Origin of the sequence: Cellulomonas humilata, from assembly GCF_030814415.1 — a bacterium.
In the GTDB taxonomy this organism is placed as follows: Bacteria; Actinomycetota; Actinomycetes; order Actinomycetales; family Cellulomonadaceae; genus Cellulomonas; species Cellulomonas humilata_A.
This window is the reverse complement of record NZ_JAUSVB010000002.1, coordinates 628,039-684,935: the sequence shown is the minus strand read 5'-3', so window position 1 is coordinate 684,935 and position 56,897 is coordinate 628,039. Positions and strand designations below refer to the sequence as shown.

Genomic DNA, 56,897 nt, shown 5'->3' with positions numbered 1-56,897 from the left:
GGCTCGCCCAGCTGCGCGAGGACATCTTGCCCCTGGAGCTCGCCATCCTGACCGATCCCGAACTTGCCACCGGACGCACGGCCGCACGCCTGGACGCGGTCAGCCTGGCGACCGGCGGCCCACCCGAACGGCTCGCTGAGTACCTCCGAAGCGAGCAACGGCTGGGACGGCTCAGGGCGGACGCCGACCCCCAGCTCGTCGCGCGAACGCTGCTCAGCCTGCTCTTCGCTCTGTCTCTCGAGCCGTCGGCCGCGGATGCAGACGGCGGGAGGCCCGACCCGGCGCTGATCGGCAGCGCCGTCGATCTCGTCGTGCGCGGACTGGCGCCGTGAGCTGACATCGAGCTGTCGCTCGGCAAGGCTTGCGCCTGATCAGGACACGGCGCTCGCACCCGAGCGCGCCGGATGCTCGCCCGCGCGCGGTCCCTCGACGGCATCCTCGACCATCCGCACTGAGCTGCGTTCACCCCCTCGTGCACGCACCTCGATCGTGACACGCCCCGCCGGCCGGCCGACGCCCCGAGGGGCCCGGAACCTGATGTTCCGGACCCCTCGGGCAGTGCATGCCGCCTCGGCTGTCGTGCCGCCGCCGTCGGACACGACGTCGGTCGACCTCGTCGAGGGGGGTCGTCACTCCACGCCGGGGTGCTCGTGGCCTCCACCACTGCCGACGGTCCCCTGCGGACCGGCCGGTGCCGGGAGCTGGAAGTTCCCCGGTACCCGCTTGCCGACGACGCCGTTCACCGTCTCGGTGGAGTACGCGTAGGTGAGAACGGCTGCAGCGATCGCATCGGCGTTGACGTCGAGCGCGTCGAGCGCGAGGTTGTCGATCGTGTCGCACGCGAGGTGATAGCACTGGTCGTACTGCTCGCCGGCCGTCCCACCCCAGATCGCCTGCTGCTCCGGCGTCTTCGGGACCTCGGCGCCGGTGAACAGGCCTCCGGCAGGGATCCCGTTCTGGATGAACGCCTGATAGTCGCTGCGTCCGCTGAACTGAGCGTCGTCGTAGGGGATCCCCATCTTCGTGTAGTACGACTCGAAGAAGTCCTCGATCTGGATGGAGCCCTCAGGAACGACGACAGGCGCCGGGAAGCCCGACTCGTCGCCGTCGTACACCATGAAGATGTAGTTCGGCGACGCGACCATGTCGAAGTTCAGGTAGAGCGCGATCTCGTCGAGGCCCGCCTGGTCCAGTCCTGCGACGTAGGCGCGCGACCCCAGCAGACCGCTCTCCTCGGCCCCCCACCACGCGAAGCGCAGCGTGTTCTCGGGCTTGAGCTTGGCGATCTGCTCGGCGATCTCCAGCAGAGCGGACGAGCCGCTGCCGTTGTCGTTGATGCCGGGGCCGGCCTGGACCGAGTCGAGGTGAGCGCCCGCCATGACGACGTTGGCGGCGTTCCGGCCGGGCAGCTCGGCGATGACGTTCACCTGCGGCCGTGACTCCGGCGGGTCGACCTGGATCCGCGCGGTCGAACCGGCAGCGGCCAGTGCGGCGCCGTCCGCGAAGCTCGCGCCCACGACGGGGATGCTCAGCGGCTGCTGGTTGATGCCGAAGAGCGTCCCGGTGATCAGGCCCTCGCGCAGCGGGGTGTTGCCCTGGTTGAAGATGATGACGGCCTCGGCGCCCGCCGTCTGGGCGTTGATCGCCTTGACACCGAACTCGCAGGTCCCGCGCTGGATCAGCGCGATGTCTGCCGTGCCGCTGAAGTCCAGGCCGGCGAAGTCGGCCGCCTCGCACCCGCTGGTGACCGGTTCGCGCGGCGGGGTGAGAAGGATGTCGACCGGGATGACGTTGCCGCTCACCTCGCCGTAGCCGGTGCCGGTGAAGACGCCTGTGCTGTAGGTCGCCGCGGTGGGGGTCAGCTGCTCGAGCTGCGGCGGGGGCACGAACGTGAAGTCGAACGGGTCGAGCTCGACGGTCCAGCCTGCGGCCTGGAGCCGCTGGACCACGTAGTCCACGCTCCCGGTGTAGCCGGTCGTGCCTGCGGCGCGGTTGCCTCCGTTGGCGTCCGCGATGTCCTGGAGGGCCTGCTCGTGCTCGAGGACGCCGTCGACGGTGATGCAGCCGAGGAGCTTGTCGTAGGTGTTGTTGGTCCGGTTGTTGCACGCGGTGGCCGCGGGCGCCGCGGTGGCGGCTCCGGCGGGCACGAGCAGGGCCGCGGTGGCGAGGCTCGCGGTGGCTACGACTGTCCACCCACGTCGTGACTGCTGTGCTGGGAACATCGTTGGTCCCTTCGATCGGGGCGTCAGGGTGGCGCCCGATTTGTCGGAGCCTACGGACGAAGTACGCGCCCGGCACCCCCCAGACATCGCGGAGTGCACGCTTGCCCAGCGCACTCGACCGGCCCCAGGGCCCTCGGTTCGCCGGCGCCGAGGACCGATAGCACTCGTCGGAAGATCGATCGGCCTCCACGGTCATATTCACCCGTTCGCGTGCCGATAGAGAGGGTGAGGCCGACGTCAGGCTCCCCCGTCGGACGAGACGGCCTCCTGAGCGGACCAATGTCGCACCGCAGGAGGAACACCGTGACCAGCCAGCACACCATCCCGACGCCCACCGTCGGCGTGAGCGCCCTGACCCAGCGGGAACGCGTCGTCATGGGCGAGCTCGGGGAGGACATCACTCTCGAGGACATCGCCGCCCGTCTGTGGGTCACCCGCAACACGGTGAAGTCCCAGCTGCGCAGTGCCTACCGCAAGATCGGCGTGTCCACGCGTGCCGAGGCTGTCGCCTGGGCGCGGGCGCACGGGATCTGACCCCTACGCGGACTCCGCGCGACGATCGAGCGGATCGAGGATGTCCCGCTCGTCGCCCGGTCGGGCCGGAGGGTGAGGTCCGGGGTGCGTACCGCCCCGACCCTGCAGCAGGACCTCCGCCGCGTGGTCCGCGAGCGCGAAACCCGCCGAACCGTAGAGGTGGAACACGGCGTCCGCGCCGTGGCGCTCCAGCTCGGCGACGTCGTCGTCGTACCGGGCGACGGCGGCGACCTTGCCCGTGAAGCCAGCGGCCTGGAGCCTGGCCAGGGCGATGAGGTTGGCGTTGTGGAACGGCATCGCGAGGACCGCCATCCTGACCCGGCCGGCGCGCTGCACGCGGTTCCAGAACTCCAGGTCGGTCGCGTCGGCGCGCACGACGTCGTAGCCCTCGTCCTCGAGCGCGAGGACGCGGGTCTGGTCGTGCTCGACGCCGACGACGGACAGCCCGTACTCGTCACGCAGCCGCACGTACGTGGCGGAGCCGACGCGGCCGAGACCGAGGACGAGTGCGTCGGCGTCGCCGACGTCCACGAGCCGGTCGTCGGGGTGCAGGCGCTCGCTGTCGCGCGCCGGGAGCAGGCGCGACAGCCGCGAGGCGAGCTCGACCCCTCGGCGGTTGACGATCGCGGACAAGCCGAAGCTGAACGCGACGGCCAGCGAGACCACGACGACCCACTCGTCGTCGAGCAGGCCGGTGCTCGCGCCGACGGCGACGACGATGATCCCGAACTCGGAGTAGTTCGACAGGACCAGGCCGGCGAGGAACGCCGTGCGCCGGCGCAGGCGCATCGTCCAGAGCACGACCGAGTAGGCCGCGACCTGGAGCGGCAGCAGCAGGAGCAGGAGGAGGGCGAGGCCGATCTCGAGCATGTGGGGCGTGCCGTGCAGGCCGATCTGCACGAAGAACGCGACCAGCATGAGGTCCTTGAACGTCATCAGCGACCGGGACAGCTCGCCCGCCTGCGGGTGCGACGCCAGCAGCACCCCGACGACGAGGGCGCCGACGTCACCCGCGATGCCCACCAGCTCGAACAGCCCGTACCCGAGCACCACGGCGACGCTCACCCCGAACAGCGCCTGCAGCTCGCCGTGCCCGACGCGGTCCCAGATCCGGTGCAGGATCTTCCGGCCGGGGACCAGCAGGACGAGCAGCAGCGCCCAGGGGCTCGGCGGCTCCCCGCTGGACAGCGACAGGAAGATGACGGCGGCGACGTCCTGCATGACGAGCACGCCGACGGCGATGCGCCCGTACAGCGAGGTGGTGTCGGAGCGGTCGTCGAGCACCTTGACGACGAACACGGTCGAGGAGAACGACAGGGCGAACCCGACGAGCGCGAGCGCGCCGAACGACTCGCCGGCGACGAAGCCGAACCCGATCACGGCGAGCAGGCCGAGGAACCCGAGCCCGATCGCGACGCTGATCCCCAGGTGCACCACCGTGGTGAGCCAGATCTCGCGACGCAGCAGGGTCCGGACGTCGAGCTTCAACCCGATCGCGAAGAGCAGCAGGACGACCCCGAAGTTCGCGATCGGCTCGAGGTAGGGCAGCTCCGGAGCCCCGACGGCGCCGAGAGCGAAGCCGGCGGCGAGGAAGCCGACGAGGGGCGGGAGGCGCAGGAGCACCGCGAGGAGACCGCCGAGCAGTGCGGCGCCGAGGTAGAGGGCCGCTGCCGCCATGGGGTTCCTCTCGCCGCGGAGGTGAGGTGCCCTATCTTGCCTGGTCCACCGACCTGCCTAGCGAGACTGAGCGGACCTGACCACGTTCTGCGCGACCTGCGGTCACGCCACTTCCCCCGATCCGGAGCACGCCCTCATCCTCCTCCACCGTTCCGTGAACGCCGGGCGGCCGAAGGCATAGCCTAGAAGGCGACCGTCGACGGCGACGCGACGGGCGTCCTGGAGGTTCAGGAACGAGCCTCGTGCGCAGGGCTCCTCGCGGCGCCACCTCTGGGGGTTGCGATGACGGCGACCAGCACGCACGTGGGGCGCTTCCGGTTCGGGGCAGCCACCGATCGGTGGTGGTGGTCCGACCACATGTTCCTCATCCACGGCATGCAGCCGGGCGACGTCGTGCCCACCCGCGAGCTCCTGCTCACCCATGTCCAGCGCGACGACCGGGCGGTCGTCGGCGAGGCTCTCGACGGGTGCATCGAGGAGCTCGACCCCCGCGCGGCGATCTACTGCCTCGTGGACATGTCGGGGACCGCCCACCGCGTCGTGATGGCGGTCGCCGGCGACGGGGACGGTGACCTGACCGGGTTCCTCGTCGACGTCACCGCTGCCCACGACGCGTTCCTGGCTGAGCGCGTGAACGCGGAGCTGACGCTCGCCCTGGAGTCGCACGCGGCGATCGACCAGGCCAAGGGCATCCTCATGCTCACCTACGGTGTCGACGAGGACGCGGCCTTCGGCATCCTCAAGCAGAGCTCGCAGCGGCACAACACCCGGCTGCGTGAGCTCGCCGGCCGGGTGGTGCGGACCGCGGCCGTCGGTCTGGAGTCGATCTCGCGAGAGCTGCTCGACGAGGCCCTGTGCGCGGCACCCGAGCCGGACGCGCAGGCGCCGTGCGGGCGGCGCCGGCACCTCGACCTGCACGCCGAGCGCACCGCCGACGAGTCGATCCTGCGCGTCGCGGGTGCGGTCGACCTGTCGAACCGGGACGAGCTGGCTGACGCGATCTCCATGGCGATGCTCGGCGCAGCGGACGTCCGGCGGGTCACCGTGGACGTTCGGGGGCTGGGGCGGATCGGACCGGCCGCCGTCGACGTGCTCACGGCGGCCCTGCGCCGCAGCACCGCGCACGGCATCACGCTGACGATCGTCGGCGGCGGACTGGGCGACTCCGCGGCATCCACGGCCGCACACGGGTCGTCGATCGCCTCCCGGAGCTGACCACCGGGCAGGGGTCGCGCCCGACCGGCGTCGTCGCCAGACTGGCCCGATGCGATCACGGGTGCAGGGCATGTGGTGGGGACCGGCCATCGAGGCGCCGGACCCGTCGGCGCTGGCGGCGTTCTACTCGCAGCTGCTCGGCTGGCCGGTCGTCCACGAGGAGCCGGGCACGGCGGTCATGGCGGCGCCGGGCGGGTCGACGTTCTTCGTCTTCCAGCAGGCTGACGGCTACCGACCTCCGGTGTGGCCGCCGGTCGACGGCGAGCAGCGGCCGATGATGCACCTCGACTTCCAGGTGGGTGACCTCGACTCCGCCGTCGAGGACGCGGTCGCGCTGGGTGCGACCCTGTCGACGTCCCAGTTCCGGGAGAACGTGCGCGTGATGCTCGACCCGGTCGGGCACCCGTTCTGCCTCTGCCTCGACCAGGACTAGCTGCTCACCCGGTCCAGCTGCTGCAGGAGGTCGTGCGCCGCGAGCTCGACGTCCTTGTGCCGCCACTCGGACGCACGGTAGACGCACGCGATCAGGGCCGTGCGGTGCACCCGGCGGAAGTCGCCGGCGACGAACGCGTACCGCGCCTTCGTCCCGTCGGTCGCTCCCACGGTGAGCCCGAGGTGCCAGGCGGCGTACTGCTCCCACGTGTGCTTCTCGAGGTAGTCGTTCTGGGCCGTGGCGTCGGGCTGCGTCTCGCCCCAGTCGCTGTCCAGGACGTACTGACGCGCGTCGATGAGCTCACGCAGGTGCCGCACGGCCTCCGCGTTCAGCTCGTACTCCGCCATGGGTCGATCCTGCCCCCGCCGTCACCGGGTGCGCAGCACGAGCAGGAACTGCCCACCGCCCGGCTCGACCTCGGCCGCCACGCGCAGGTCGGGCGCGAACCGGGAGAGGCGGTCGACCAACCAGACCGCGGCCGCCTCGCCGTCCGCGCGCGTCGGGCAGCGACCGACCACCTCGCGGCCGCCCTTGCGGGTCAGCCGCTCGACGCTCGCGACGATCGGGGCAGGGTCGACGACGAAGAGGTCCGGCGACCAGGCGACGACAGGCTTCACCGCTCCCTTCTTGGTGTTGCAGGCGCGGTGCGCGAGGCGCTCGGAACCCGGAGCCGGCTTCTTGCCCTTGGGCGTGGCGCCGCCGTCGATGCTCGGGCCGCGGTCGGCGTTGACGGACGCGTCCGGGTCGACCGGCTCGTCGCACAGCCAGCATCGCCAACCGTCGCGTTCGCCGACCTCGTGAAGGGTGCTCATGGCCCGGAGACTACGGCGCTACCGTCGGTGGATGGGTTTCGACGTCTCCCCGGACGTGTACTTCCGGTTCATGGGCCGGTTCTCCGAGCCGCTCGCCGCACGGTTCGCCGCGGCGCTGGAGATCCCTGCCGGCGCACGCGCGCTCGACGTCGGCTGCGGACCCGGAGCCCTGACCGCCCAGCTCGTCGCACGCCTGGGCGTCGATGCCGTCACCGCCGTCGACCCCTCCGAGCCGTTCGTCGCGGCCGCACGAGCCCGGTTCCCCGGCCTGCGGGTGCTGGCAGGCGTCGCCGAGTCGCTGCCGCTGCCCGACGACTCCGTCGACCTGACGGTGGCCCAGCTCGTCGTCCACTTCCTGACCGACCCGGTCGCCGGGCTGACGGAGATGGCCCGCGTGACCCGGCCGGGCGGCGTGGTCGCGGCGAACGTGTGGGACCACGCCGGCAACGGCGGACCTCTTGACGCGTTCTGGCGTGCGGCGCACGACCTCGACCCGAGCGCTCCCGGCGAGGCCGCCCTGCCGGGGACGCGGGAGGGGCACCTCGCCGAGCTGTTCAGGGAGGCGGGGCTGCAGGACGTCGTGTCCTGGAGCGAGGCGGTCGGTGCGCGGTACGAGACCGTCGACGAGTGGTGGGCCACCTTCACCCTCGGCGTCGGGCCCGCCGGCGCCTACGTCGCGTCGCTCGGGGACGCCGAGCGGGACGCCCTGCGGGCGCGCTGCGCGGAACGGCTGCCGGCCGCGCCGTTCGAGATCCCCGCCGTGGCGTGGTGTTCGCGGGGGTCGGTCGTATGACCTCGCTCGAGCGTCGGGCGGAGACGTCGCTGTGGCCGCTGGTCGACCAGGTGGTGCGGACGCACGGGCTCGCAGGGCTGGCGGTCGCCGTGGTGCAGGACGGCGAGGTTGCGCTGGCTCGAGGGTTCGGGACGCGCGACGTCCGCACCGGCGCCCCGGTCACGCCCGAGACCCTGTTCCACCTGGCGTCGGTGTCGAAGACGTTCGTCGCGGCTGCGGTCGTCGGGCTGACGCCGGCGCTGGACCTGGACGCCCCGGTGGTCCGGTGGTTGCCCGACCTGACCCTGGCCGACGGTCGTCAGGCCGAGGTCACGCTCCGCCACCTGCTCACCCACACGAGCGGCATCCCGGACGTCACGGACTACGGGTGGCACGACCCACTGCTGGGCGACGACGCGCTCGCGGAGCTGGTCAGGGGCCTGTCGAGCGCGCGCCTGTCCACGACGCCGGGCACCCGGTTCGCCTACTGCAACCTCGGGTACGAGGTGCTCGGGCACGTGCTCGCGACCGTCCGTGGGACGACGTTCGAGGAAGCGATGACGACCCTCGTCCTCCACCCGGCGGGCATGGACCGCAGCACGTTCCTGCGTGGCGACGTCGCACCCGATCTCGCCGCATCACCGCACGTCGGCGCGCCGCTCATCGTGCCGGGCGACTCCTATCCCTACACGCGTCGGCACGCCCCGAGCTCGACCCTGCACTCCAGCGTCGCCGAGCTGTCCCGCTGGATGATCGCCACCCTGGACGACGCCGGCACGGCCGCGCGGAGGTGGCAGCCGGAGGCTGAGGTCGGCGACCCGCCCTGGGACGAGTCCGTGGGGCTCGGCTGGTTCCTGGGCAGCCACCGCGGCGAGCGGACGGTCGGCCACGCCGGTGCCGATCCCGGGTTCACCTCACGTCTCGTGCTCGTCCCCGAGCGCCGGACGGGCGTCGTGGCGCTGGCCAACTCCAACACCGCCCCGACCGGCGCCGTCGTGCGGGCTGCGCTCGATCTGGCCCTCGACCTGCCGCTGCACACGGCCGACGACCTTCGTCTCGACGCGCTCCTGCCCCCGATCACCGTGCCGCTGGGCAGGGCGCTCGTCGAGTCCGGGGCCGACGCTGCCGTCGACGCGTACCACCGGCTGACGACCACCGTCCCGGCGCTGGTCGACGTCGACGACGACCGCTTCGTCGACGGCGTCTGGGGCGCGATCGAGCTGCACCGTCCGGACCTGGTCCGACCGCTCCTGGGCCTGTGGACGACGGTCCGTCCGGGCTCGTCGCGGGCGTGGGCGATGACTGGCTGGGCGCACCTGGTGGACGGCGACACCGGCCCGGCAGCCGAGCTCCTGCAGCGGGCCGTCGACCTCGACCCCGGGAACGAGGACGCGGCGGCCCTGCTCCGGGGCCTCGGCGCCTGACCGCTCAGACCGCAGCCGCCTGCCTCGCCAGGTCGCCGACCTCGCGGGCGACAGTCGGCCACAGCGCGGCGGGCAGGTCGTGCCCGACCCCGGGAAGCGTGACCAGCCGTGCTCCGTCGACGGCGTCGGCCGTGGCCCGGCCGGCGGCGACCCGCAGGATCGGGTCCGCCTCACCGTGCAGCACGAGCGTCGGCCGGTGCAGGTCCCGCAGCTTCGGACCGTGCCACTGTGCACCGATCTGGCGGCTCTGCGCCTTGGTGTCCCGCGGGCCCGTGTCGACCGCGCGCTCGATCCACTCCCGGGCCGCCGTCTCGTCGAACGGGTACGCGGGCGACGCCACCCCGCGCGCGACCGCGAGGCTGGCCTCGATGTCGCCGTCGCGGCCGTCGGGGAACGTGGTGCGGGCGAGCCTGGCGAGCAGGCCGACGCGCAGGTAGCGGGCGACCCGGAGGCCCGAGACGTCGCTGGGCAGGGCCGCCGACGACACCACGCTGAGCACGCGGTCGGGGTGGCGCAGCGCGAGGCGCTGGGCGACGACACCGCCCATGGAGTGGCCGAAGACGTGCGCCCGCGCCCAGCCCAGCTCGTCGAGCACCGCAACGGCGTCGTCGACCATGTCCTCGGCGGTGTACGCGTCGCCCTTCTTCGCGAACAGCGCCCGGAACGGGTTCGACCCCGCGACGTCGGGCAGCCGGGTGGACTCACCCGCGTCGCGCTGGTCGTAGCGCGCCACGGCGAAGCCCTCGCGGGTGAACTCTTCGCACAGACCCGTCGGCCACCAGAACCGCGAGGTCGCCAGCCCCATGACCAACAGCAGGGGCATCCCGTCGGAGCCGGCGAGGCGGTCGTAGGCGATCTCGACGTCGCCGTTGCGGGCGCGCTGCGTGGGGGTCCAGGTGGTCATCGGTGGCTCCTCATTAATTGCGATCAACGTTCGCTATTCTAGCCCACGGATGAGAGGGTGGCGGCATGGAGACGCACACGAGCATCTGGCTGCGTCCCGCGCGCGGCAGCCGGGGCCGGGCTCCGGAGCACACCCGCGACGGCATCGCGGCGGCCGCGGTGCGGCTCGCCGACACCGACGGTCTCGGCGCCGTGACCATGCGCTCGGTGGCCGAGGCCCTCGGGGGCGGATCCGCGTCGCTCTACCGCTACGTCGAGTCCCGCGACGAGCTCGTCGCGCTCATGATCGACCAGGTCAACGGGGAGATCGACTACACCGTCCTCCACCACGCCGACTGGATCGCGGACCTCCTCGCGCTCGGCCGGCAGAGCCGCGACGTGTACCTGCGCCACCCCTGGCTCACCGACACCACCGCCGCCACGGGCGACCTCGGGCCGAACGCCGTCGAGTACCTCGAGCACGCGCTCGGAGCCCTGCAGGACCTCGCTGTCGACGGGCACCGCAAGCTCGAGGCCATCGGCGTGTTCAGCGCCGTCGTCCGGCTCCTGGCCCGCACCGAGATCGAGCAGCGCGGCACCGCTCCGGTCGACCGGCGCCGTCAGCTCGCGGCCGCCGCGCACCTCTCGCAGCTCCTCCGCGACGGCGCGCACCCGCACCTCGCCGGCGCCCTGTCGGCACCCCCGGTGGACGCCGACGAGGACCAGACCGAGCGGCTGCTGACGCGCGTCCTGGAGGGTCTTCTGGGCGCCGAGGGCGGCTCCCGGAGCGGGCGAAATCGCTAGTAAACCGTGGTGAACCCCCACAGCCGCTGCGACCCTGGAGAGCGACGGAGGGGTCGAGCACGCGTGATCAGACGCTCGGCACCCGCCCGGAGGCAAGAGCGGTGATCGTGTGTGGGGGCAGCAGGGGGGACGCCGGATTCCGGTGTCAGCGCGTGGGCGCCTGAGAGGCGTCGCGGCGGGCGCGGGCGCCATCGCGATGGGAGTCCTCGCCGTGAGCGGCGCGGGATTCCCGCTGCACGAGCTCGACTCCGTCGCCGGCAGCGTCTGGGTTGCCTCCTCCGGACCCGGACAGCTGGCGCTGGTCGACGGGCCCACCGGCGAGGTCGCGGTCCAGCTCGCGGTCGCAGTCCCCGGCGACGACCTCGTCGCCGCGCAGAGCGGTGCGACCGGCTACGTCGTGAACCGGACCAGGGGCTCCGTCCTGCGGGTCGAGTCGGGCACGTGGGAGCCGGGGCGTCCGAGGACCGCGGTCGCGGGAGCCACGGCCGGCCTCGACGTCGTGGTCTCGTCGACGGCGGTCTACGCCGTGGACAGCGAGCAGGGGCTCGTCGTCGAGCTGGACCTGGAGACCCTCGCGCCGCGTGGCCCCGCGCGATCACTGTCCGGAGGCCTCGGCCCGAGCGCACCGGTGGTCGACGACCGCGGAGACCTGTGGCTGCTCGAGGCCCGCCGCGGCGACCTCCTCCACGTCGGCGGCGCCGTGCAGCTGGCGGCCCGCTCCGCGGCAGACCCGCGCACCGGCCGGCTGGTCAGCGCCGACGGTCGACCCGTCGTCATCGACCCCGGGGCGGGGACCGCCGTCCAGTACGACGACGAGGGCCGGCCGGGACCCGAGGCGTGCGTGGACGTCAGTCCCACGGACGACGCCGTGCGCTTCGCGGGCGGGACGGACCGCGACGAGGTCTACACGGTCTCCGGCACCGACGCCGTGCTGCGCGTGACCGACCTCAGCACCGGGACGTGCGACACGGTCGTGTCCAGCATCGCGACGCCAGGCTCGGACCTCGGCACCCCGGTCGAGCTCGACGGGCGGCTGTTCGTCCCCGACTTCTCGACCGGCCAGGTCGTCGTCGTCGACCTGGACACCCGCCGCGTCCTCGTCACGACCGACCCGCTCATCGGCGTCGGCACCGCGTTCGACCTCACCGCCAAGGACGGGTTCGTCTTCTACAACGACACCGCGAGCGAGAAGGCCGGCGTGCTCGACCTCGACGGCACGGTCCGCAGCGTCTCGAAGTACGACCCCGAGCAACCTGCCCTCGGGCTCGAGGCACCCGAACAGCCCGAGCCGCCCGTCACCGAGCCGACCGGCCCGGCCGACGAGCCGACGCCGCCCACGCAGCCGTCGGACCCCGTCACCACCGCTCCGGCCACGCCGGACGCACGCCCGTCGACGGCCCCGAGCGCACCACCCGCGCCGGCCCAGCCGGACCCCGAGCCGACGCGCCCGGCGGCGAGCGAGCTGCGGGTCGTGCTCGCCGGGGACGGCACCGGGACCGTGCAGGTGAGCGCGGGGGGCGCCTGCCCGCCCGCGTGCACGTTCTCGCTCTCGGCGGGCACCGCGAGCAGCCTGGAAGCCGTCGCCGGGCCCGGCAGCACGTTCGCGGGCTGGAGCAACGTCGCCTGCTCGGCGCCGGTGTGCGCCCTGACACTGGGGCCGGGCGGCACGACGATCGACCCGCCCGGGGTGAACACCGTGACGGCGACCTTCGTCGCGAACCCGCCGCCCGAACCCGGCCTCCAGCTGGCTCCCGCCACCGTGGATCTCAGTGCCTCCAACGACGTGCTGCTGACCGTCGTCAACGGCACGGGCGCCGAGACGTGGAGCGCGACGACCGGCGTCGACTGGCTCACCGTCACCTCGGGCGGCGCCTTCGCCGGTGACGGGACGGCGCACGTCTCCGTCGCGTACGCGGGCGGGGCCCAGGCGCGCTCGCCGAACGGGACGACGGGCTCGGCGGCGACAGTCTCGCTCTTCGCCGCGGACGGCCACCTCGTGCAGACGCTCCCCGTGGCGGTGACGTCCGACGGTGCACCCGTGCTCTCGGGCGCGCACTGCGAGGCGTCGCCCGGGTCGTCGAACTGGAACATCGCGATCCAGGCCGACGACCCCCCGAACCAGTCGATCTCCGTGACCATCCACCTCACGCCGGTCGGGCCCGGGACCGCCCGTGACGTGCCTTTCCCACAGAACGCCTTGTCGGCGCTCGTGTTCCTCGACGGGGTCTACGACGTCGCGTTCACGGTGACGGACACCGCCAGCGGCATGGTCAGCCCCAACCCACCGGGGCTGAACTGCGGCGCAGCACCGTAGTCCTGGCGGTCAGTCGACCGGCTTCCTGCCTCCGCCCACGCGATCGCTCAGGAGCAGGTACGCGGCGCCGCCGACGACCGTGCGGCGGTCGCCGAGGGTCTGCGTCACGTGCAGGAGCGCGGCGTCACCCTCGAGCTCGGCGGCGATGCGCACGACGGAGGCGTGGCGGGGACGGACGTACACCTCCGCGTCGCGCGAGACCGTCGTGAGCTCGCCGCCCCTGCGGGCCTTGCCGAACCGGTCGATGAACCCGTAGTTGACGACCCGTCCAGGCTCCTTGATGCCCTCCAGCGACACCCCGAAATTCGTGAGCACCTGCGGGTCGAGCTCGTCGAGGGTGCCTTCCTGGATCGCGACCCAGAACGCCATCTCCTCCTCGCCGGGGTTGTGGACCTCGACCAGCCCGTCGAACATGCGGCGCTTGAGCCGACGCACGATGTTGAGGTTCAGCTGGGCGACGTGGCGGTCCGTGACCACGTTGAACGCCGCCCCCGGGGGCAGCGGGTCCTGGGCGTGGTAGCTCTCCACGAGGAGGCAGACGTGCCCGCCGTTGACGAACGACGGCAGCCACGTGTTCGGACACTGGACCTCGCTCGACTGGCCGGCGGTCAGCGTGACCGTGGTGTTGCCGATCGGGTTCGCCGTCGTGCGGTCGAAGCCGACGTTGGGGTTGGCCCACATGAAGTTGACGACCGCGTCCGTGGCGGTCGTGCTCCCGTTGTTGGTCACCCGCGCCCAGACGTACGCCGGCTCACCCTCGGTGGCCATCCCGGGCGGACCGTTCGGGTCGGGACCAGGGACGACCCAGATGTCCATCGACAGGTACCAGACCGGGACACCGTCGCGCACCTCGAGCTGAATCGCCATGCCCATCGCCCCCAGAGACTGCTCCCGATCGCGTCCACGACGTTCCTCCGTCGCACGCGAGGGTGTCAAGGCACACCGGGGCCGCCGCCCGTGCGGACGACGGCCCCGGTACGTGCTGGTCAGCGACGCGCCTCGATCACCAGGTTGAACTGGGTCGTCGCCGCGACCCGAGCGGTGCCGAAGCCCGCCTCCGCGAACAGCTCGAGCAGACGCGCACCGCCCGCCTGGGCGCCCAGGGCGGCTCCCCCGGACTGCGAGAGGCTGCCCGGCACGCACATCGTGGCGCTCGCCGCGTACCAGCTCAGACCGAGCGGGTGGAGGTTGTCCTCCAGCCGGTCGCCTGCGGCCGGCTCGACGACGAGCAGCACGCCCTCGTCCGACAGCGCGGCGCGGGCGTGCCGCAGCGCGCCGAGCGGGTCACCCATGTCGTGGAGGGCGTCGAACATGCAGATCACGTCGTACGTGCCCGCGTACCCGTCCGCGGCGGCCTCCGCGAACGCGACACGGGAGGTCGCCCCCGCCCGCTGTGCCGCGGCCGTCGCCCGACGGATCGACTCCCCGTGGTTGTCCACCCCGAGGAACGTCGACGCCGGGAACGCCTCGGCCATCAGCAGGGTCGCGGAGCCGAGGCCGCAGCCGACGTCGAGCACCCGCGCACCGGCGGTCAGCCGGTCGGTCAGGCCGTCGACGGCCGGGATCCACGTGTTCACGAGAGACCCGGCGTAGAGCGGCCGGAAGAACCGCTCGACCCCGCTGAACAGGCGGTCGTCGTGCTCGTGCCAGCCGACGCCCTCGCCGGTCGTGTAGGCGTGGGCGAGCCGGTCCACGCTCGCCCACACCGCCGCGGTGATCTCGAAGGCCCCGACGAGGGCCGCCGGGCTGTCGTCGTCCGCGAGGACAGCGGCGTGCTCGGCGGGCAGCGTGAACCTCTGCGTGGCCGCGTCGTACGTCACGTAACCGGCGGCGGCCTGGGCCGAGATCCACTCCCGCACGTACCGCTCCGCGAGCCCGGAGCGTTCGGCGAGCTCGGCGCTGGTCACGGGTCCGACGGACGCCAGGGTCCGCCAGAGGCCGAGCCGGTCGCCCAGGTAGGTCAGGACGCCGTTGCTCGCGATCGCGTGGTTGTCGGCGACCTGCCCGGCGAACGCCAGGACTCGGTCCAGGTCGAGCTCCGCGCCCGCGAGCACCTGGTCGTTCTCGGTCTGCTGGTCGATGGTCATGGGGTGTCCTCTCGTCGTCCGACGGCTCCGTGCCGCCTCGTAGACGACGATGGCCGGGGCCGCTGGCACAGCGCTGGCACGGTGCTGGCTCAGATCGAGACCGTCCGGCACAGTGGCCACCGGGACCGGGACGGGAGGAGACCAGGTGGCGAGCGGACTGCGTGTCGAGCTCCTCGGCCCCCTGCGCCTCCTCGTCGACGGTGTCCCGGTCGACGTCCCCGGCAGCCGGCGCCGGACCGTCCTCGCGGTGCTGGCGATGGCCCAGGGCCGGGAGGTCAGCCGCACCGCGATCGTCGACGAGCTGTGGCCCGACGACCCGCCGCGGGACGCGACGCAGGCAGTGCAGAGCCACGTGTCCCGGCTGCGACGCCACCTCGGTCCGTACGCGGACCGGCTGCGCCACGTCGATGGCGGCTACGTGCTCGAGCTCCCCGACGGTGGGCTCGACGTGGCCGACGCCCGGCGGCTCGCCGACGGTGCCGCCTCCGACGCCCTGCAGCTCTGGCGCGGCGACGCGCTCGACGAGTTCGTCGACTGCCCGGGCCTGGCGGTCGAGAAGGTCGCGCTCGACGAGCTCCGCCTGCGCCTGGGCGACGACGCGCTCGAGGCCGCGATCGCCGCTGGGGCGAGCCGGTCCGCCGATGCCGCCTCCGCCGCCGCGGCCAGCCCGATGCGGGAGCGCACGGTCATCCTGCTCATGCGGTCGTACGCCGTGGAGGGCCGGACCGCGGAGGCGATGCACACGGCCGCGGCGTACCGGCGACGGCTCGCCGAGGAGACGGGCCTGGACCCGTCGCCGGCCCTCGGCACCTGGGAACGCCTCGTGGCTGCCGGTTCCCTGGCGCCCAGCCGGGTGCGCACGACGTCCACGGTCCGCACGCCGGCAGGGCCGTTGGTCGGCCGCGACCAGGACCTGGCGGAGCTGCTGCGGCTCCTGGACACCCAGCCGGTGCTCACGGTCACGGGCCCGGGAGGCGTCGGCAAGACGCGGCTCACGCTGCAGGCGGCGGCCGAGCACAGCGAGCGCACCGGCGCCGAGAGCGTCGCGGTGCGGCTCGCGACCGTCACGGACGGGGACCGGGTGCCCGAGGCGGTCGCCGCCGCGCTGGGGCTGCGGCTCGTCGGGGACGCGGCACCGGAGACGGTCGCCAGGATGCTGACCGGTCGCGCCGCGCTGCTGGTGCTCGACAACTGTGAGCACGTGGTGGACGCGGTGCGGGACCTCGCCGTCGCGCTGCACGAGGTGGCGCCGACGGTGCGGCTGCTGACGACGTCCCGCGTGACGCTCCACGTGCCGGGCGAGTTCGTGGTCCGGCTGCAGCCGCTGCCCCTGCCCCGCGACGGGGACCTGGCCCGACTGGGGCACCAGCCCAGCGTGCAGGCCTTCGTCGAGCACGCCCGGCTGCGCGGACGGGACTTCACGCCCACGCCCGGCGACTCGGCCGTGCTCTTCGACGTCGTGCGCCGCCTCGACGGCCTCCCGCTGGCGATCGAGCTCGCGGCCGGTCAGCTGGGAGCCGTGCCGCTCTCCGCGCTGCACGAGCGGCTCGGGCGGGCCCTGGACGCACTCTCGGCCCGGCGACCCACCTCCGACGCCCGGCACGAGACGCTGCGCGCGACCATCGACTGGTCGTACCGCCTCCTGGACCCGGCGGACCGCGCCGTGCTGCGCAGCCTGGCGCCGTTCCCCGCGGGCGTCGACCTGGAGACCTTCGAGCGGCTGTCCACCGAGGCGGCGCCGGCGTCCGACCCGCTCACCGTGCTGGCCCGGCTCGTCGACCACTCGCTGGTCGACGCAGCCCAGGAGGAGCAGCCCCGCTATCGGCTGCTGGAGACCATCCGGACGTTCCTGCTGGACGATCTCGACGCGCGCGGCGAGCGCACGGAGGCCGAGACCAGGTTCCTGCGCTGGGCGTCGCAGACCGCCGCCGAGATCAGCACGGCCGTCCGTGGCGAGGCGGAGGCTGCGGCGGACCACCGCCTCCGCGCCGAGCTCGCCAACCTGCGCGTGGCCCGCGACCTGTCGCGTGGGCGCGGTGACGTGGAGCTGCGGATCGACCTCACGCTCGCCCTCGACGACGCCGCCACCTGGCGCGACCAGACCGAGCTCTGGGCGTGGGCGGTCGAGCTCGAGAACGATCCGCTGCTGCGTGGCAACCCGCGGGAGAACGCGGTCCGCGCGTCGGCCGCCGAGGCGTCCTGGCTGCTCGGCGACCTGGTCAGCGCCGCGCGGCTGGCCCGCGACGCGATCGAGGCGGCGGGCGACACGCCCGGTGTGGTGAGCGCCTGGAGCGCGTCCGCGGCCGTCGCCCTCTTTCGCGGAGACCACCACCGGGCTGCCCAGCACTGGGCCGCCGCCGCTGCCCGGTCGCCGCTGCCGTCACCGTATCTCGCGTCCGGCGCCCTGGCCCTGGCCTACGCCGGCGACGCGTCCGGCGCGGACGCGCTGCTGGGCGACGCCACCCGTGCGCTGGCCCTCGGGCCGAGCCCGTCGCACCGCGCCTGGCTCCAGTACGTCGCCGGCGAGCTCACCGCCGCGAGCGATCCCGGTGCCGCGGTCGGGAGCTACGCCGCGGCGGTCGACGTCGCTCGGAGCTGTGGTGCCGGGTTCATCGAGGGCGTCGCCGCGGTCGGGCTGGCCGCCGCTCGAGCGGCCCTGGGGGACGTGCGCGCAGCGGCCGAGGACTACGTCGGGCTGCTGCGCTACTGGTCGGCGGCCGGGAACCTGACCCAGCTCTGGACGACGGCGCGCGACGCGGCAGCGCTGCTGGACGCGCACGGAGCGTCGCGGGTCGCCGGCCTCCTGCTCCTGGCCGCAGGGTCGGCCGACGCGGCGTCCGCGCTCGTCGGGGACGCTGCGCAGCGAGCGGACGACATCCTCGGCCGGCTCGGCCCCGACGAGACCGCCGCGCTCAGCACCCGGGTTCGGACGATGACCGCCGCCGAGGTCGTCGAGGTGGCCGTCGACGCACTGCGGTCAGAGCTAGGCGGCCCGTCCGTACCCTGAGCGGCGCCCTGTGCCGGACCCGCCGACCGTCGCGCCGTCCGGGACGACCTGGTCGGCCGTCACCGTCGCACGCGGCTCGATCGAGACCCGCTCGCCGACGCGCGCTCCGGTGCCCACGCGTGCACCGGAGCCCACCCGCGTCCCGGCTCCGAGGTGGACGTTGCTCCCGACGACCGCACGCGCCCCGACCACGACGTCGACGTCGACCCAGCTGCCCGGTCCGACCCGTGCACCGTCGTGGACCACCGCACCCGCCTCGACGTAGGAGGTCTCGGCCAGCCACGCGCCCTCGTGCGCGTGCGCGGCCGGCGAGACCAGCCCGCCTCCGTGCGGGTGCCGCAGGTAGCGCACCACCGCACCGTTGTCGTCCTCGAACTCCACCAGGCCCTTGATCCGCCGCGACATGCCTCTCCTCCGTCGATGTTCCTGCCTGACATAACGGCGTTGCGTCCCCGGACGTTTCCCTGGACCGCTCAGCCCGCGGCGAACACGCTTTGACAGACTGCGCGGCATGATCGAACGGGTGCTGCCGGCGGGCGTCGAGGCGGCCGAGCACGCCGGTCCCCCGGTGCCGGCTCCCCTGCACCCGTCCGAGGAGGCCGCGGTCGTGGACGCGATGCCCGCCCGCCGCGCCGAGTACGCCGCCGTCCGCGAGTGCGCCCGCACCGCCCTGCGTCGGCTCGGCCTGGCGGACGCCGCCGTCCCTGCCGGACCCGACCGAGCGCCGGTGTGGCCCCCGGGCATCGTCGGGAGCATGACGCACGTCGACGGGTACCGCGCGGCTGCGGTCGGGCGCGCCGACACCTGGGCGGGGATCGGGATCGACGCCGAGGTGCGCGCCCCGCTGCCGCCCGAGGTCGCGTCGCTGGTGATGAGTGACGACGAACGCTCGGCGCTCGCCCGCACGGACCCGGCGCTCTGCCTGGACCGGGTGCTGTTCTCGGCCAAGGAGTCGGTCTACAAGGTCTGGTACCCCGTGACGCGGTCGTGGCTCGGTTTCGAGGACGTCGACGTCCGCCTCGGTGACGGCACGTTCACGGCACGGATCGGCCGGACCGGGCTCAGGACCGACGTGCTGCACGGCCGGTGGGCGGTCGGCGACGGCCTGGTGGTCACGGCGATCGCACTGGCTCGGGCCTGAGCAGCTGGGTGCAGCTGCGCGGCTCCTGGACGACCCCCTTGACGCCTCACCTGATCGGGTGCATGCTCTGCGTAGGCGGTTAATCGATTTAGCAGTTCTCACGAGGGAGTGAGGTGTGACATGGCGCGGGTGCGGATCTCCGACGTCGCCGCTGCGGCGGGTGTCTCCACCGCCACCGTCTCGCTGGTGCTCAACAACCGCACCGCCCGGATCTCCGACGCGACGCGCGACCGGGTCCGGCAGGCGGCCACCGAGGTGGGATACACGCCCAACTCCGTGGCGCGGGGCCTGCGGACGCAGCGCAGCCACACGATCGGCCTGATCTCCGACCGGATCGCGACCACCCCCTTCGCGGGCCGCATGCTGGCGGGCGCCCAGGACGTCGCCCGCGAGCACGGCCACCTCGTCTTCCTCGTCGACACCGATGCGGACGAGACGGTGGAGCGCGAGGCGATCCGCGCCCTGGCCGACCAGCAGGTCGACGCCATGATCTACGCCTGCATGTGGCACCGGGTGGTCGACGCCCCGGCCTCGCTCCCCCGCGGCACCGTGTTCCTCGACTGCCGCCCGGCGGGTGGTGGCTTCCCCGCTGTCGTGCCCGACGACCGCGCCGGCGGGGTCTCGGCGGTGCGCGCGCTCGTCGCCGCGGGGCACCGCCGGATCGCCTACCTGGACGTGGACGAGCCGCACCCGCCCGTCGCCTCCGACCTGCGGCACCGGGGATACCTCGAGGTGCTCTCCGAGGCCGGCATCGACCCGGACCCGGCGCTGCACGTCCGTGGCGACACCTCGTCCGCCGGCGGACGCGCGGCCACGGACCGGCTGCTCGACCTGCCGGAGGACCGTCGGCCCACGGCGTTGTTCTGCTTCAACGACCGCATGGCCGCCGGGGCGTACGTCGCGGCCCACCGTCGCGGCCTGCGGATCCCCCAGGACCTCTCGATCGTCGGGTACGACGACCAGCAGCTCGTCGCCGCGGAGCTCGACCCCCCGCTGACCACCGTCGCGCTGCCGCACTACGAGATGGGCCGGTGGGCGATGGAGGTCGCCCTCGGCATCAGGACGCCAGACGACCCCGGCGCCCCACACCTCATGCCCTGCCCGATCGTCGATCGGGACTCGGTGGGTCCGCCGCCGGCCACAGCTGCGAGCGACAGCCGGCGACGGACCTGACACGCAATCCCCAGCGGCCACCGTCGGTGGCCGTGGAGCGGTGACCCGACATGCCGGTCGGGCACCAGGAAAGGAACCCCCGATGAAGCGCAGGTCCCTTGTCACGATCGTATCGGTGTCGGCGGCGTCAGCCCTGGCACTCTCCGCCTGCGGACAGGCAGGTCAGGGAGACGGCGGGTCCGGTGACGGACCCCAGGAGCTCACCATGTGGACGCACTCGGCGGGCAACCCGGCCGAGCTGGAGGTCTACAGCAAGATCATCGATGAGTTCAACGCGTCGCAGGACCAGTACACGGTGGTCGAGGAGTCCTTCCCCCAGGGCGCCTACAACGACGCGATCGTCGCGGCGGCGGCCGCCGGCGACCTGCCGTGCCTGCTCGACATGGACGGCCCGATCGTCCCCAACTGGGCGTGGGCGGAGTACATCCAGCCGCTCGGCCTGCCCACGAGCATCACGGACAACCTGCTCCCGACGGCCGTCGGGACGTACCAGGACGAGATCTACGCGGCCGGGTACTGGGACGCGGCGCTCTCGATCTTCGCCCGCAAGTCGGTGCTCGACGCCAACGGCATCCGCATCCCCACCATCGACGACCCGTGGACGATCGACGAGTTCGACGCGGCGCTGACCACGCTGAAGGCCGCCGGCTACGACACGCCCCTGGACATCGGCGCCGAGGACAAGGGCGAGTGGTGGTCGTACGCCTACTCCCCGATGCTGCAGAGCGCGGGCGGCGACCTCATCGACCGCGACACCATGCTCACCGCCGACGGCGCGCTCAACGGTCCCGAGGCGGTCACGTTCTTCACGTGGTTCCAGGATGCCTTCGCCAACGGCTGGGCCAGCAACTCCGGCACGATCGGCAACCAGGAGTTCAACGACGACGTGGTCGCGCTGAGCTACACCGGCGTCTGGAACGCCATGGACTCCCTCGAGGCCGCCGGCGACGACCTGCTGATCCTCCCTCCGCCGGACTTCGGCGACGGCCCGAAGATCGGTGGCGGGTCGTGGCAGTGGGGCATCTCCTCGACGTGCGACGCGGCCGAGGGTGCGCGCGAGTACCTGGAGTTCAGCTTCCAGGACAAGTACATCGCCGAGTTCAGCGACAAGCAGGTGGTCATCCCCGCGACCGCGGCTGCCGAGGAGCTCTCCGCCAACTTCGGTGAGGGCGACCCGCTGCGCCCGTTCGTCGAGCTCTCCCAGGCCTACGCGCTCGCCCGTCCCGCCACCCCGGCGTACCCCGTCATCTCGAGCACCTTCGAGAAGGCGGCCAAGGACATCATGAGCGGCGCCGACGTGCAGTCGACCCTCGACGGGGCGGTCCAGGAGATCGACACCAACATCAAGTCCAACGACGGCTACGGCTTCTGAGCCGTCCTGACCGGCGGGGGCAGCACCGCTGCTGCCCCCGCCCGATCGGACACTGCCATGACCTCTTCCACCACGTCCGTCGCGCCTCCGCGACCGCCGGACGCCCCCGTGCGGCGGCGTCGGACCTCAGCCGGGGCGCGCGGTGAACGCCGCTCCGGGCTCGCGATGGCCGCACCCGCGGCCGTCCTGCTCGGCTTGTTCCTCATCGTCCCCGTGCTGCTGGCGTTCGCACTGTCGTTCACCAACGCGCGGCTCATCTCACCCAACCCGCCCCGGTTCGTCGGGCTCGACAACTTCGTCCGGGCGTTCACGCAGGACCCGGTCTTCCTGCGGTCGGTCCTCAACACGTTCCTGTTCGCGATCGTCGTCGTCCCGGTGCAGGCCGGTCTGGGCCTGCTCCTCGCGGTGCTGGTCAACCAGAAGCTGCGCGGCGTCACGTTCTTCCGGATCGTCTACTTCATCCCGGTGGTCACGTCGATCGTCGTGGTGTCGATCCTCTGGAAGTTCATGTACCAGCCGACCGGACTGATCAACTCGTTCATCGACACGGTGACGTTCGGGGCGCTGCAGGGCGCCGACTGGCTGAACAACCCCCGCACCGCGCTGCCGGCGATCATCGTGCTGTCCATCTGGCAGGCCGTCGGCTTCCACATGCTCATCTGGCTCTCGGGGCTGCAGACCATCCCCGACGAGCTCTACGAGGCCGCGCGCATGGACGGCGCGGACGCCTGGGCGCAGTTCAAGAACGTCACCTGGCCGGGTCTGCGCTCGACCATGATCTTCGTCCTGGTCACCATCACCATCGCGGCCCTCGGACTGTTCGTGCAGATCGACGTGATGACGCAGGGCGGTCCGCAGGACTCGACGACGACGATCGTCTACCACGCCGTCCGCAAGGGGTACCGGGAGCAGGAGACCGGCTACGGCGCCGCGATCTCGCTCATCTTCTTCGTCCTGGTGCTCGTGATCGCCCTCGTCCAGCGCTTCGTCACCCGAGAGAAGGACTGAGCCATGACCGCCGCCACCGTCACCCGGCTCGACAGGTCGGAGCACCAGCAGCGCCGCCGGCGCCGCATCTTCTCCTACGTCGCCTTGGCCGTCTTCGCCGTCATCTTCCTCTTCCCGCTCGTGTTCATGTTCGTGTCCAGCCTCAAGCCGGACGCGCAGATCCTGACCGACGCCCGCTCCCTGGACGCGTTCCTGCCCGTGGGTGACATCAGCCTGAACAACTACCGGGACGTGTTCGACCGGGTCCCGGTCGCCCGGTTCATGCTCAACTCCGTGCTGATCACCACGCTGATCGTGGTGCTCGGGCTCGTGGTGAACAGCATGTGCGGGTTCGCGCTGTCGCGGCTGGAGTGGAAGGGCCGCGGGGCGGTGCTCGCCGTCGTCATCGCGACGCTCATCGTGCCCTTCGAGACGATCGCGATCCCGATGGTCTACTGGGTGTCCAAGCTGCCGACCCTGGTGTTCGAGGGTGCCGTGCCGAAGTACGACTTCGGCTGGCTGAACACCTACCAGGTGCAGATCATCCCGTTCATCGCGAACGCGTTCTCGATCTTCCTGTTCACCCAGTACTTCTCGACGATCCCGAAGTCCCTCGACGAGGCCGCGCGGATCGACGGTGCCGGCTGGTTCACGATCTACCGCAAGATCGTCGTCCCCCTGGCGGGCCCCGCGTTCGCGACGGTCGCGATCCTCACGTTCCTGCCCGCCTGGAACTCCTACCTGTGGCCGCTCATGGTCGTGCAGGAGGAGAGCCTGCGCCCCGTCATGGTCGGGATGCAGTACTTCTTCCAGCTGAACCCGGCCTGGGGCGAGGTGATGGCCTACACGACCCTCATCACGCTGCCCGTGCTCATCGTGTTCCTCTCGTTCCAGCGAGCCTTCGTCAGCAGCGTCGCCGCCAGCGGCGTCAAGGGCTGACCCCTCTCACCCCCGCCGGTCACGGCGTGAAAGGCAGACATGTTCACCCTTCCCGAGTCCTGGGTGTGGGACTTCTGGCTCGCTGACGACGGCGACCAGTACCACCTCTTCTTCCTCTACGCGTCGCGCGCGCTGCACGAGCCGGACCGGCGGCACTACCGGGCTTCCATCGGGCACGCGGTGTCGTCGGACCTGCAGGACTGGACGCGGGTCACCGACGCCCTCGTCCGCAGCGACGCACCGGCGTTCGACGACCTGGCCACGTGGACCGGCTCGGTGGTGCGCCATCCCGACGGCACCTGGTTCCTCTTCTACACGGGCTCGACGCTCACTCCCGTGGGCAACCAGCAGACGATCGGGTACGCCACCTCGGACGACCTCATGACCTGGACCAAGTCGCCGACCAACCCGGTGCTGCGAGCCGACGGCGACTGGTACGAGGTGCTGGCCGACGGCCAGTGGCACGACGAGGCGTTCCGCGACCCGTGGGTGTTCCCCGACCCGGACGGCGACGGCTGGCACATGCTGATCACCGCCCGGGCGCGCTCGGGTCCCGCCGACGACCGCGGTGTCGTCGGCCACGCCTGGTCCCCGGACCTGCGCTCCTGGGAGCTCCGGCCGCCGCTGACCGAGCCCGGGCAGGGGTTCGGTCAGCTCGAGGTCATGCAGGTCGAGATCGTCGACGGCGCCCCGGTGCTGCTGTTCTCGTGCCTGGCGACGGACATGTCCGCTGCCGGGGTCGCCACGGGTTCGACCGGCGGCGTCTGGGCGACACCGGCGGCGAGCCTGCTGGGTCCGTTCGACGTCGCCGACGCCCACCAGGCGACGGACGACACCCTGTACAGCGGCCGCCTGGTACGGCGCCGTTTCGACGACCGGTGGGTGCTGCTCGCGTTCCATCACACCGGTCCCGAGGGGGGCTTCGTCGGCGGTGTGAGCGACCCCGTGCCGGTGCACTGGGACGGCCGGCGGATGGACGTTTCGGACCCCGCGAGGCAGCTCGGCTGACGGGCCGGACGGGGACGCGGCGCGGGGGTCGGCTACCGGACGGTAACCCTCCGCGCCGCGGGCCTCGTCAAGAGGGCTGGGCAGGCTTCTGACCTGCAGGTTCATCGGGTGCTGTCCGCGGGCTGGACGGATGGCCCCGCGAGCCTCACACTTGCGCCTGCCCCTCTGATGGTCCGGCCGCCGATGGCCGGGAAAGGACCCCCGGCCGTGCTGCGCACCGTCACCTCGCACCTGTCCTTGGACGTGCGCAACCCGCTCGAGATCCTCCTCTCCGTCGCCGTCGCGGACGGGGCCTACGACCGCTCCGAGATCCTGTCGGTGCGCCACGAGGACGGCCCCCTGGACGTCGCCGAGATCAAGATGCCGCACGGGGGTCGTATGCACCGCGTGCTGTCCCCCGCGGGCCGTCTGGTCGTCGACTACCAGGCCACCATCACCGGCCAGAGCGACCTGCCGACCGTCGAGGACGTCGACCTCGTCGAGTACCGCCGGCCCAGCCGCTACGCCGACTCGGACCGACTCCTGGCGTTCGCCCGGGACCAGTTCCGCGGCATCGAGGGCCCCGAGCTGCTCGACGCCGTCGTCGCCTGGGTCACCGGCCACGTCACCTACCTGTCGGGCTCGAGCCTGCCCACCGACGGCGCCACGGACACCCTCCTCAAGCGCCGCGGCGTGTGTCGCGACTTCGCGCACCTCGTCGTCGCGCTGCTGCGGGCCAAGGACGTCCCGGCTCGCCTGGCGTCCGTGTACGCGCCCGGGCTCAAGCCGATGGACTTCCACGCGGTCGCCGAGGCGTACGTCGACGGCGCCTGGCACGTGGTCGACGCGACCCGGCTGGCTCCGCGCGAGTCGCTGGTCCGGATCGCCACGGGTCGCGACGCCACCGACACGGCGTTCCTGTCCTACTACGGCGGCCAGCTCTCCATCCGGGCCATGACGGTCACCGCGGCCGTGCACACGGTGCCCGCTGCGATCCCGGCTGACGACGGCACGGGACTCGTCGCGCTGCGCTGACGGAACGGCTAGATCGTCAGCCCGACGAACGAGCCGACGGCGTACGTCACCGCCATCGCCACCGATCCGCCGAGCACGTTGCGCACGACCGCCCGGCGCGGCTCGGCATCGCTGAAGCGCGCCGCCACGAGGCCGGTCACGACCAGCGCGGCGACGACCGCAGCGAACGTGGCCGGCACCCGGGCGCCGCCCCACGGAGCCAGCACCACGAGCAGCGGCACCACCCCACCGACGAGGAACGCGCCGAACGAGGCGACCGCCGCGTGCCACGGGTTGGTGAACTCATGGGTGTCGGCGACGACGAGGGTCGGCAGGACACGCCCTCGCCGCACCGCCGACCGCTCGGCGTCGCGCTGGCTGCTCACCGACACGTACTCCCCTGCGGCCATCGACAGCGCCCCCGCCACGAGCGCGGCGATGCCTGCGACGGCGATGGTGCCGACCGCGGTGGCCGCGCCCGCGACCCCGAGCACGGTCGCCGCGACCGAGACGATGCCGTCGTTGGCGCCGAGCACTCCGGCGCGCAGCCAGTTCAGGCTGCGCAGCGTCGGAACGGGACGGAGGTCGTCCGTGGGGCGGCGTGTGGGCAGGACGGTCATACCTCCACCGTAGGCACCCGGAGCACCCTTGTCATCGAAGCAAAGCCTGCCCTGACCTGCGGCGATGCAGGATTGGCTTGCCTCAGTCAGGCGCTCTCGCGCAGGTTGCGGCGGCGCCCCTCGACCTCGACCAGCTCCGCGAACGCCGCCTGGTACGCGGCCGGGTCCGCCTCGGCGTCCATCCGCTGGAGGCGTCCGCGCAGGTCGGCGATGTGCCGCGTGAAGCCGATCTCCACGAGGCGCAGGACGACGCCCTTGACGTAGCCCTCGAGCGACTCGGGACGGTCCTCGGGCAGGGGCGCGACGGCGAGCTCGGTGACGAGGGGGCGGACCGGTTCGGCGGCTTCCTCGATGACGGCGCCGACCCAGCCGGTCGAGCCTCCGGACGACTGCACCAGCGGTCGTGCGGCGGTGAGTCCGCCCGCCGCGCGGATGGCCTCGTGCACGGCGCGGTAGGCGGGGGCGCCGAACGCGTCGGACGGGAGCTCGTCGAAGTCGGCGGCCACCAGGTCCGGGCGCTGGAGCACCACCTCGAGGGCGGTGCGCTCGATCTGCGCGACCGGGTCCCGGCGGTCGGGGACCGGCATGCGCTGGACGGGCACGGGGGTCGGCTCGGACGACGGGACGGAACGTTCCTGGCGTCCGGTCGCCTGCGGGCGCGTCGACGCACCCTGCACGGCACGGCGCACGGAGTCCTGGTCGTCGATGCCGAGCCAGCCGGTCAGCAGCCGCGTGTACTCGGGCCGCAGGGCGGTGTCGCGGATGCCCGCGACGATCGGAGCGGCGGCTCGCAGCGCGCCGATCCGACCCTCGACCGTGCGCAGGTCGTAGGACGCGAGGGTCGAGCGGATGACGAACTCGTACAGCGGCGTCCGGCCGGCCACCAGCGCACGGACGGCGTCGGGGCCCTTGGCCTGGCGGAGCTCGCACGGGTCCATGCCGGACTTCTCGACGGCGACGAACGTCTGCGCGGAGAACGACTGGTCCTCCCCGAACGCCCGCAGCGCGGCCTTCTGACCGGCCGCGTCGCCGTCGAACGTGAAGATGATCTCGCCACCGACCGAGGCACCGGACGCCAGCTGGACGCCACCCGAGGACCCCGAGTCGCCGATGAGCCGCCGGACGATGCGTGCGTGGTCCGACCCGAAGGCGGTGCCGCACGTGGCCACGGCCGTGCCGACGCCGGACAGGTGCATGGCCATGACGTCCGTGTACCCCTCGACGACGACGACCCGCTTGTCGCGCTGCAGGTCCCGCTTGGCCAGGTCGATGCCGTAGAGCACCTGCGACTTCTTGTAGAGCGGCGTCTCGGGGGTGTTCAGGTACTTGGGCCCCTGGTCCTCCTCGAACAGCCGGCGCGCCCCGAAGCCGACGGTCTCCCCCGTCACCTCGCGGATGGGCCACACCAGGCGGCCCCGGAACCGGTCGTAGACACCTCGCTGCCCCTGGCTGACCAGCCCGGACAGCGTCAGCTCCGCCTCGGTGAACCCGCGTCCGCGCAGGTGCCGCATGAGCGAGTCCCAGCCCTGCGGGGCGAACCCGACGCCGAAGTCCGCGGCGGCGGCCCGATCGAAGCCTCGCTCGGCGAGGAACTGGCGACCGGCCGCGGCGGCGGGGGTGCTCAGCTGCTCGCGGTAGAACTCCTCGGCCACCTTGTGCGCCTCGATGAGCCGCCGACGCTTGCCGGGCTCCTCGCCGGGACGCGGGGCGCCGCCCTCCTCGTACCGGAGCTGGAGGCCGACCTTGCCGGCCAGGTACTCGACCGCCTCGGAGAACCCGAGCCCGTCGACCTTCTGGACGAAGTCGATGACGTCGCCGCCCTCGCCACAGCCGAAGCAGTGGTACCGGCCGACCTGGGGGCGCACGTGGAAGGACGGCGAACGCTCGTCGTGGAAGGGGCACAGACCCTTCATGGAGCCGACGCCCGCGGACCTCAGCGTGACGTGCTGCCCGACGATCTCTTCGATGTGGGCACGCTCGCGGACCGCTTCCACGTCCTCCCGCCGGATGCGTCCTGCCACGCGAGGAGTCTAGGCGTCGGCACCCTCACACCGGACCGTTCTCACACCAGGACGGGCGGTCCGCCGTGCCGGGGCGGGTGAACCAGGCGGGCATGCAGCTCGGCAGCGGAGACGTCGGTGAGCGAGGCCACCTGGTCGATCACGACGCGCAGGCGCGCGGCGTCGTTCGCGGCCTCCACCCAGTCCGCCGCGAACGGCGGCTCGAGCGCGATCGGCGCCCGCTCCGACAGGACCTGCACCAGGTCGACGAGCACCTCGCGCTGCCGGTGGTAGAGCGGCTCGAGCTCGCGCGGGGCCATGACGTACGTGACGGCGAGGCCCTTGAGCACGAGGATCTCGGCCAGCGTGTCGTGCGGCACGATCAGGTCGGCTGCGTACCGGGTCAGCGGCCCGGGGCCGTACTCCTCGCGCGTGGCCAGCTGGGACGCCTTCGCGAACCGGCCGATGAGCTGGCTGGTGGAGTCCTTCAGCGAGGCCAGCGCGGCGCGGGACCCGTCGAACCCCGGACGCCACAGCCGCGCGGCCACCAGCCGGTCGATCGCGTCCTGCAGCCCCTCGGCGCTGACGGCGTCGCCGTACCAGGTCTGCACCGCCTCGACCACGCGATCCCGCTCCCCCGGGACGCCCAGCACCTCGAGGTCGAGACGCCCACCGACGACCGCGTCCTCGACGTCGTGCACCGAGTAGGAGATGTCGTCGGCCAGGTCCATGACCTGCGCCTCGAGGCACTTGCGACCGTCGGGAGCCTGCTCGCGCAACCACTCGAAGACGGGCAGGTCGTCCTCGTAGACACCGAACTTGTGCGTCGGCTTCCCGCTCGCGGCGCTCACCGGTCCCTGCAGGTGCCGCCACGGGTACTTCACGGAGGCGTCGAGGCTGGCGCGCGTGAGGTTGAGCCCGACCGCGCGGCCGTCGGGGGCGACGACCTTGGGCTCCAGCCGCGTCAGCAGCCGCAGCGTCTGGGCGTTGCCCTCGAACCCGCCGATCCCCTTGGCCAGCTCCGCGAGCGCGCGCTCGCCGTTGTGCCCGAACGGCGGGTGCCCGAGGTCGTGCGCCAGGCAGGCGGTGTCGACGATGTCGGGGTCGCAGCCCAGCGCCTTGCCGATCTCCCGGCCCACCTGCGCGACCTCGAGCGTGTGCGTCAGCCGCGTGCGCACGAAGTCGTCGGACGACGGCCCGAGCACCTGCGTCTTGGCGCCGAGGCGCCGCAGCGCCGAGGAGTGCACCAGCCGCGCGCGGTCCCGCTCGAACGCGGTCCGCTCGCGCGACTTGACCGGCTCGGGGACCCAGCGTGCCCGGTCGGCGTCGACGTACCCGTCGACGTCGAGAGACTGGTCCAGTGCGGTCACGGGGCCAGCGTAACGATCACGCCAACCGCCAGACCTGCACCCCTGGTCCGTCGCCCGGCAGCCGGAGGCGATCCGGATGCACCCCGAGGTCGCCACCGCCGTACAGGTTCTCCGGCGACGCCCCGGGTGCCAGCAGGTGCCGCGGCAGGTCCACGCCCTCCCAGGGCGCCCGGGCGACGAGCACGAGCACCCGCTCGTCGAGCGTCTCCCGCAGGTACGCGACGGCATCGGGGGTCACGACGGCCCACCGCATCCCGCCCTCGCGCAGCGCGCGTGAGCCGCGCCGGACCGCGATGAGCGAGCGGTAGATCTCGAACGTCCGGGCGTCCCAGCGCGGTCCGCCGCCGGCGTCGATCTCGGCCCAGGGCATCGCGACTCGGGAGTGCTCGCCGTTGGTGCCGGTCAGCCCGCCCTCGTCGCCCGCGAACATCGCCGGCGTCCCGGGGTAGGTGAACAGCAGGCCGGCGGCCAGCTCGACGCGCTCGCGCGTGCCGACGACCGTCCGCAGCCGCGCGGTGTCGTGCGAGCCGAGCATGTTCCACTGGTGGGTGGTCACGGCCCACGGCACCGTCGAGTCGAAGTCGCGCATGGTGTCGACCATGGACACCCCGTCGCGGCGCGGGATCGGCACCGGCATCCCGAGGAAGCCGAGGTCCAGCTCCGGGTCGACGAGCCACGTCCACACCGGCCGCGTGAACGCGGAGTAGTTCATGTTGGCGTGCCACCCGCCCGCGGCCAGGTCGGTACCGGCGTCGTGGAAGTGCTCGGAGACCAGCACCGCCTCGGGGTTGAGGGCGTGCATCGTCGACCGGATCGTGCGCGCCACCTGGAGCGTGAGGTCGTCGTCGGCGTACCGGCCGGTCATGTTGGCGACGTCGATGCGCCACCCGTCCAGGGAGTACGGCTCGACGAGCCAGCGACCGATCACGGAGTCGGGTCCCTCGACCATGCGACCCGCGAGCGCCGGGGCGTTGTAGTTGAGCTTGGGCAGCGACGCGTGCTCGAGCCAGCCGACGTACCCGGGGTCGTCGTCCGTCCAGTAGTAGAACGACGCCTCCTCGCCGGCCCGGTCGGCCTGGGCGCGACCGAACCACTCGTGACCGGCGCCCGTGTGGTTCGTCGTGAGGTCGCCCATGATCCGCATGCCCCGCGCGTGAACCGCGCGGCTCAGGGAGGCAAGTGCCTCGTCGCCGCCCAGCAGCGGGTCGACGACGTCGAACGTGCTCGCGTCGTAGCGGTGGTTGGAGCGGCCCGGGAACACCGGCGTCAGGTACAGGGTGTCGACGCCGAGGCGCTGCAGGTGGTCGAGCCGCTGCTCGACGCCGGTCAGGTCGCCGCCGAAGAACTGCTGCGCGACACCGCGGCCGGACGCGATCGGCTCGTCGTCCCAGGCGGCCGGCAGCGCCCAGTCCGGAAGGTCTCCGGTCTGCCGGCCCGACCGGGCGAACCGGTCCGGGAACACCTGGTAGACCACCGAGGTGTCCATCCAGGCGGGCGCAGGGTCGTGCACGGTGAGCCGGAAGTCGCCCGCGTCGGGCACGTCCCGCTGGTGGAGGCCCCGGCCGTTGAGCCAGCGGTACCCGCCGGGCTCGTCGAGCAGGACGCGGTAGCCCGCCACCGGGTTGTGCACAGGCACCTCGCCGACGTACCAGCGCGCGTCGTCGTCGACCCGTTCGAGCCTCGTCGGCACCATCCGCGGCTCCGCGTCGCGGACCGTGCGCAGCCAGACGGCCCGCTCGGTCCCCGACACGGGCACCCGGACGCGCACCGGGACGACGTCACCGAGCCGCGGCGTGGCACGCCGGACGTACAGCTCGGAGCCGTCGTGGTGCGGCTGGTCGAGCAGGTGGCGCAACGGGCTCACCCCTTGACCGCCCCGGCGGTCAGCCCCCCGACGATGTACTTCTGCAGGGCGAAGAACAGGACCAGCACCGGGATCGCGGCGACCACGGCACCCGCCGCGAACACGCCCCAGTCCGCCGTGCGCTCGTCCGACGCCCATGAGTACAGCCCCAGCGCCACCGTGTACTTGTCCTTCGACTGCAGGATCACCTTGGCCACGAGGAAGTCGCCGAACGAGCTGACGAACGACAGGAGCCCGACCACCGCGAGGATGGGCGCGGTCAGCCGCAGGATCATCGTCCAGAAGATCTGCGCGTGCGAGGCCCCGTCGATCTTGGCGGCCTCGTCCAGCTCACGCGGCACGGTGTTGAAGAACCCGTACATGAGGAACGTGTTCACCCCGAGGGCGCCGCCGAGGTACACGCAGATCAGGCCGAGCAGGCTGTTGAGGCCGAGCGCGGGGACGACCTTGCCGAGCGTGAACAGCAGCAGGAAGATCGCGACGAATGCGAGGGTCTGCGGGAACATCTGGGCGAGCAGCAGGCCGGTGAGCGTGCCGTGGCGCCCGCGGAACCGGAAGCGCGAGAATGCGTAGGCAGCGGCGGCACCCAGGATGACCGTGCCGACCGCGGTGACCGTGGAGACGATCAGGGTGTTGCGCATCCACTGCCAGAACCCTTCCGGGCCCAGCGTGGAGTAGTTGTCGAACGCGATGGTCCGGAACAGGTCGTTCGACCCGGTGAGCGTCCCGCCCGGGTTCAGCGACGCCGACAGGATGTAGACGATCGGCAGCGCCACCAGGACGATCGTGACGATCGCGACGACATGCCGCCAGCCGATCTCGCGCCACCACCGGGCGCCCTTGAGGGGGGCGTTGCCCTCGACGGACTGCGTGGTCATCAGAGCTCCTCGAGGCTGCGCGTACGACGGAATCCCCACCAGGAGATGGCGCCGACGATGATGAAGATCATGATCGACAGCGCGCTGGCGAAGCCGTACTGCCGGGTGCCGCTCTCGAACGCGATCGCGTAGACGGTGGAGATGAGGATGTCCGTGGCGCCGACGGTGATCGGGGCGCCGGGGAAGTTCGGCCCGCCGCCCGTCAGCGTGTAGATGAGCGTGAAGTTGTTGAAGTTGAACGCGAACGACGCGACCAGCAGCGGCGCCACGGAGACCATCAGCAGCGGCATGACGATCGAGCGCTGCACGCGCCACGAGCCGGCGCCGTCCATGCGGGCCGACTCGATGACGTCGCCCGGGATCGACTGCAACGCCCCCGTGCAGACCAGGAACATGTAGGGGAAGCCGAGCCACAGGTTCACCATCAGCAACGACACCTTGGCCAGCGTCGGGGAGTCGAGCCACGGCACGCTCGCTCCGCCGAGGAGCACCTCGTTGACGAAGCCGAAGCTCTGGTTGAGCATGCCGCGCCAGACCAGGCCGGCCAGGAACGCGGGGAACGCGTACGGCAGGATCATCAGCGCCCGGTAGTACCGGCGGCCCTTGACCCGCGGGTCGTTGAAGACGACGGCGAGGAACAGCCCGACCACGAACGTGGTGGCCACGGACAGGAACGCGAACACGAACGTCCACACGAAGATCTGGAGGAACGGTCCGCGCAGGCGGTCGTCCTGGAACGCTCGCGTGAAGTTCTCGAAGCCGACGTTCACGCGCCAGCCGGGAGTGAGGACCTCGCCCTCCGCCGACCGGAAGTTGCCGTGGTCGTCGGGCGTGTACACGGTGCCGGTCGCCGTGTTCGTCATGGTGTCGGCGGCCTCGTCGTAGACCATGGTCGACTCGTAGACGTAGCCGGTCGAGCCGTCGTTGGTCCGCAGGGCGCCGTCGTTCGGGTCGCCGGAGACCTGCACCCGCAGCGCGACGACGGCCTCCTGCTGCTGCGCGATCGCGGCGAAGTTCAGCACGTCCCACGTCGGCACAGCGGTGACGACGTCACCCTCGATCGTCGCGTCGTCCGCGGGCTCGAGCGGGAACTCCGCGCTGCCGACCTGCGCCTCGCCGTCCTGCACGATCGCGAAGCCGAGCTGGTCGCCACGGGAGAGCACCGTCAGGGCGTAGGCCTGCGAGCCCTCCACCCGGACCTCGTTCTGCGCGAGGATCGCGGCGACCGCGTCGGCCTTGTCGGAGTTGTGCCCGTCGCCATAGTTGGTGAAGGCGACGAACGCGGTGTACACGGCCGCGAAGATCACGTAGACGAACAGGAAGATGAGCCCGGGGACCAGGTACTTGGCCGGCAGCGCGCGCTTCGAGAAGTACGCCCAGTTGACGGCGATCATCGCGAGGACGAGGAACCCGGCGATCACCCAGGACCGCACCGCCACGGCGGCGAGGATGCCGTAGAGCGCACCGGCGTCGAAGATCGCGACGAACGCGAGCTTGACCAGGAAGCCTGAGCTGAAGTTGCGGGCGTGGGACCCGTCCGACCTGCCGGTCGGTCTACCCGAGGGTGGCGGTGGAGGCGGTTCCGACGTGAGGTCACGGTCGGCCGTCTGCTGGGTCATGGGATGCCTCCTCGGCCGCGGGTGCGACCTTGCACCCGTCCTGAAACGCAATCTGGCACTGATGGGCGGGCACCGCGCGTCGACGAGGCGCGGGTGGGCAGGACGTCCGCCTCGCCACCGGTGCGGGACCGGCGACGAGGCGGACGCTGACCTCAGGAGGCGTCGATCGCGCCCTGCATGTTGGTCACCATCGTGTTCCAGGCCGCGGCCGGGTCAGCGGCCTGGCCGCCGATGATCTGGACCTCGGTCGAGCCCCAGAACTCCCACATCGAGTTCATCTCCGGGGTGGAGGGCATCGGGGCACCGGTCGCGCCGGCCTCGTTGAAGCCCTGCAGGATCGGGTCGTCGATCTTCTCCGCCGAGGCGGTGAGCGCCGGCAGGCGGCCGCCGGACTCGTAGAGCTCCGTCTGGACCTTCTCCGTGGTGAGGAAGTTGGTCACGAACTCGTTGGCGAGCACCGCGTTCTTGGACTTCGCAGAGATGAAGGCGCCCTGGACGCCGACGAACGGCTTGGACTCCTGGCCACCCGCGCTCGGCACGGGGAGCACGGCGATGTCCATGTTGGCCTTGGTGAAGTCCGTGGCGTACCACGGGCCCGAGACGATGTACGGGGCCTTGCCGTCGAGGAACGCCTGCTTGGCCTTGTCGCCGTCGATCTGCGGGTCGAGGACCTTCTGCTGGCCCAGCTTCTGCAGGTACGCCGCGAACGCGTCACCGGGGGCGCCGCCGAGGCCGAGGTCGGTCGTGTAGGAGCCGTCCTCGGTCTGCGTGAAGATCGGCGCACCGAAGGACGTCTGCAGCGGGTACAGGTGGTACGCGTCGCCGGTGTCGGGGCCCTGCTGGATGAGGACCGAGAACTCGGTGCCGGCGCCCTGGGCCTGCGCGACGAGCTCGTCGAACGTCGTGGCGGGCGTGTCGGCGAGCAGCGCGTTGTTGCGGATGAGCGCGATGTTCTCGATCGCGTACGGCATGCCGTACTGCTGACCGTCGTAGGCGAAGGCCGTGATGGCCGACTCCGCGAACTCGCCGGCCTTGTCGCCCAGCTCGATCGGTGCGACGACGCCGTTGGTGACGAAGCTGCCGGTCCAGTCGTGCGCGCCGATGACGACGTCGGGGCCCTCGCCGGTCGGCACCTGCGAGATGAAGTCGTCCTTGATCTCGCCCGAGATCTTCTGGACGAGCTCGACCTTGACGCCGGTCTCCGCCTCGAACTCGGCGGCGATGGGCTTGAACGAGTCGATACGGGTCTCGTCGACCCACATCACGAACGACCCGGTGGACTCAGCCGCGCTGCTGCTGGTGTCGTCGGCCGGCTCGTCGGCCGAGCCCGAGCACGCGGTGAGCGTCAGCGCGAGGCCGAGCGTCGCCGCGACGACAGGGATGCTCCGTCGCATCGTCATCTCCAAAGTGGGGTGTGTGCCGCGCGGCGGAACCCCACCGACGCTGGCCTGATGCGCCGAAGTTAGCCTCGTTGCCACAGCGCTTGCAAGTCGTTACGGTAACTTTCAGGCAACGGTTTCACGGAGCGTGCAGACGCATCCCGGTGACCTTCATGAACGACTACGGACGAGGAGGTCCGGTGTCCCCTACGCTGCCGCCTGTGCGCACCCGACTGACGGACCTGGCCGAACAGGCCGGCGTCAGCACGGCAACGGTGTCTCGGGTCCTCAACGGCAAGCACGGCGTGTCGGCCCAGGCGCGGCAAGCCGTGCTGGCGGCCCTCGACGTGCTCGGGTACGAACGGCCCGAGAAGCTGCGCACACGTTCCGCCGGCCTCGTCGGCCTCGTGGTGCCCGAGCTCTCGAACCCGGTGTTCCCGGCGTTCGCGCAGGTCATCGAGACGATGTTGACCGAGCGGGGGTACACGCCGTTGCTGTGCACGCAGTCGCCAGGCGGGACCACCGAGGACCAGTACGTCGAGATGCTGCTCGAGCACGCCGTCGACGGGATCGTCTTCGTGTCGGGCCTGCACGCCGACACGACCGCCAGCAAGGAGCGGTACCACCGCCTGCGCAGCCGCGGGATGCCGATCGTCCTGGTCAACGGCTTCGCCGAGGGGGTCGACGCCCCGTCGGTGTCGACCGACGACTCCGCCGCGCTGGACCTCGCGTTCCGGCACCTGGTCTCGCTCGGCCATCGCTCGATCGGCCTAGCGATCGGCCCGGAGCGCTTCGTCCCGGCCGCCCGCAAACGGGTGGAGTTCGCGGTCAACCTGGAACGCCACCTCGGCGTCACGGACCCCGACGGTCACGTCGTCACGACGCTGTTCACGGTCGAGGGTGGCCAGGCGGCGGCCCTCGAGCTGATCGACTCGGGGCACACCGCGATCATCTGCGGCTCGGACCTCATGGCGCTCGGAGCCATCCGTGCGGCCCGCTCGCGCGGGCTGTCGGTACCGGGCGACCTGTCGGTGGTCGGCTTCGACGACTCCCCGTTGATCGCGTTCACGGACCCGCCGCTGACCACCGTGCGCCAGCCGGTGCTGTCCATGGGGCACGCCGCGGTCTCGGCGCTCGTCGGCGAGATCAACGGCACCCCTGCGTCCCGGACCGAGCTGAAGTTCCACCCCGAGCTCATCGTCCGCGGCTCCACGGGCGCCGCACCCGTTCTGACCTCGGTCGCTGTGACCGCTGAGGCTCCCGCCGTACTCTGACCGGACCGTGAGTTCTCCGGGACCCCTGTTCGGCAACGGCGCCTCCCCCTTCTGACACCCCCCGAAGTGAGGCATGCCCGCATGACGACGTTCGACACCCGACCCCTGCGCACCCTGGTGCACACCGCCGGAGCGCCTGAGGGCGAGTGGTGGCGGGATGCCGTGATCTACCAGGTCTACCCGCGCTCGTTCGCCGACGCGTCCGGCGACGGCATCGGTGACCTGCCCGGCGTGACCTCGCGCCTGGACCACCTGGCCGAGCTCGGCGTGGACGCCGTGTGGCTCTCGCCGTTCTACCGGTCCCCGCAGGCCGACGCCGGGTACGACGTGGCCGACTACCGCGACGTCGACCCGCTCTTCGGCACGCTCGCCGACTTCGACGAGATGCTCGAGCGCGCCCACCGCCTCGGCCTGCGCGTGATCGTCGACCTGGTGCCCAACCACACCTCCGACGAGCACGTCTGGTTCCAGGCGGCGCTGGCCGCCGGACCCGGCTCGCCGGAGCGCGCCCGGTACCTGTTCCGCGAGGGGCGTGGCGTCGACGGGACCGAGCCGCCCAACAACTGGCAGTCGATCTTCGGCGGACCGGCGTGGACGCGGACGACGAACCCCGACGGCACCCCCGGTGAGTGGTTCCTGCACCTGTTCGACTCGCGCCAGCCCGACCTGGACTGGGAGCACCCCGAGGTGCGCTCCGAGTTCGAGGACGTGCTGCGGTTCTGGCTCGACCGCGGGGTCGACGGCTTCCGCATCGACGTCGCGCACGGCATGGTCAAGGCGCCCGGGCTGCCCGACTGGGACGGTCACGTCTCCATGATCGAGGGGTCCGACGACGTCGAGCCCACCGACACCGTCTCCGGCGCCGGCAACCAGGGCCCGATGTTCGACCAGGACGGCGTGCACGACATCTACCGCGCCTGGAACACGGTCCTCGCCGAGTACCCCGGCGACCGCGCGCTCGTCGCCGAGGCCTGGGTGGAGCCGCTGTCCCGGCTGAGCCGCTACGTGCGGCCCGACGAGATGCAGCAGGCCTTCAACTTCGCGTTCCTGGCGACGCACTGGGACGCCCCGGCGCTGCGCACGGTCGTCGAGGCCTCCTACCGCGCGTCGGACGCCGTCGGCGCCCCGACCACCTGGGTGCTGTCCAACCACGACGTCGTCCGGCACGCGTCGCGGCTCGGTCTGGCGGAGCCCGGCTCGCGCCCGAACGGCATCGGGCACGGCGACGAGCAGCCCGACGAGGCGCTCGGCCTTCAGCGCGCCCGCTGCGCGTCCCTGCTGATGCTCGGCCTGCCCGGTTCGGCGTACCTGTACCAGGGCGAGGAGCTCGGCCTGCCCGACCACACGTCGCTCGACGACGACCTGCGTCAGGACCCGGCGTTCTTCCGGACCGGCGGCGCGGAGCGCGGTCGCGACGGCTGCCGCGTACCGCTGCCCTGGGCCTCGGCCGAGGAGGGCTTCGGCTTCTCGCCGACGGGCGTGACGTGGCTCCCCCAGCCGGCGGCATGGGCCTCGTACGCGCTGGACGCCCAGCGCGGTGTCGCCGGGTCGACGTACGAGACCTACCGGTCGGCGCTCCAGCTGCGCCGCGAGTCGGGTCTGGGCTCGGGCGGGATGGAGTGGCTGCACGGCCTCGGCGACGACGTCATCGCGTTCGTGAACCGGGACGTGCTGGTCGTCGCCAACCTGGGCGCCGAGGCCGTGGCGCTGCCCGCCGGGGCGCAGGTGCTGCTGGCCTCGATCGACCCGTCGGTCGACGCCGACCGTTCGGTCCTGGTGCCGTCCGACGCGACGATCTGGGCGCGCTACACGGTCTGATCTGCATGACGAACGGCCCCGCCCTAGCGGCGGGGCCGTTCGGCGTTCAGGGGCGCGCGGACACGTCCCACGCCTGCGCAGCACGTGGCGGCACGGCGACCGTGATCATGCCGTCGCGCACCGTCGACGCTGCGCAGTCGTCGGTCGACAACACGTCGCAGTAGTCCCCGTCGGGCAGGCTCGTCGCCAGGTCGGCACGCAGCTCGTCGTCACCGGCGTTGACCACGACGAACCCGCGCTCGCCACGCCCGAACGCGACGGCGTCGCCCTCCGACCACTCGTCGACCCGGGCCGCGTCGCCGACGACGTTGCGCCAGCCGACCATGCCGGCGATCTGCGGCCAGCGGTGCTGGCAGACCCAGTCGCCGTCCTGCGGGTCCTCACCGCACGCGGCGTCGAGCACCCGGCCGTCACCGTCCTGCGACGGCCCGGCGTCGCGGTCGGAGAACGCGTAGCCGCTGTAGACCACCGGGGTGCCGTACGAGCCCGCGAGCATGAGGACGTTCGCCAGCGCGTACTGGTCGCCGTCGACGTAGCTGAGCGTGGAGCCGTTGCGCTCGGTGTCGTGGTTGTCGACGAACACCACCGCCTGGTCGGACGGCACCCAGGTCGAGGACGTACCCAGGTCGAGCGCCAGCCCCGGAGAGCCCGCGAGCACGCCCTGGAGCTCCTTGGCGTACGCGAACTCGTAGACCTGACCGTTGCCGAGGTACTGATCCGGCGTGATCGGCTCGCCGCTGCCCCGGATGACCTCCTGCGCGATGCCCGTCCCCTCGGGCAGCCCCGCGATGATCGCGCCGATGTCCTCGGGGGGCATGTGCTTGGCCGCGTCGATGCGGAAGCCGTCGATCCCGAGGGAGAGCAGGTCCTCCAGGTACGTCGTGATCGTCGACCGGACGCGCTCGGTCTCGGTGGCCAGGTCGGCCAGGTTCACCAGCTCGCAGGTCTGCACCTGAGCCGCGTCCTGGTAGCTGGCGATGTCGTCGTTCGGGGTCAGCCCGCAGTGGTGGAAGTCGGCGTCCGTCCAGATCCCGGGGTACTCGTAGTGCGTGTACGACGAGCCCGCGCACCCGGTGCCGGGCGTGTCCTGGCCGGTCATGTGGTTGATCACCGCGTCGGCCCACACGTCGACGCCCGCGTCGTGGCACGTCTGCACCATCGCCGCGTACTGCTCGCGCGTGCCCAGCCGCGACTCCACCCGGTAGCTCACCGGCTGGTACGACGTCCACCACTCCTCGCCCACGATGTGCTCCTGCGGGGGGCTGGTGAGCACCCACGCGTAGCCGTCCGGGCCGAGGGTGTCGGTGCACTCCGCGGCGATCGCGTCCCACGTCCACTGGAACAGCTGGACTCCGACGTCACGACGTTGGTCGGCGGCGGACGGCTCCGGCGTGCCCGAGCAGGCGGCGAGGAGCATCAGCGCACCGACCAGGGCGGTCGCACGGGCGGGCAGGCGCGTCATCGTCACCATCCGGAGCGGGCTGCAACTCGTTGCAGCAACTTGCAGGACGGCCCACCCTAGAGCGTGACGGTCGTTCCCACCAGCACCAGCTCGCTCGTGTGCGACCCCAGGATCCCCACGCCGGCGGGGCGCGGCTCGAAGCCGGGCAGGTCCTCGAGCCCGTCGCTGCCGTCCGCCACCTGCAGCACCGCCTCGTCGTCACCGGACAACGTGAGCGTGACGTGCACGCCGCCGGCCTGCGGCGCGTTGAACACCGCGGCGAGCGTGCCGTCGGCCACCGGGACGTCCCGGCCCTCGATCTGTGCGGACTGCACTCCCCCGTCCGCGATGGTCAGGGACACCAGTCGCACGTCCCGCTGCGGGGTGATGGTCAGCTCGAGCGTGCGGACGCCGTCCGTCGTCGTGTCGGAGTCCGTCGTCACCTCGGGCGCGGCCAGGTCCGCCGCCTCGGCCTGCCCGGTCCACACGTCGGTGCCGAGCAGCGGGAACGTCGCGTGGACGTCCTCGTGCTCCGAGACGAACTGTCCGGTCCAGCCGCTGGGGCTGATCTCCGAGCTGACCCACCAGGCGTCCCCGGAGTCCGCGTCCAGCGCGTACATGAGCTGCGTCGGCAGGGGATGCTCCTCGTCGAACTGGTCGACCACGAGCCCCACGCCGACGCAGGCGACCGCGACCACCCCGGCTCCGAGCGCCGGGAGCAGCGACCGTCGACCCCGCGGGACCAGACCGTCGAGGACCGGCAGCAGCGCGAGCCCGAGCAGGATCGCGAACAGCGCCGGAGCCGCACCCGTCGCGAGCCCGAGGGCCGGCAGGAACAGCAGCACGATGGGCGCGAGCACGACGACCGCGACAGCCCCGACGACCGTGTGCACCACGACGCGGGAGGTGTCCCCGAGGCGCAGCGCGACGATGCCGCCGACGCCTCCGGCGAGGGCCGGCAGCGCAGCCAGGTACGAGCCGCCCGGCGTGACCGACGCGAGGACGAGGCCCAGCACGGCCAGCCACCCGAGCGCCCCGACGACCAGCGCGGGGGCGCCGAGCCGGTCGCGCAGCGCGCCGAACCACACCAGCAGGACGGTGACCACGAGGGCGACGAGCGCGGCCCGGAACCACCAGGGCTGCCACGGGTCGAGCAGCTCGGCGTACCCGGGCCGCAGCGCGACGAGCAGCATCCAGAACAGCTGCGCCACGACCACGACGACCACGATCGGCGCCAGGGCCCACGCGAAGCCCGCGGCCAGCCGGCGTCCGGTGACCAGCTCGCGACGCACCGAGAGCCAGCCGAGCGCGACGACCGCGAGCGCGGCGAGGACCGCGACCGGCCACACGAGCCAGCCGGGGTAGCGCGCGAGCTCCCCGAACGCCGGGAAGTAGGTGGCGTCGTTCGCCGACGGGACGCTCAGCGCGGAGATGTCGTCGTCGCCGAGCGCTCGTGCCAGCGCGAGGGCGTTCGCCCCGTGGTGCTGCAGGCTCGCGAGGTCCATGTACTCGGGCCGGTCCTCGGGCGTGTGGTATGCCGCAGACCCGTCGATGTACGCAGTGTTGAGACCGGTGAACCGCGCCTCTTCCCGGAACGGCGAGAAGTCGGTGTCGTTGGGCAGGATCCGGTAGACCTCGACGGCCATGGAGCTGCCGACGGGGTGCGGGACGGTCGAGTAGACGTCGACCAGGGCGGCGTTGCCGCGCGACGTCTCGAACATGATCGCCGGGCCGGACGAGCCGCGGGCCTCGAAGTTGAGCACCACGCCGCCGTCGGCGCCGAGCGGGTCGTCGTGCACGAACGCCTCGGCCCCGCACAGGCAGGCCTCTTCGGCGTCCGTGAACAGCAGGACGAGGTCGTTCGTCAGCGGCGGTCCCTCGCGCAGCGCGCGGACGGTCTCGAGCAGGGTCGCGGTGCCGGCGCCGTCGTCGTTGGCGCCGTAGGACACCTGCACCGAGTCGTAGTGCGCGACCAGGAACACGGTGCCCGTCGAGTCCGAGCCGGGGACGACGGCGACCACGTTCTCGACGGCGGCCAGCCCGTACCCGCTGCCGAGGGCGCCCGTCGCGCCGACGCCCTCGACCACCTCGGGCTCCAGGCCGAGGTCGGTGAGCGTGTCGACGAGGTAGTCCCGCACGTCGCCGGCGGCCTCGCTGCCGGCCGGATGGACCTCCTGCCCGATGCCCTCCACGTGCTCGAACGCGCGCTGCGCGCTGAACGTGTCGGCGGGCGCGTCGGCCGGGGCCGGTGCGGGCGGCCAGACCGTCCACAGGCTCACCGCCGTCAGCAGCACGAGGAGCAGCAGGCTGAGCACGGAGAGTCCGCGGGACCTCGTCGTCTCGTTCACGGGCTCATGATCGCGCGTCGACCGCACGTCGGGTGGGTACCGCGCCTCGTGTCCTGGACGAGACCCCGCCTCCGGAGACAACCCGATCCGGATCCCGACCCGGTTCACAGGCCGAGTCGCTTCACTCTGGGCCGCATGTGCCGATAAGAGGTGCATGAGCTGGTTGGGGGCGGCGCCCGTCGCACTGCTGTGCGTCGTCGCCTTCTGGGCCCCCGGACTGCTGCTCGCGCGCGCTGCCGGGATGCGGGGTCTGTACGCCGTCGCGATCGCGCCCGCCGTGACTGCCGGGCTGCTCGGGTGCTTCTCGATCCTCCTGGATGCGGTCGGGATCCGCTGGAGCTGGCTCTCTGCGGCGGCTGCGACGGGCCTGACCGTGCTCGTCGTCGTCCTGGTGCGCAGGACCCGCCAGCGCTCACCCGACGCGTCGGCTCCGGCGGGCCCCGGCGGCGGTGCCGTGCTCGGAGCGGCGATCGCCGTCGGCGTGCTCGGTCAGCTCGTCCCGGTGGTCGTCGCGATGGGTCGCCCGGACCGCGTACTGAACGCCTGGGACGCGCTGTTCCACCTGAGCGCGGTGCAGGATGCACGGGCCGCCGGCCGCGTCACGCCCATGTCCCTGGCGAGCCTCGCGGCCCCCGACAGCGCGACCGTGAGCTTCTACCCGCACGCGTGGCACGCGGTCACGGCCCTCGTTCCCCAGTGGTCCGGGGCGATGGTGACCGTCAACGTCGCGTCGCTCGTGCCGGTGGTCCTGGCGACGGTCGTCGGCATGGCGGCTCTGGCGCGGGCAGTCTTCCCGGACGTCCCCTCGGTCGCGTCCGTCACGGCCGTGCTCGCGGCGTCTGGCGTCGTGGCGCCCCTCGGGATCGCCCTGCAGCCCGGGCTCATCCCCAACGCCTTCGCGCTGAGCCTCGTGCCCGGCGTCCTCGCCTGTGTCGTCGAGGTGTGCCGCCGGCGCTCGTCCGACTGGTTCCTCCTCGGGCTGGCAGTCGTCGGCATCACGCTCGTCCATCCGAACGCGGGTCTGACGCTCGCGCTGTTGTCGCTCCCGTGGGTTGTCCCGGCCCTCGCGTCGCCCGTCCGTCGGCTGGCGACGGGGTGGCCCGGACGGGTCGCGATGACTGCCGCGGTGGCTGCCGCGGTCGCCGCCGTCGTCGTCGTCCGCTCGAGCTCGACCGCTCAGGTGGTCGCGGCGATCCACCAGAAGCCGCCTCAGCCGTACGCCGAGCTCGCGGTGCGACTCGTGACCGGGAACCTGGGCGAATGGCCCGTCTATCCGATCGTCGTCACCGTCCTCGCGGTCGTCGGAGCCGTCGTCGCCGTCCGGCAGCGGCGAGGGAGGGCTCTCGTGGTCGCGGCCGTTCTCGCGATCGCTCTCTACGCGTGCGCGGCGTCGCCGATCGACGCACTGTCCAGCGTGACGCGGCTCTGGTACACCGAGACCCGGCGGATCGCGCCCGTCGTCGGGATGCTCCTCGTACCGCTCGCGGCCGCGGGTGTCGTCTGGACGGTGCGCGAGGCAGCTCGGAGGGTCGAGCTGCCCGCACGGCTGAGCGCGGACGCCGGGCGGGCAGTGCTCGGTGGACTGCTCCTCGTGCTGGCGGTCGGTCTCGGACCTCTCACCTTGACCAGCCTGGCCGACGACTCCTTCAGCCAGAGCGTGCCGGATCGGCCGGCGACTTTCGACCGCGTGCCCTACCTCAGCCAGGCGGAGGAAGACATGATCCGCACCATCGGCGGCCGCCTCGATCCCGACGACCTGCTCCTCGGGTCGTCCTTCTCGGGCGCAGGCCACCTTGCGGCGCTCACCGGCCAGCGCGTGAACCAGCCGTACCACACGACGCTCCTCAGCCCGGAGGCGGTGTATGTCAGCGACCACCTGGCTGACCTCGGCGTCGACCCGCACGTGTGCGCGGACGTCCGGGCGCTCGGAGCCCACGCCGTGTACGTCGACCCCTACCCCTTGCACTCGACCTACTGGCGCGAGGCGACTCCCGGAGAGTTCGTCACCGCGCCTCGCGACGGCGTCGTGCTGGCGCGCGCAGGGGACACCGCGATCTACTCGCTCGACGCGTGCTACTGACGCGTCGCCCGCGAGCAGCGCGTTCGTCACTTCTAGGGTGAGACCCGTGCCCCACGTCCTCGTCAACGGTCCCGCCTCCTGGAACACCCTGATCCGGCTCCCGGCACTGCCCGACCCGCGCTCGCAGACGCTCTTCGCCAGCAGCCATCACGACGGGCTCGGCGGCACCTCGGCCGGCAAGGCGCTCACGCTCGCCGCCCTCGGTGTCGACGTGACCCTGCGCACCGCGATCGGCGACGACGGCGAGGGCTCGCGGGTCCGCGCTGCGCTCGCGCACCCACGGATCTTGCTCGTCGTCCAGGAGGTCGCGGCCACCGAGCGGCACGTCAACCTGATGGCCGACGACGGCGCTCGCGTCTCGCTCTACCTGGAGCTGCCGTCCCCGGGACCCGGTCCCGTGCCCTCGCTCGACGGCGTCGACGCGGCCGTCCTCGACCTCGCCGACCACAGCCGCCCGCTCCTGACGGCCGCCCGAGCCGCGGGCGTGCCGGTCTGGTGCGACGTGCACGACGACGACGGCCTCGCCGACTACCCGCGCGACTTCGCCGCGGCCGCCGACGTGCTGCTGGTCAGCGCCGCACGACTGACCGACCCACGCGCGTACCTGTCGGGCGCAGTAGCCCGCGGGTGCCGGCTCGCGGTGTGCACCGACGGAGGCAACGGCGCGCTCGCGCTCGACGCGGACGGGTGGATCGAGGTGCCGGCCGCGCCGGTGGCGGACGTCGTCGACACCAACGGCGCCGGCGACGCGTTCCTGGCGGGACTGCTCAGCGGGGTGCTGGACGACCTACCGGTCGAGGCCGCGCTCGCGCGAGCGTCGGCGGCAGGCGCGACGGCGGTGACCACCCGCGACCTGGGCGCACCCGCTGCCACGGTCCCGACCCTCGACGTCCTCGCCGCCACCGTGCCGGTCCGGCGCGTGTGACGAACGAGCCATGAGTGCCGTGAAAGGACGGCATGGCGGCACGCATGGCTTGCTCGGCGGGGGTCAGCCGCCCGAGACGCTCAGCTCGGCCTCGTGCAGGGCCTTCGCGAACTCCGGGGACAGGTCGCGCGAGTCCAGCCAGCCGTACGGGAGCAGCGGGCGCTTGGGTGACCCGGCACGGCCGCGCTGCCCCTCGGCACCGGCCCCGGGGTAGCCCTGGTCCAGGTCGAGCCGGGCGAGGCGCTCGTCCAGCTCGGCCATCGTCGACACGAGCCCGAGGGCGGCCCGGGTCTCCCCGCCGACGATGTAGCCCTTGAAGTACCAGGCCATGTGCTTGCGCATCTCGCGCAGCGCCTTGCCCTCGTCGCCGAAGTGCTCGACCATCAGCTCGGCGTGGCGGCGCACGATCGTCGCGACGTACCCGAGGCCGGGGCGGATCCGCTCGTCGGACCCCGCGAACGCGGCGGCGAGGTCGGCGAACAGCCACGGCCGTCCCTGGCAGCCGCGGCCGACGACGACGCCGTCGCACCCGGTCTGCGCGACCATCTCGAGGGCGTCCTCAGCGGACCAGATGTCCCCGTTGCCCAGCACCGGGATGTCGGTCACGGCGGCCTTGAGCTGCGCGATCGCGTCCCAGTCGGCGGTGCCGGAGTAGTAGTCGGCGGCGGTGCGGGCGTGCAGCGAGACCGCGGCGACCCCGACCTCCTGCGCGACCAGCCCGGCTTCGAGGTAGGTCAGGTGGTCGTCGTCGATGCCCTTGCGCATCTTCACCGTGACCGGGATGCCGTAGGGACGGGCGGCGTCGACGGCGGCCGTGATGATGGCCCGGAACAGGTCCCGCTTCCAGGGCAGCACCGCTCCCCCGCCGCGGCGCGTGACCTTGGGCACCGGGCAGCCGAAGTTGAGGTCGACGTGGTCGGCGCGGTCCTCGCTCGCGATGAGCCGGACCGCGGCGCCGACCGTTGCGGGGTCCACGCCGTACACCTGCACGGAGCGCGGCCGCTCGTCGGGCTCGTGCGAGATGATCCGCATCGACTCCTCGCCGCGCTCGACCAGCGCGCGGGACGTGACCATCTCGGCGACGTACAGGCCGGCGCCGGACTCGCGGCACAGGCGTCGGAACGCGGCGTTGGTGACCCCGGCCATGGGCGCCAGGACGACCGGCGTGTCGATGGTCAGCGGACCGATGCGCAGCGGCGGAAGCACGGCGCCCGGGCGCGCCGGAACCGCAGAAGTCGTCATGGTCATGGACCCATTCTCCCTCAGCCGAGCAACCAGCCGTTCTCCTGCGCCAGCCGGACCGCCTCGGCACGCGTCCGGGCGCCTGTTTTTCCCATCGCGGCGGACAGGTAGTTGCGCACCGTCCCCTCGGACAGGAACGTCTCCCGGGCGATGTCCGCGACGGTCCCGCCACCCGCGGCGGCGACCAGGACGTCCCGCTCGCGCTCGGTCAGCGGGCTGCTCCCCACGGCCAAGGACTCGACGGCCAGGTCCGGGTCGACCACGCGCAGACCGCGGTGCACGCGGCGCACGGCGTCGGCCAGCTGCTCGGCGGGCGTGTCCTTGACGACGAACCCGCTGGCCCCGGCATCGAGCGCGCGACGCAGGTAGCCGGGACGGCCGAACGTGGTGACGACGAGCGACCGGCACGCCGGGTACGCCGCCCTGAGCGCAGCGGCCGCCGCGATGCCGTCCAGCCCCGGCATCTCCACGTCGAGCAGGGCCACGTCGGCGGCGCTCGCCCGGGCGGCGTCGACGACCTCGTCGCCGCGTCCCACCTGGGCCACGACGGCGAGGTCGGCCTCGAGGTCCAGCAGCGCGGCGAGCGCACCCCGCACCAGGGCCTGGTCGTCGGCGAGCAGGAGGCGGATCATCGCGTCGCTCCGGTCGTCGTCACGAGCAGCCGGTAGCCGCCCAGCGGGCTCGGGGAGACCGCGACACGGGCCCCGACCTGACGAGCGCGCTCCGAGAGTCCCCGCAGCCCGTTGCCGGCGATGAGGTCGGCCGCGGCCGGACCGTCGCCGTCGTCGTCCACCACGAGCGTGTCCCCCGTCATCGTCACCTGCACCCGCGTGGCCGCCGCGTGCCGCAGGACGTTCGTCGTGCCCTCCCGGACCGCCCACGCGAACAGCTCGCGCAGCTCGTCGGGCACCTGGTCGACCGTGCCGGGCACGTCGGCCTCGACGCCGGCCGAGTCGAAGGCCTGTCGCGCGCCTGCCAGCTCGCCGGCGAGCGTCACGGCGCGGGTCGCCGACACCGTCCCGCGGACGTCCGCGAGCGCCGCGCGGGCCAGCGCCTGCACGTCCGCCATCTCCGCCTTCGCACGTTCCGGATCGAGGTCCACGAGCTTGCCGGCGAGCTCCGCCTTGACCGAGATGACGGTCAGGCTGTGCCCGAGGATGTCGTGGATGTCGCGGGCGATCCGCTCGCGCTCCCGCTCGATCGCGAGGACGGCGACCTCGTCCTGCGCGAGCTGGAGCTGGCGGTTGCGGAGCACGAGCTGCGTGAACCCGAAGACGGCGACCGACGCGAGGACCACCGAGATCACGAGGTCGTCGATCGGCTCCCAGCCGGGCACGATCCGCGGCAGCACGACGATGACGACGGAGGCAAAGACGGCGACCAGCAGCGCCCGCGGGTCCCGCATCAGGAAGATCGCGGAGACGCACACGAACACGAGGCCGACCAGGCCCTCCTCCCCCGCCGCGAGGGTCGACACGCCGACGAGGACGACCTGGCCCGCGAGCACGAACCCGGTCCTCGGGTCGGGGAGGCGGCTGCCGTGCGGCCCCGCACGCGTGAGGACGACCCACGCGAAGCTCACCGCCAGCCCCGCGATCGCGACGAGGGAGAGCGTCCGCTCGATGCCGTGCGGCGCGGCCCAGGCCGCCTGCCACGGCTGCAGCAGGAACACCGCCCAGACGATGCCGAGGACGGGGCCGACGACGCGCATGACCCGTCGTGTCCGCGGCCGGGACAGTCCGTCGTCGCCCCACGGGGGCCCGCCGCCCGGCCTTGCGTCGCGGTCCGTCCTCACGGCGCCCACGCTAGCCGGGCCACGGTCGACCGGGCCGTCGGCCGGAGCACCGGTCACACGCGCGCCGTGTCCCGACGGAACCGCCAGGCCGCGCCGCCGACGAACACGGCGGCCCAGCCGACCACGTTGACGACGGCCCAGATGCTCGGCGCGTCGCCGGTGAGCGGAGCCCGCACGATCTCGGCGAGCCCGTACGTCGGGACCACCTTGGCGATGTCGGCGAAGAGCCCGTCCCCGAGCGGCACGAACAGCCCACCGGCGAACGCGAGCAGCGCGAGCACCGGACCGAGGACCTGCATGACGTTCTCCGCCGGCAGCAGGTACCCCATGAAGAGCCCGAACGCGGCGAAGACCACGGAGCCGACCCACGCGAGCCCGAGAGAGGCTGCGATCGCACCGGCGTCGCCCGTCGCACCGCTGATCAGGCCCACGATCGCGACCACCACGACGGCGGCGAGCCCCATGACCATCGCGACGAGCACCTTGGTGAAGACGTACGTCGCGGGTCGCAGGGGCGTGAGCCGCAGCTGCCGGGTCCAGCCCTGCGAGCGCTCGACGGAGACGCTCGCACCGCCGCTCGTGGTGGCGAGCATGGCGCCGTACAGAGCCATCGAGACCATGATGAACGCGGTGACGTTGCCGTTGCCGACGGACTGCGTCTTGTACGCCTCCGCCGTGCCGAAGATGAGGAAGAACGCCGGCGGCATGATCAGCGTGAAGATGACCGTCCGGCGGTTGCGCAGCAGGCGGCGCAGCTCGATCGCGAGGAACGGACCGTTGAGCAGGCCGGTGCGGGGCGTCCGGTCGGCAGTGCGGGCCGGTGTGGTGGCGACGACGGTGCTCATGCGGGGCTCCCGGTGGTGTCGTGGTCGCCCGTCAGGGCGAGGAACGCGTCCTCGAGCCCGCGGGCGGTGATCTCGATGTCGCTCGCCGCGGTCGCGGTGAGCAGGTGACGGGCGACGCCGTCGGAGTCGGAGGTCCGCACCAGCAGCCGGTCGCGACGCAGCTCGACCGACTGGACGCCCGGGATCGCCTCGAGGTCCGTCGTCTGCGCGGCGGTGACGTCGGGCAGCGTGGCGGTGACCAGCCGGCCCGACGCGAGGTTCTTCACCTGCGCCGCCGATCCGTCGGCGACGATCCGCCCGTGGCTGACCAGCACGATCCGGTCGGCGTAGGCGTCGGCCTCCTCGAGGTAGTGCGTGGCGAACAGGATCGTCCGGCCGCGCGAGGCGTCGGCCCGCAGGGCGGTCCAGAAGTCGCGGCGCCCTTCCACGTCCATGCCGGTCGTCGGCTCGTCGAGCACGATCACGTCCGGGTCCGGCAGCAGGGCGAGCGCGAACCGGAGCCGCTGCTGCTGACCGCCCGAGCACGTGCCCACCTTGCGGTCGGCGATGTCGGCGATGCCCGCGCGGGCGAGCACCTCGCCCGCGGAGCGCGACGCGCGGAAGAACGACGCCGTCAGCTCGACGGTCTCGCCGACCGTGAGGTCCTTGAGCAGGCCGCCGCTCTGCATGACGGCCGAGACCCGGCCCTCGGCGATCGCGCGGTTCGGGTCGAGCCCGAGCACGGACACCGAGCCGGCGTCCGGACGGGCCAGGCCCAGCAGCATGTCGATCGTCGTGGTCTTGCCGGCCCCGTTGGGACCGAGGAACGCGACGACCTCGCCGGGCGTGATCGCCAGGTCGATCCCGTCGACGGCGCGGACGCTGCCGAAGGACTTGTGCAGGCCCCGCAGGTCGATCGCCAGCGGGCCCGGTCCGGCCTGAGCCGGTGTGGGGAGGGTGTCGGTGAAGGTCATGGCTCGATCCTGACCGGCGCGGCGAGCCGGCTCCCCCGTCGCCCGTCACCACCTCGGGATGACGGATGTCATCCCGGCGCACGGCAGGCCCGGAGCGTGCGCTCCGGGCCTGCGGTGTCGGTCGGGTCAGGCGCCGACGAGGTGCTGCGCCAGGTAGCCGACGACCTTGTCCAGGGCGACGCGCTCCTGCGTCATGTCGTCGCGGTGCCGGATGGTGACGGCCTGGTCGTCGAGCGTGTCGAAGTCGACCGTGATGCAGAACGGCGTACCGATCTCGTCCTGGCGGCGGTAACGACGGCCGATGGCGCCGGCGTCGTCGAAGTCGACGTTCCAGTTCTTGCGGAGCTCGGCGGCGAGGTCACGGGCCTTCGGCGACAGGGACTCGTTGCGGGACAGCGGCAGCACCGCGGCCTTGACGGGCGCGAGGCGCGGGTCGAGCTTGAGCACGGTGCGGACGTCGACGCCACCCTTGGTGTTGGGCGCCTCGTCCTCGGTGTACGACTCGACGAGGAACGCCATGAGCGAGCGGGTCAGGCCGGCCGCGGGCTCGATGACGTAGGGCACGTACCGGGTGTTGGTCGCCTGGTCGAAGTACGACAGGTCCTGGCCGGAGTGCTCGGTGTGCGTCTTGAGGTCGAAGTCCGTGCGGTTGGCGATGCCCTCGAGCTCGCCCCACTCGCTGCCCTGGAACTGGAACCGGTACTCGATGTCGACGGTGCGCTTGGAGTAGTGCGACAGCTTCTCGGCCGGGTGCTCGTAGTGCCGCAGGTTCTCGCGGGCGATGCCGAGATCCACGTACCAGTCGGTGCGCTGGTCGATCCAGTACTGGTGCCACGTCTCGTCGGTGCCGGGCTCGACGAAGAACTCCATCTCCATCTGCTCGAACTCGCGCGTGCGGAAGATGAAGTTGCCAGGCGTGATCTCGTTGCGGAACGACTTGCCGATCTGGCCGATGCCGAACGGCGGCTTCTTGCGCGACGTGGTGCTCACGTTGGCGAAGTTCACGAAGATGCCCTGCGCGGTCTCGGGCCGCAGGTAGTGCAGGCCGGACTCGTCCTCGACGGGGCCGAGGTAGGTCTTGAGCATCATGTTGAAGTCGCGGGGCTCGGTCCACTGGCCGCGGGTGCCGCAGTTCGGGCACGCGATGTCCGCCAGGCCGTGCTCGGGGACGCGGCCCTTCTTCTCCTCGAACTCCTCCAGCATGTGGTCCTCGCGGAACCGCTTGTGGCAGGAGAGGCACTCGGTCAGCGGATCGGTGAAGACGCCGACGTGGCCGGAGGCGACCCAGACCTGCCGCGGAAGGATCACCGAGGAGTCGAGGCCGACGATGTCGTCGCGGCTGGTGACCATCGTGCGCCACCACTGGCGCTTGATGTTCTCCTTGAGCTCCACGCCGAGCGGTCCGTAGTCCCACGCGGAGCGGGTACCGCCGTAGATCTCACCGCTCGGGAAGACGAACCCGCGCCGCTTGGCGAGGGAGACGACGGAGTCCAGGCGGGAGGGTGCAGCCACGATCGATCACTCCAGGGTGGTGGCGTCCGCGGCTGGGTGTCGCGGACGGGTGGACCGCGGCGCCGGGCGCGCCCCGGTGAAGACAGAGGGGAACAGAGGTTGAGCAGCCAGGCTACCGGTCAGCGACGCGACGCGTTTTGACAACCGTTCTCGTCTAACTGAGAATGATCGTCATGTCCATCCCGCGTCGCCACCTCGCCGTCCTCGCCGCTCTCCCGCTGGTGCTGACCGGCTGCGCGAGCGCGTCGGGTGCCGACGACGGGACCGTCGACGTCATGGCCTCGTTCTACCCCCTCCAGTTCGTGGCCGAGCAGGTGGGCGGCGACCGGGTGAGCGTCCGGTCGTTGACGCCTCCCGGCGCCGAGCCGCACGACGTCGAGCTCTCCCCCGCCCAGGTCTCCCGGATCGACGGCGCCGACCTCGTGGTCTACCTGTCCGGCTTCCAGGCTGCGGTCGACGACGCGATCGCCCAGACCTCGCCGGCGCACGTCGTGGATGCGGCGACCGAGGCGACGCTGCGACCGGAGGAGCACGAGGACGAGTCCGCGGAGGAGCACGAGGAGCACGATCACGGCGACGTCGACCCCCACTTCTGGCTCGACCCGAGCCGGATGCCGTCGGTCGTCCAGGACGTCGCCGACACGCTCACCGAGATCGACCCCGACGGCGCCGAGACGTTCGCGGCCAACGCCGCCGCGCTGACCCAGCGCTTCGAGGACCTCGACGCCGCCTACGCCACCGGCCTGGAGCAGTGCGACTCCCGGACCTTCGTCACGTCGCACGAGGCGTTCGGCTACCTGGCCGATCGCTACGACCTGCACCAGGTCGGCATCTCCGGCATCGACCCCGAGGCCGAACCCTCACCCGCCCGGCTGGCCGCGGTCGAGAAGATCGTGCGCGACGAAGGCGTCACGACGATCTTCTTCGAGACGCTGGTCAGCCCCAAGGTGGCCGAGACCCTGGCCGCCGACCTCGGCGTCGAGGCCGCCGTGCTCGACCCGATCGAGGGTCTGGCAGACCCCGACACCGACTACTTCACGATCGCGCAGGCCAACCTCGACGCCCTGCGCATGGCATTGTCCTGCTCGTGAGCACCCCCGTGATCGAGGCCACCGGCCTCGGCGTGACGCTCGGCGGCCAGCCGATCCTCGACGGCATCGACCTCGTCGTGCCCGCCGGTGAGGTGCTGGCGCTGCTCGGCGCCAACGGCTCGGGCAAGTCGACCCTCGTGCGCTCGCTGCTCGGGGTGGTGACCCGGACCGCCGGTGACGTGCGGCTGTTCGGTGCTCCGCTCGGCCCGTCGGCCCCCTGGGACCGGATCGGGTACGTGCCGCAGCGGCTGCCTGCCGCCGCGGGCGTCCCCGCGACCGCCTACGAGGTGGTGACGTCCGGGCTGCTGCACGGCCGGACGCTGCGGCCGCCGCGTGGTCACAAGCGCCGCGCGCTCGCCGCGCTGGCCGACGTCGGCCTGGCCGACCGGGCGTTCCAGCGGGTGCAGGAGATGTCCGGTGGCCAGCAGCAGCGCGTGCTCATCGCCCGCGCCCTGGTCCGCGACCCCGACCTGCTGGTCCTCGACGAGCCGACCTCCGGCATCGACATCCCGACGCAGGCGACGTTCGTCGACACCGTCAGCCGCCTGCACGACGCGGGGACCACGGTGGTCGTGATCCTGCACGAGCTCGGCCCGTTCTCGCCCCTGATCGACCGCGCGATCGTGCTGCGGCACGGCCGCGTCGCGCACGACGGCCCGCCGCCCCGCGCCCGCGGCGAGCACGCCGGCCAGTGGCACGACCACACGCACGCGCACCCCGACCCGGAGCCGCCGCAGACCGGACCGTCGCTGTCCGTGGAGGTGAACCCGTGACCGCGTGGGACCAGGTGGTCGAGCTGCTCAGCTCTCCCCTCATGCAGCGCGCGCTCATCGCGGCGGTGCTCGTCGGGGCCGCCGCACCGGTCGTCGGCACGTTCCTGGTGCAGCGCCGGATGGCTCTCCTGGGCGACGGCATCGGGCACGTCGCCCTCACCGGCGTCGCGCTCGGCTGGCTCGTCGGCAGCTGGGCGGGCCTGGTTCCGCAGGACACGCTCGCGCTTCCGGGCGCCGTCATCGCGGCGGTCGTCGGCTCGATCGTCATCGAGCTCGTGCGCGAGCGCGGCCGGACCAGCGGCGACCTCGCCCTCGCGCTCATGTTCTACGGCGGCATCGCCGGCGGCGTCCTGCTCATCAAGCTCGCGGGCGGCACCAACGCCAACCTGATCAGCTACCTGTTCGGCTCCATCTCGACCGTGTCCACCGCCGACCTGTGGTGGACCGTCGCCCTGGCCGTCCTGGTGCTCGGCGTCGGGGTCGGCCTGCGCACGGCCCTGTTCGCCGTCAGTCACGACGAGGAGTTCGCCCGGGCCAGCGGGCTGCCCGTGCGGCTGCTCTCGATGCTCGTCGCGACCATCGCCGCCCTCACCGTGACCATCGCGATGCGCGTGGTGGGCCTCCTGCTGGTCAGCGCGCTGATGATCGTGCCCGTGGCCATCGCGCAGCTGTTCGCCCGCTCGTTCAGCCGCACCATGACGCTGGCCAGCGTGATCGGCGTCGTCGTCAGCGTCTCCGGGCTGGTGCTCACGTACTGGCAGGACATCCCGCCCGGGGCCACGATCGTCGTCCTGGCGATCCTGGTGTACGCCGTCGCCGCCACCCTGCAGCCGCTCCTGCGCCGGCCCGCACCGCCGCAGGACCCCCACCCGGACATGGTCGACGACGTCCTGCTCGTCGACGACGTCGACGATGCTGACGGAGTGGCAGTTAGGCGACCCTCACCGACCACGTAGGATCAGCGCGTGGACCCCCTCGACGCCTATCACCTCGGCAGCGTGCCGCTCGGTGTTGCCGTCGCCGGCCTCTTCGTGATCGTCATGGCCCGCTCCCACGGCACCTACTGGGCCGGCCGCGGTGTCGTCCGCGGGGCGCAGGCCGTCCACGAGCAGGAGGGCGCGCCCGGCTGGTGGCACGCCACGATCCAGCGGCTGGAGGCCTGGACCGACACCCGGAGCGCCCAGCGCGGGCTCGGTCTGGTGCGGCGCTGGGGTCCGATCGCGGTCACGCTCGCGTTCCTGACGGTGGGGCTGCAGACCGCGATCTTCGCGGCGGCCGGCGTCGTGAAGATGCCGTACCTGCGGTTCGCCATCGCCACGGTCCCCGGGGCGCTGGTGTGGGCGGGCGTCTGGGCGACGATCGGCTTCGGCGCCGTGTGGGCGGCCATCTCGCTGTTCGCCACCTCACCGTGGGCGCTCGCCGGCGCGGTGCTCGTGGTCGTCGTCGGGGTCGGCTGGCTGGTCCGCCGCCGACTGCTGCGCCGGGCACAGCGCACCGGGTCGACGGCGGTTCAGGCCGAGGTCTGACCCGGCTTGTCCACGGCGCCGCCGTAGCGCCGGTCCCGACGCGCGTACGTCTCCACCGCGCGCCACAGGTGCCGGCGGTCGACGTCGGGCCACGGCTCGTCGAGGAACACCAGCTCGGCGTACGCGGCCTGCCAGATCATGAAGTTCGACGTCCGCTGCTCGCCCGACGACCGCAGGAACAGGTCCACGTCCGGCAGGTCGGGCTCGTCGAGGTACCGCGCGAAGAGCTTCTCGTTGACCTTGTCCGGCTTCACACGACCGGCGGCGACCTCGCGCGCGATCGCCTGTGCGGCGTCGGCGATCTCGGCACGGCCGCCGTAGTTCACGCACATCGTGAGCGTGACCGTCGAGTTCTGCCTGGTCAGCTCCTCCGCGGTCTCCAGCTCGGTGATCACCGAGCGCCACAGCCGCGGGCGCCGGCCCGCCCAGCGGACCCGCACCCCCCACGAGTTCATCAGGTCCCGGCGGCGGCGCAGCACGTCCCGGTTGAACCCCATGAGGAAGCGCACCTCGTCGGGTGAGCGCGACCAGTTCTCGGTGGAGAACGCGTACGCCGAGACGTACTCGACGCCCACCTCGATGGCACCGGCGACGACGTCGAGCAGGGACGCCTCCCCCGCGGCATGCCCGGCCGTCCGGGGCAGACCGCGCGCGTTCGCCCAGCGGCCGTTGCCGTCCATGACGACGGCCACGTGCCGGGGCACGAACTCCTTCGGGATCACGGGAGCGCGTTCGCCGCTGGGGTGCGGCGGGGGTGGGACCGGCATTCAGACCCTCTCGACCATGGGGAGCGAGCGCAGCTGGCGCTCGAGGTGGAACTGGCAGAACGCGGCGACCAGGCCGTTGCCCTCGCCGCGGTGCCGCTCGGCGCTCGCGTCGGCGACGGACCAGTCTCCCGCAAGCAGCGCGGCCAGGAGCTCGAACGTCTCGGGCGCCGGCGCGGCCGCACCCGGTGGCCGGCAGGCCCGGCAGACGGCACCGCCCGACGCCACCGCGAACGCGGAGTGCGGCCCGGGCTCCCCGCAGCGCGCGCAGTCGGTGAAGCTGGGCGCCCACCCGGCGACCGAGAGCGCACGCAGCAGGTACGAGTCGAGCACCAGACCGGGCGCGTGGTCACGGGACGCCAGCGCCTTCACGGCGCCGACCAGGAGCCAGTACTGCTGCAGGGAGGGCTCGTGCTCGGCCTCGACCAGCCGGTCCGCCGTCTCGAGCATGACCGTGCCCGCGGTGTAGAGCGTGTAGTCCTCGCAGATCCGGCGCCCGAACGGTCCCAGCGTCTCGGCCTGCGTGACGATGTCGAGGTTGCGCCCCGTGCTCAGCTGCAGGTCGACGTACATGAACGGCTCGAGCCGCGACCCGAACTTCGACGACGTGCGGCGGACCCCCTTGCCGACGGCACGGACCTTCCCGTGCGACCGGGTCAGGAGGGTGACGATGCGGTCGGCCTCCCCCAGCTTGTGGGTGCGCAGGACGATCGCCTCGTCGCGGTAGAGGCTCACCTCGTCATTCTCCCCCGCGCCACCCACACGGGTGCCCCGGGACACGCGTTCGGACGGTACCGCTGACCCGGGGAGGGGTGCGGGCGGGATCGCCGAGCGCACCCCTCCCCGAGCACACCGACCGGCGGGGTGTCCGCCGGGTCGGTGGTTCTGGGGCGGGAGCGCTCAGCGCTCGTGCCGGTTGACCGCCGAGATGATCGCCTTGAGGGAGGCCGTCGTGATCGACGGGTCGATGCCGACGCCCCACAG

50 protein-coding genes (2 of these 50 only partly in view) are annotated in these 56,897 nt (G+C 72.4%); 24 read left to right on the top strand and 26 right to left on the bottom strand.

Annotated features, from left to right (window positions below; genetic code table 11):
* Positions 1–332: the 3' portion of a TetR/AcrR family transcriptional regulator gene (locus J2X26_RS09145; RefSeq protein ID WP_307491626.1), read on the top strand. It extends 274 nt beyond the left edge of the window; only the last 332 of its 606 coding nucleotides appear in the window; the start codon falls outside the window, past its left edge; the stop codon is at positions 330–332.
* 297 nt (positions 333–629) lie between these two features.
* Here J2X26_RS09145 and J2X26_RS09140 read toward each other — a convergent pair whose 3' ends face one another.
* Positions 630–2,222, bottom strand: a complete 1,593-nt coding sequence (locus J2X26_RS09140; RefSeq protein WP_307491624.1) for a M28 family metallopeptidase — start codon at positions 2,220–2,222, stop codon at positions 630–632.
* A 303-nt stretch (positions 2,223–2,525) separates the two neighbouring features.
* On the opposite strand from J2X26_RS09140, the gene J2X26_RS09135 reads away from it, so the two are divergent.
* Positions 2,526–2,756 carry a helix-turn-helix domain-containing protein gene (locus tag J2X26_RS09135; protein ID WP_307491622.1) on the top strand — a complete coding sequence of 77 codons (231 nt, stop codon included), beginning with the start codon at positions 2,526–2,528 and terminating at the stop codon, positions 2,754–2,756.
* Positions 2,757–2,759: 3 nt separating this feature from the next.
* On the opposite strand, the gene J2X26_RS09130 is transcribed toward J2X26_RS09135, so the two are convergent.
* The gene (locus J2X26_RS09130; protein ID WP_307491620.1) at positions 2,760–4,433 is read right to left on the bottom strand and encodes a cation:proton antiporter family protein; all 1,674 of its coding nucleotides are present in this window, start codon (positions 4,431–4,433) and stop codon (positions 2,760–2,762) included.
* A gap of 282 nt (positions 4,434–4,715) precedes the next feature.
* Between J2X26_RS09130 and J2X26_RS09125 the strand changes: the two genes are divergently transcribed.
* Together J2X26_RS09125 and J2X26_RS09120 are read left to right on the top strand one after the other, a co-directional pair.
* Positions 4,716–5,648 (top strand): ANTAR domain-containing protein, encoded by a 933-nt coding sequence (locus J2X26_RS09125; protein ID WP_307491618.1) that lies wholly within the window; start codon positions 4,716–4,718, stop codon positions 5,646–5,648.
* Positions 5,649–5,697: 49 nt separating this feature from the next.
* Positions 5,698–6,081, top strand: coding sequence for a VOC family protein (locus J2X26_RS09120; RefSeq protein ID WP_307491616.1), 384 nt, complete (start codon positions 5,698–5,700; stop codon positions 6,079–6,081).
* On the opposite strand, the gene J2X26_RS09115 is transcribed toward J2X26_RS09120, so the two are convergent.
* Positions 6,078–6,428, bottom strand: coding sequence for a hypothetical protein (locus tag J2X26_RS09115; RefSeq protein ID WP_307491614.1), 351 nt, complete (start codon positions 6,426–6,428; stop codon positions 6,078–6,080). The genes J2X26_RS09120 and J2X26_RS09115 overlap by 4 nt on opposite strands.
* Positions 6,429–6,449: 21 nt before the next feature.
* Positions 6,450–6,893: a hypothetical protein gene (locus J2X26_RS09110; protein ID WP_307491612.1), complete on the bottom strand. Its 444-nt coding sequence runs from the start codon at positions 6,891–6,893 to the stop codon at positions 6,450–6,452.
* A gap of 31 nt (positions 6,894–6,924) precedes the next feature.
* On the opposite strand from J2X26_RS09110, the gene J2X26_RS09105 reads away from it, so the two are divergent.
* Entirely contained in the window at positions 6,925–7,686 is a 762-nt protein-coding gene (locus J2X26_RS09105) for a class I SAM-dependent methyltransferase (RefSeq protein WP_307491610.1), read from the top strand.
* Positions 7,683–9,089, top strand: a complete 1,407-nt coding sequence (locus tag J2X26_RS09100; protein WP_307491609.1) for a serine hydrolase domain-containing protein — start codon at positions 7,683–7,685, stop codon at positions 9,087–9,089. The genes J2X26_RS09105 and J2X26_RS09100 overlap by 4 nt, the downstream gene beginning before the upstream one ends.
* A gap of 4 nt (positions 9,090–9,093) precedes the next feature.
* Here the strand turns inward: J2X26_RS09100 and J2X26_RS09095 are convergent, their stop codons facing one another.
* A complete protein-coding gene (locus J2X26_RS09095) occupies positions 9,094–9,993 on the bottom strand; it encodes an alpha/beta fold hydrolase (protein WP_307491607.1) in 900 nt (299 codons plus the stop codon).
* A 65-nt stretch (positions 9,994–10,058) separates the two neighbouring features.
* Between J2X26_RS09095 and J2X26_RS09090 the strand changes: the two genes are divergently transcribed.
* Together J2X26_RS09090 and J2X26_RS09085 are read left to right on the top strand one after the other, a co-directional pair.
* Complete coding sequence (locus J2X26_RS09090) at positions 10,059–10,775, top strand: TetR/AcrR family transcriptional regulator (protein WP_307491606.1); 717 nt, start codon at positions 10,059–10,061, stop codon at positions 10,773–10,775.
* 211 nt (positions 10,776–10,986) lie between these two features.
* The gene (locus J2X26_RS09085) at positions 10,987–13,089 is read left to right on the top strand and encodes a hypothetical protein (protein WP_307491604.1); all 2,103 of its coding nucleotides are present in this window, start codon (positions 10,987–10,989) and stop codon (positions 13,087–13,089) included.
* A gap of 9 nt (positions 13,090–13,098) precedes the next feature.
* Here the strand turns inward: J2X26_RS09085 and J2X26_RS09080 are convergent, their stop codons facing one another.
* Positions 13,099–13,956, bottom strand: coding sequence for a hypothetical protein (locus J2X26_RS09080; protein ID WP_307491602.1), 858 nt, complete (start codon positions 13,954–13,956; stop codon positions 13,099–13,101).
* 119 nt (positions 13,957–14,075) lie between these two features.
* Positions 14,076–15,176: a class I SAM-dependent methyltransferase gene (locus J2X26_RS09075; protein WP_307491601.1), complete on the bottom strand. Its 1,101-nt coding sequence runs from the start codon at positions 15,174–15,176 to the stop codon at positions 14,076–14,078.
* Between the two features lie 145 nt (positions 15,177–15,321).
* Here J2X26_RS09075 and J2X26_RS09070 point away from each other — a divergent pair, with 145 nt between their 5' ends.
* Entirely contained in the window at positions 15,322–18,183 is a 2,862-nt protein-coding gene (locus J2X26_RS09070) for a BTAD domain-containing putative transcriptional regulator (protein WP_307491599.1), read from the top strand.
* Here the strand turns inward: J2X26_RS09070 and J2X26_RS09065 are convergent.
* Complete coding sequence (locus tag J2X26_RS09065) at positions 18,160–18,588, bottom strand: transferase (RefSeq protein ID WP_307491597.1); 429 nt, start codon at positions 18,586–18,588, stop codon at positions 18,160–18,162. The two genes, J2X26_RS09070 and J2X26_RS09065, sit on opposite strands and share 24 nt — an antisense overlap.
* Positions 18,589–18,694: 106 nt before the next feature.
* Between J2X26_RS09065 and J2X26_RS09060 the strand changes: the two genes are divergently transcribed.
* The 7 genes from J2X26_RS09060 to J2X26_RS09030 all read left to right on the top strand — a co-directional run bounded on the left by J2X26_RS09060 (position 18,695) and on the right by J2X26_RS09030 (position 25,817).
* Complete coding sequence (locus J2X26_RS09060; RefSeq protein ID WP_307491595.1) at positions 18,695–19,324, top strand: 4'-phosphopantetheinyl transferase family protein; 630 nt, start codon at positions 18,695–18,697, stop codon at positions 19,322–19,324.
* 120 nt (positions 19,325–19,444) lie between these two features.
* Positions 19,445–20,497 (top strand): LacI family DNA-binding transcriptional regulator, encoded by a 1,053-nt coding sequence (locus J2X26_RS09055; protein WP_307491593.1) that lies wholly within the window; start codon positions 19,445–19,447, stop codon positions 20,495–20,497.
* 205 nt (positions 20,498–20,702) lie between these two features.
* On the top strand, positions 20,703–21,869 hold the full coding sequence (locus tag J2X26_RS09050) for a sugar ABC transporter substrate-binding protein (RefSeq protein WP_307491591.1): 1,167 nt from the start codon (positions 20,703–20,705) through the stop codon (positions 21,867–21,869).
* Positions 21,870–21,926: 57 nt separating this feature from the next.
* On the top strand, positions 21,927–22,877 hold the full coding sequence (locus J2X26_RS09045; RefSeq protein ID WP_307491590.1) for a carbohydrate ABC transporter permease: 951 nt from the start codon (positions 21,927–21,929) through the stop codon (positions 22,875–22,877).
* Positions 22,878–22,880: 3 nt separating this feature from the next.
* Positions 22,881–23,795 carry a carbohydrate ABC transporter permease gene (locus tag J2X26_RS09040; RefSeq protein WP_307491588.1) on the top strand — a complete coding sequence of 305 codons (915 nt, stop codon included), beginning with the start codon at positions 22,881–22,883 and terminating at the stop codon, positions 23,793–23,795.
* 39 nt (positions 23,796–23,834) lie between these two features.
* Positions 23,835–24,803: a glycosyl hydrolase family 32 gene (locus tag J2X26_RS09035; protein WP_307491586.1), complete on the top strand. Its 969-nt coding sequence runs from the start codon at positions 23,835–23,837 to the stop codon at positions 24,801–24,803.
* A 207-nt stretch (positions 24,804–25,010) separates the two neighbouring features.
* A complete protein-coding gene (locus tag J2X26_RS09030) occupies positions 25,011–25,817 on the top strand; it encodes a transglutaminase-like domain-containing protein (RefSeq protein ID WP_307491585.1) in 807 nt (268 codons plus the stop codon).
* Positions 25,818–25,825: 8 nt separating this feature from the next.
* Here J2X26_RS09030 and J2X26_RS09025 read toward each other — a convergent pair whose 3' ends face one another.
* From J2X26_RS09025 to J2X26_RS08995, 7 genes are all read right to left on the bottom strand, one after another.
* Entirely contained in the window at positions 25,826–26,416 is a 591-nt protein-coding gene (locus tag J2X26_RS09025; protein ID WP_307491583.1) for a VIT1/CCC1 transporter family protein, read from the bottom strand.
* A gap of 86 nt (positions 26,417–26,502) precedes the next feature.
* Positions 26,503–28,437, bottom strand: coding sequence for a DNA primase (dnaG, locus tag J2X26_RS09020; RefSeq protein ID WP_307491581.1), 1,935 nt, complete (start codon positions 28,435–28,437; stop codon positions 26,503–26,505).
* 41 nt (positions 28,438–28,478) lie between these two features.
* On the bottom strand, positions 28,479–29,777 hold the full coding sequence (locus J2X26_RS09015) for a deoxyguanosinetriphosphate triphosphohydrolase (protein WP_439897841.1): 1,299 nt from the start codon (positions 29,775–29,777) through the stop codon (positions 28,479–28,481).
* A 25-nt stretch (positions 29,778–29,802) separates the two neighbouring features.
* Entirely contained in the window at positions 29,803–31,650 is a 1,848-nt protein-coding gene (locus J2X26_RS09010; protein WP_307491577.1) for a glycoside hydrolase family 13 protein, read from the bottom strand.
* Positions 31,647–32,528 (bottom strand): sugar ABC transporter permease, encoded by an 882-nt coding sequence (locus tag J2X26_RS09005; protein WP_307491575.1) that lies wholly within the window; start codon positions 32,526–32,528, stop codon positions 31,647–31,649. The genes J2X26_RS09010 and J2X26_RS09005 overlap by 4 nt, the downstream gene beginning before the upstream one ends.
* A complete protein-coding gene (locus J2X26_RS09000) occupies positions 32,528–34,147 on the bottom strand; it encodes an ABC transporter permease subunit (RefSeq protein ID WP_307491574.1) in 1,620 nt (539 codons plus the stop codon). The genes J2X26_RS09005 and J2X26_RS09000 overlap by 1 nt, the downstream gene beginning before the upstream one ends.
* 152 nt (positions 34,148–34,299) lie before the next feature.
* On the bottom strand, positions 34,300–35,541 hold the full coding sequence (locus J2X26_RS08995) for a sugar ABC transporter substrate-binding protein (RefSeq protein WP_307491572.1): 1,242 nt from the start codon (positions 35,539–35,541) through the stop codon (positions 34,300–34,302).
* 158 nt (positions 35,542–35,699) lie between these two features.
* On the opposite strand from J2X26_RS08995, the gene J2X26_RS08990 reads away from it, so the two are divergent.
* Both J2X26_RS08990 and J2X26_RS08985 read left to right on the top strand, forming a co-directional pair.
* A complete protein-coding gene (locus tag J2X26_RS08990; RefSeq protein WP_439897831.1) occupies positions 35,700–36,800 on the top strand; it encodes a LacI family DNA-binding transcriptional regulator in 1,101 nt (366 codons plus the stop codon).
* Positions 36,801–36,881: 81 nt separating this feature from the next.
* Entirely contained in the window at positions 36,882–38,618 is a 1,737-nt protein-coding gene (locus tag J2X26_RS08985) for a glycoside hydrolase family 13 protein (protein WP_307491569.1), read from the top strand.
* Between the two features lie 46 nt (positions 38,619–38,664).
* Here the strand turns inward: J2X26_RS08985 and J2X26_RS08980 are convergent, their stop codons facing one another.
* The gene (locus J2X26_RS08980; protein ID WP_307491568.1) at positions 38,665–40,080 is read right to left on the bottom strand and encodes an alpha-amylase; all 1,416 of its coding nucleotides are present in this window, start codon (positions 40,078–40,080) and stop codon (positions 38,665–38,667) included.
* 56 nt (positions 40,081–40,136) lie between these two features.
* On the bottom strand, positions 40,137–42,407 hold the full coding sequence (locus tag J2X26_RS08975) for a M28 family peptidase (protein WP_307491566.1): 2,271 nt from the start codon (positions 42,405–42,407) through the stop codon (positions 40,137–40,139).
* Positions 42,408–42,561: 154 nt separating this feature from the next.
* On the opposite strand from J2X26_RS08975, the gene J2X26_RS08970 reads away from it, so the two are divergent.
* Entirely contained in the window at positions 42,562–44,487 is a 1,926-nt protein-coding gene (locus J2X26_RS08970) for a DUF6541 family protein (RefSeq protein ID WP_307491565.1), read from the top strand.
* 46 nt (positions 44,488–44,533) lie between these two features.
* Positions 44,534–45,412, top strand: a complete 879-nt coding sequence (locus J2X26_RS08965) for a carbohydrate kinase family protein (protein WP_307491563.1) — start codon at positions 44,534–44,536, stop codon at positions 45,410–45,412.
* 63 nt (positions 45,413–45,475) lie between these two features.
* Here the strand turns inward: J2X26_RS08965 and dusB are convergent, their stop codons facing one another.
* The 6 genes from dusB to J2X26_RS08935 form a co-directional block, all read right to left on the bottom strand.
* Positions 45,476–46,660, bottom strand: a complete 1,185-nt coding sequence (dusB, locus tag J2X26_RS08960; protein ID WP_307491561.1) for a tRNA dihydrouridine synthase DusB — start codon at positions 46,658–46,660, stop codon at positions 45,476–45,478.
* Positions 46,661–46,674: 14 nt separating this feature from the next.
* A complete protein-coding gene (locus J2X26_RS08955; RefSeq protein WP_307491559.1) occupies positions 46,675–47,286 on the bottom strand; it encodes a response regulator transcription factor in 612 nt (203 codons plus the stop codon).
* The gene (locus J2X26_RS08950) at positions 47,283–48,365 is read right to left on the bottom strand and encodes a sensor histidine kinase (RefSeq protein ID WP_307491557.1); all 1,083 of its coding nucleotides are present in this window, start codon (positions 48,363–48,365) and stop codon (positions 47,283–47,285) included. Before J2X26_RS08950 ends, J2X26_RS08955 begins: the two co-directional genes overlap by 4 nt.
* 137 nt (positions 48,366–48,502) lie before the next feature.
* Positions 48,503–49,294, bottom strand: coding sequence for an ABC transporter permease (locus tag J2X26_RS08945; protein WP_307491555.1), 792 nt, complete (start codon positions 49,292–49,294; stop codon positions 48,503–48,505).
* The gene (locus tag J2X26_RS08940; RefSeq protein ID WP_307491554.1) at positions 49,291–50,247 is read right to left on the bottom strand and encodes an ABC transporter ATP-binding protein; all 957 of its coding nucleotides are present in this window, start codon (positions 50,245–50,247) and stop codon (positions 49,291–49,293) included. The genes J2X26_RS08945 and J2X26_RS08940 overlap by 4 nt, the downstream gene beginning before the upstream one ends.
* Positions 50,248–50,373: 126 nt before the next feature.
* Positions 50,374–51,759 (bottom strand): glycine--tRNA ligase, encoded by a 1,386-nt coding sequence (locus J2X26_RS08935; protein ID WP_307491553.1) that lies wholly within the window; start codon positions 51,757–51,759, stop codon positions 50,374–50,376.
* Between the two features lie 173 nt (positions 51,760–51,932).
* Here J2X26_RS08935 and J2X26_RS08930 point away from each other — a divergent pair, with 173 nt between their 5' ends.
* From J2X26_RS08930 to J2X26_RS08915, 4 genes are read left to right on the top strand one after another with little or no spacing between them, the layout of a single operon-like run.
* A complete protein-coding gene (locus J2X26_RS08930) occupies positions 51,933–52,850 on the top strand; it encodes a metal ABC transporter substrate-binding protein (RefSeq protein WP_307491552.1) in 918 nt (305 codons plus the stop codon).
* A complete protein-coding gene (locus J2X26_RS08925) occupies positions 52,847–53,623 on the top strand; it encodes a metal ABC transporter ATP-binding protein (RefSeq protein WP_307491550.1) in 777 nt (258 codons plus the stop codon). The genes J2X26_RS08930 and J2X26_RS08925 overlap by 4 nt, the downstream gene beginning before the upstream one ends.
* Positions 53,624–53,664: 41 nt before the next feature.
* On the top strand, positions 53,665–54,579 hold the full coding sequence (locus J2X26_RS08920) for a metal ABC transporter permease (RefSeq protein ID WP_439897840.1): 915 nt from the start codon (positions 53,665–53,667) through the stop codon (positions 54,577–54,579).
* Between the two features lie 9 nt (positions 54,580–54,588).
* A complete protein-coding gene (locus J2X26_RS08915) occupies positions 54,589–55,149 on the top strand; it encodes a DedA family protein (RefSeq protein WP_307491547.1) in 561 nt (186 codons plus the stop codon).
* On the opposite strand, the gene J2X26_RS08910 is transcribed toward J2X26_RS08915, so the two are convergent.
* From J2X26_RS08910 to leuA, 3 genes are all read right to left on the bottom strand, one after another.
* Positions 55,134–55,916, bottom strand: coding sequence for an isoprenyl transferase (locus J2X26_RS08910; RefSeq protein WP_307491545.1), 783 nt, complete (start codon positions 55,914–55,916; stop codon positions 55,134–55,136). The genes J2X26_RS08915 and J2X26_RS08910 overlap by 16 nt on opposite strands.
* The gene (gene recO, locus J2X26_RS08905; protein WP_307491543.1) at positions 55,917–56,648 is read right to left on the bottom strand and encodes a DNA repair protein RecO; all 732 of its coding nucleotides are present in this window, start codon (positions 56,646–56,648) and stop codon (positions 55,917–55,919) included.
* A gap of 165 nt (positions 56,649–56,813) precedes the next feature.
* Positions 56,814–56,897, bottom strand: the 3' end of a protein-coding gene (leuA, locus tag J2X26_RS08900) for a 2-isopropylmalate synthase (protein ID WP_307491541.1). 1,662 nt of this gene lie beyond the right edge of the window; only the last 84 of its 1,746 coding nucleotides appear in the window; the start codon falls outside the window, past its right edge — the gene reads right to left on this strand; it ends in the stop codon at positions 56,814–56,816.

What these genes read in the sequence shown, in the direction of transcription:
- J2X26_RS09120 (WP_307491616.1), top strand. Translation starts at nt 5,698, where the DNA reads ATGCGATCACGGGTGCAGGGCATGTGGTGGGGACCGGCCATCGAGGCG.
- J2X26_RS08940 (WP_307491554.1), bottom strand. Translation starts at nt 50,247, where the DNA reads ATGACCTTCACCGACACCCTCCCCACACCGGCTCAGGCCGGACCGGGC.
- J2X26_RS09045 (WP_307491590.1), top strand. Translation starts at nt 21,927, where the DNA reads ATGACCTCTTCCACCACGTCCGTCGCGCCTCCGCGACCGCCGGACGCC.
- J2X26_RS09035 (WP_307491586.1), top strand. Translation starts at nt 23,835, where the DNA reads ATGTTCACCCTTCCCGAGTCCTGGGTGTGGGACTTCTGGCTCGCTGAC.
- J2X26_RS09065 (WP_307491597.1), bottom strand. Translation starts at nt 18,588, where the DNA reads ATGTCGCGGCGGATCAAGGGCCTGGTGGAGTTCGAGGACGACAACGGT.
- J2X26_RS08980 (WP_307491568.1), bottom strand. Translation starts at nt 40,080, where the DNA reads ATGACGCGCCTGCCCGCCCGTGCGACCGCCCTGGTCGGTGCGCTGATG.
- J2X26_RS09140 (WP_307491624.1), bottom strand. Translation starts at nt 2,222, where the DNA reads ATGTTCCCAGCACAGCAGTCACGACGTGGGTGGACAGTCGTAGCCACC.
- J2X26_RS09005 (WP_307491575.1), bottom strand. Translation starts at nt 32,528, where the DNA reads ATGACCACGCAGTCCGTCGAGGGCAACGCCCCCCTCAAGGGCGCCCGG.
- J2X26_RS09115 (WP_307491614.1), bottom strand. Translation starts at nt 6,428, where the DNA reads ATGGCGGAGTACGAGCTGAACGCGGAGGCCGTGCGGCACCTGCGTGAG.
- J2X26_RS09110 (WP_307491612.1), bottom strand. Translation starts at nt 6,893, where the DNA reads ATGAGCACCCTTCACGAGGTCGGCGAACGCGACGGTTGGCGATGCTGG.
- J2X26_RS09090 (WP_307491606.1), top strand. Translation starts at nt 10,059, where the DNA reads ATGGAGACGCACACGAGCATCTGGCTGCGTCCCGCGCGCGGCAGCCGG.
- J2X26_RS08920 (WP_439897840.1), top strand. Translation starts at nt 53,665, where the DNA reads ATGCAGCGCGCGCTCATCGCGGCGGTGCTCGTCGGGGCCGCCGCACCG.
- J2X26_RS09105 (WP_307491610.1), top strand. Translation starts at nt 6,925, where the DNA reads ATGGGTTTCGACGTCTCCCCGGACGTGTACTTCCGGTTCATGGGCCGG.
- J2X26_RS09130 (WP_307491620.1), bottom strand. Translation starts at nt 4,433, where the DNA reads ATGGCGGCAGCGGCCCTCTACCTCGGCGCCGCACTGCTCGGCGGTCTC.
- J2X26_RS09025 (WP_307491583.1), bottom strand. Translation starts at nt 26,416, where the DNA reads ATGACCGTCCTGCCCACACGCCGCCCCACGGACGACCTCCGTCCCGTT.
- J2X26_RS08950 (WP_307491557.1), bottom strand. Translation starts at nt 48,365, where the DNA reads ATGCGCGTCGTCGGCCCCGTCCTCGGCATCGTCTGGGCGGTGTTCCTG.
- J2X26_RS09050 (WP_307491591.1), top strand. Translation starts at nt 20,703, where the DNA reads ATGTGGACGCACTCGGCGGGCAACCCGGCCGAGCTGGAGGTCTACAGC.
- J2X26_RS08970 (WP_307491565.1), top strand. Translation starts at nt 42,562, where the DNA reads ATGAGCTGGTTGGGGGCGGCGCCCGTCGCACTGCTGTGCGTCGTCGCC.
- J2X26_RS08955 (WP_307491559.1), bottom strand. Translation starts at nt 47,286, where the DNA reads ATGATCCGCCTCCTGCTCGCCGACGACCAGGCCCTGGTGCGGGGTGCG.
- J2X26_RS09095 (WP_307491607.1), bottom strand. Translation starts at nt 9,993, where the DNA reads ATGACCACCTGGACCCCCACGCAGCGCGCCCGCAACGGCGACGTCGAG.
- J2X26_RS09040 (WP_307491588.1), top strand. Translation starts at nt 22,881, where the DNA reads ATGACCGCCGCCACCGTCACCCGGCTCGACAGGTCGGAGCACCAGCAG.
- J2X26_RS08910 (WP_307491545.1), bottom strand. Translation starts at nt 55,916, where the DNA reads ATGCCGGTCCCACCCCCGCCGCACCCCAGCGGCGAACGCGCTCCCGTG.
- J2X26_RS09055 (WP_307491593.1), top strand. Translation starts at nt 19,445, where the DNA reads ATGGCGCGGGTGCGGATCTCCGACGTCGCCGCTGCGGCGGGTGTCTCC.
- J2X26_RS09080 (WP_307491602.1), bottom strand. Translation starts at nt 13,956, where the DNA reads ATGGCGATTCAGCTCGAGGTGCGCGACGGTGTCCCGGTCTGGTACCTG.
- J2X26_RS09125 (WP_307491618.1), top strand. Translation starts at nt 4,716, where the DNA reads ATGACGGCGACCAGCACGCACGTGGGGCGCTTCCGGTTCGGGGCAGCC.
- J2X26_RS09000 (WP_307491574.1), bottom strand. Translation starts at nt 34,147, where the DNA reads ATGACCCAGCAGACGGCCGACCGTGACCTCACGTCGGAACCGCCTCCA.
- J2X26_RS08995 (WP_307491572.1), bottom strand. Translation starts at nt 35,541, where the DNA reads ATGCGACGGAGCATCCCTGTCGTCGCGGCGACGCTCGGCCTCGCGCTG.
- J2X26_RS08945 (WP_307491555.1), bottom strand. Translation starts at nt 49,294, where the DNA reads ATGAGCACCGTCGTCGCCACCACACCGGCCCGCACTGCCGACCGGACG.
- J2X26_RS08990 (WP_439897831.1), top strand. Translation starts at nt 35,700, where the DNA reads ATGAACGACTACGGACGAGGAGGTCCGGTGTCCCCTACGCTGCCGCCT.
- dusB (WP_307491561.1), bottom strand. Translation starts at nt 46,660, where the DNA reads ATGACCATGACGACTTCTGCGGTTCCGGCGCGCCCGGGCGCCGTGCTT.
- J2X26_RS08985 (WP_307491569.1), top strand. Translation starts at nt 36,882, where the DNA reads ATGACGACGTTCGACACCCGACCCCTGCGCACCCTGGTGCACACCGCC.
- J2X26_RS09075 (WP_307491601.1), bottom strand. Translation starts at nt 15,176, where the DNA reads ATGACCATCGACCAGCAGACCGAGAACGACCAGGTGCTCGCGGGCGCG.
- J2X26_RS08930 (WP_307491552.1), top strand. Translation starts at nt 51,933, where the DNA reads ATGTCCATCCCGCGTCGCCACCTCGCCGTCCTCGCCGCTCTCCCGCTG.
- J2X26_RS09100 (WP_307491609.1), top strand. Translation starts at nt 7,683, where the DNA reads ATGACCTCGCTCGAGCGTCGGGCGGAGACGTCGCTGTGGCCGCTGGTC.
- J2X26_RS09060 (WP_307491595.1), top strand. Translation starts at nt 18,695, where the DNA reads ATGATCGAACGGGTGCTGCCGGCGGGCGTCGAGGCGGCCGAGCACGCC.